Here is a 56,378-nt window from a genome sequence, read left to right on the forward strand (position 1 = left end):
CGCTACCGGTGGGCCAAATCCCGGGGGCCCCGCGCCGGGGGGGGGGGGGGGGGGCGGCCCGGGCCCCCGGGGGGGGGGGGGGGGCGGGGGCCGCCGGTCTCATCGGTGTGCCGTCACGTCAGCGGACGGGCGTCACTTGCCGAGCCAGGCGTTGTGGATCTTCAGGGTGGAGGTGTTGCCCTGCTTGTCGGTGACCACGGCCGAGAGCGAGATGCCCTGGTCCTTGGCCGGGTTCTGGACGGCGATCAGGTTGCCGCTGAGCACCGGGCTCTTGCGCCAGGTCTTGCCGCCGTCGTAACTGACGGAGACCGTCAGGGACTTGAGGTTGGCGCCGGCCGCCGAACCCTGCACGGTGAGCGGGACCAGGGCGGTGGTGTTCGCCGGGGCGCGGGTGGCCAGGTCGACGGGGGCGGTGAAGCGGACCGTGGAGACGGGCAGCTTCGTGCTGGCCGCGACCTGCTTCGAGCGGAAGGTGAAGGCGGTCTCGACCCGGGTCGAGACGGCCGCGATGTCCGCGGGGCGCTCGGCGACGGTCTCCAGGCGGTACTCGGCGTCGGCCGCGTCGACCTGGAAGGGTTCCGTGCCGGTGAGCGGGTCGGTGTTGGCGGCGAGCTTCACACCGTCGCGGTAGAGCGTGGTGGTGGCGGTGACCCGCGGGGTGTCGTCGGCGTGGCCCTGGCCGTCGGTGAAGAGCCGGACGTCGCCGACGATCCGCTGGATTCCGGTCGCCGGGTCGGGAGCGGTGCGGGTGACGCCCCGGTCGGCGTCGAGGAGCGGGCCGAAGACACCTGCGCCGAAGGTCTCGCGGTAGGTCCGGCCTGCCTCGTACCGCTGCGGCCTGGACATCTGGTAGCTGCCGTCGAAGGCCGGGTAGCCCCACTCGTCGACCGCGCCGAGCTGGTTGAAGCGGGTGAGCCAGCGGACGCCGTCGCCGGTGGAGACCAGGAAGGTACGGGTGCCGGGCGCCGCCTGCGGGGCCGAGAAGCCGTTGCCCTCGGGGGCGCCGGGCAGCTGGGCGAACGGCGAGGCCAGGATGGTCTTGCCGGGGACCGAGGCGCCGAGGCCGACCTTGACGGTGGCGAGCTCGTCGGCCTTCACGTGCCGGGTGTAGCCGGTGGAGACGGTGCCGGTCTTGCCGCCGAAGGCCACCGCGTACTGGGTGGTGGCGTCCTTCAGGAAGTGCGCGTCCCAGGTCTCGAGCAGGCTGCCGTCGGTGACCGCGGGGCCGAGGTGGGCGGTGCGGAAGCCGGTGAAGCCACGCAGCACCCAGCCGCTGCCGACGCGGCCGATGGCGGTGGCGCGCTCGTAGTAGGTGCCGCCGTAGTCGGCCCGGTCGAGGCCGGGGACGGTGAGGTCGACCGGCTTGGTGGTGCGGGCGTCGGAGGTGACGGTGGCGTCACCGGTGACCTCCAGGCGCGGCTGGGCGATCCAGTCGGTGCCCTTGGTGAAGTCGGACGGGTCCTCGTACACGGCGGTGTTGAGGGTGTACGAGCCCTTCGGCACGCGCAGCGTCTGGGCGCCGGGCTGGTTGTCGATGCGGGTCGAGTAGCCCTTGGCGGGGCCGTCGACGCCGATCAGGGTGGTGGCGTAGTTCTCGGCGTCGGCGCCGTCGCGGCCGAGGGCCTTCAGGGTGAGGGCGTACGACTCGACCTCGCGGACGGCGACGGCGGCGGTGCGCACCGAGCGGCCGTCGGCGGTGGCGGTGACGTAGCCGGTGAAGGTGCCGTCGGCGTCGCCGATCCGGGTGTCGGCGACGAGGTCGACCTCGGCCCGGCCGCCGGCCGGGACGGTCAGCCGCGATGCCCCGAGGGCGAAGAAGCCGGCGGGGGCGGGCTTCCCGGCCGGGTCGAGGGTGTTCACCGACAGGTCGAGGGTGACGTCGGTGGCGCCGAGGTTGCGGTAGGCGAGCTTCTTCGTCACCGGCTGGTCGTCGCTGTGCGGCCACGCGGCGGTGCCGTAGGTCAGGGACGTCGGCTCGGCGACCACGCTCTGGCCGAGGGCCTGGTCGGCCTGGATGCGGCCGGTGCCCTGCTGGAAGGCGGTGAGTCCGTCGGTCGGCTTGGCGGAGCCGGTCAGCGCGCCCTTCAGCTCGGCGGACTTCCAGGCGGGGTGGCGCTGCTTGAGGAGCGCCGCGGCGCCCGCCGCGTGCGGGGTCGCCATCGACGTACCGTCGATCTGGAGGTAGCCGGGGGCCGGGTGCGGGGTCTCGGGGCGGGTGTCGATCGCGCTGCCCGCGGCCGCGGCGGCCGCGATGGCGACGCCGGGGGCGGTGACGTCGGGCTTGACCGCGCCGTCGCCGACGCGCGGGCCGGTGCTGGAGAACGGGGCGAGCTTGTCGTCGCGGTCGACGGCGCCGACGGTCAGGGCGGCGTCCGCGCTGCCGGGCGAGCCGATGGTGGACGCGCCGAACTCGCCGTCGTTGCCCGCCGCGACGGCGAACAGGACGCCCTTCTCGGCGGTGAGGCGGTCGACGGTGGCTTCGAGCGGGTCGATGCCGGGGCTGTCGGGGGCGCCGAGGCTGAGGTTGACGATGTCGGCGCCCTCGGCCACGGCCCATTCCATGCCGGCGATGATGGCGGAGTCGTCGCCGAAGCCGTCGTCGTCGAGGACCTTGCCGTTGAGCAGCTTGGCGCCGGGGGCGACGCCCTTGAAGCGGCCGCCGGACTTCGCGCCGGTGCCGGCCGCGATCGAGGCGACGTGGGTGCCGTGGCCGACCCGGTCGGTGGCGTCCGGCGAGGAGGAGAAGTTCTTCTCGCCGACGACCTGGGTGCGCAGGTCGTCGTGGGTGCGGTCGACGCCGGTGTCGAGGACGGCGATGGTGACGCCGGTGCCGTCGTAGCCCGCCTGCCATGCCTTGTCGGCGCCGATCTGGCGGACGCTGCGGTCGAGGCTCGCGCCGCGCACGCCGTCGAGCCAGACCCCGGCGATGCCGGGGGCGGCGGCGCGTTCGCCGTCGCTCTTGCGGTCGGTGAGCGCGTCCCAGATCTGCGGCAGGCCGTCCTCGGGGGTACGCAGGGCGTCGGCGCCGAGCCGCGGGAAGCTGCGGCGCAGCTGGGTGTCGCCTGCGGCGCGGACCTCGGCCCGCGCGGTGGTGGCGGCGCCCGCGTAGCGGACGAGCAGCTTGAGCCCGGAGCCGTGGCTGGCGCGCAGCCGGGGGTCGGTGAGCACGCCGAGGTCGAACAGCCGCTGGTCGAGGCGGCCGGAGGCGATGAGGCGCTGGGCGTCGGCGGGGACCACCAGGGTGCGGTCGCCGACGCGCTGGATCTGTACGGGTATCCGCTCACGGCCCCTGGCGGCCTCGAAGCCCACCATGCGGCCCTTGGCGTCGACGACGACACGGTCGCCGGTGACGAGCGGGATCCGCCGGTCGCCGTCGGCGCGGAGGGTGCCGGTCGTCGCGGCGGCGGTCGCGGTGGGTGCGGAGCCCGCCGTTCTCGGGCCGTCGGTGACCGCGGTCGCGGGTGCGGTCAGTCCTGCGGTCAGGGCCACCGCGGTGGCCGCCGCGATGGTGAGGGCGCGTGGTCGTTTCGCTGGAGCGCGCAAGTCTCCCCCAGGGAGTTCGGGATCGGAGTTCGGGATCGGAGTTCGGGATCCGAAAGGTGATGGAGCGTCGGATCGAGTGTTCAGATCCGGCCATGGGGGGCATGAGCATGCCCGCCGTCGGCCCGCGCAGTATCTGAGGTCAGCGCGGTGGTGATCAACGGCGGGACAGGCGGCGGGGGTTGAAAAGCGCGATATCCGGCCACGGCGGGATCTGCCAGTGAGATGGGACCGCGACCGCACTGTGACGAACGTGTGACACGACCACGATGTCTCCGCGACACCGGTCTGGTCGGAGCGGGTCGAATCAGGCTCCGTCGCAGGCCAGTGGGCGTGCGCGGGGTGCGGCGGTACGGGACGGCGGAGGGCGGTCCTCCCTTTGGCCGTAACCGCACCATGATCGGGCGGGGGGCGGGGCCCTGCCGGGCGGACGGCAGGCGGCCGAGGCGGCGGGGGCGCTCAGTCGCCGGCCGGCCGGCGGCCGGTCCCCCACAGCCGGTCGAGGGTGGCCTCCAGGTCGCGTTCCCCGGCACGGCTCTGGGCGCCGGCGGCGAGCGCCGCCTCGATGCGGGTGTGACGCTCGGGGCGCCGGGAACACGGCGCCGAGGGCGGTGGACTCGGTGGCCAGCCGGGTGAGGAGCGGCGCGGACGGCGGCGCGGCGTCCAGGGCCTGCTTGGTCGCGGCGGCGGGCGGGGCACACGGGGCGCGGCCGTGAGGTCGTCGGCACCGGCCGGTCCGGGGCCCCGGCCCCTGCGCCCCCGGGGAGGGGCCGTCAGGCCGCGCGGCAGCGCAGCATCACCAGCGGCGGGTGGTTGAGCGCGTCCGCCCAGAAGTCCTCGCCGTACTCCTCGATCCCGGCCTCGGAGATCCGCACCGGAACCCATTCCAGGTCGGTGAACCCGGCCGACCGCAGAGCCGCCTCGTACACCTCGCGGCTCGGTACGGTGCCGAGGATGGAGATCGGCTCCGGGTCGAGCAGGGCGGTGACCCGGACGCGCGGGCCCGCCTCGGCGGTCTCGCCGGTGGGCTCGCAGCGGAAGCCGTACGACTCCAGGGAGGCGCAGTCGAAGGCGTAGTCGGGCCGCTGGGCGAAGACGAAGAACTCGCCGCCGGGCACCAGGCTGTCGTGGATGTTGCGGCACATCCGCTCCAGGCCCGCGATGTCCTCGGCGTAGTTCAGACACTGGACACCGAGGGCGATGTCGAACCGGCGGCCGGGCGCGGCCAGTTCGGCGACGTCGCCGACCTCGTACCGGATGTCGAGCGGTTCGTGGCGCTCGATCTCGCGGGCGACGTTGATCATCTCCTCGGAGATGTCGACGCCGAACACCTCGGCGGCGCCGCGCCGCTTGAACTCCCGGCTGTAGAAGCCGGTTCCGCAGGCGAGGTCGAGCACGGACCGGCCGGTCACGTCGCCGACCATGCCGAGGAAGCTCGGCACCTCGCCGAATCGGATCAGCGGCAGCGCCTTGAAGCCCTCGAACGCCTCGCCGATCCCGTCGTACTGCTGCACGCCCATGTGCCGCCCCCTCGTATCTGAATGCCTGCGCATCCCTCTTCGGTACGGGGACCGAGTCTGCTCCGGGGCGGCACGCGGGCCGTACTGGCAAACCGCACAAAGAAGTTGTTCGGGTGACCAACAGATCGCCCAAGGGTGTCGGTTCGCGGACGGTCAGCCGAAGTCGGGGATGGGGTGCGCGGGTTCGAGGGCGGCCGCGACGCGCTGGGCGAGGGTGTGGGCGCTGTGGCCGCCCGGGGCGTCCGGGCCGTCGGTGGTGGAGACGGCGATGGCGAGCCGCGCGGACGGCAGATACGCCTGGGAGGCGGAGTAGCCGAAGAACAGCGGGTGCTGGGCGATCCAGTCGCCGAGCACGAGGACGCCCGCGCCGTAGTGGGTGGCCCGGGTGTTGGCGCGGCAGACGGCCGCGGGGCAGGTCGCCGTCTGGTGGCCGAGTCCGACCGTGCCGGGGTTGAGGAGTTCACGCCGGGAGGCCGGGGAGAGCAGTTCGCCGGAGCCGATGCCCGCGGCCGAGCGGGCCAGGTCGCAGATGTCGGTGGTCTGCACGGCGCCGGGGGCGGTGGTCCACGACGGGTTCCAGTAGGTGGACTCCTCGTAGCGGCCCCGGTCGGACGAGAAGGCGTGCAGGACGGGTTCGGGGATCTCGGGGGTGAAGCTGTCGCGGGTCTCGCGCAGGCCCAGCGGCTCGGTCACCTCGTGGGCGAGGAGTTGGTCGAGCGGGGTGCGGGTGATCTTCTCCAGGGCGGCGCCGAGCAGCACGAAGTTGGCGTGCGAGTAGTTCCAGTTGGTGCCGGGGGTGTCGTACCAGCGGGGCTGGGCGGTGGCGAGCGCCACCAGCTCCTTCGCCGTCCAGTGCCGGAACACGTCGGCGGTGACGGCCTGTTGGAATGCGGGCAGCGGGACGTAGTCGGCGAGGCCGGTGGTCGAGGCGGCGAGCATCCGCAGGGTGATCCGGCGGTTGTCGGGGAGGTCGGGCAGCCAGCGGGCGACGGGGTCGTCGAGCCGGACGGCGCCCTGGTCGACGAGCCGGAGCAGTGCGGTGCCGAGATAGCTGATGGCGATGTTGCCGTTGCGGAAGTGCATGGCCGGGTCGGCGGGCACCCCGGTCATCGACTCGCCGAGGGCGGCCGTGACCACGTCCCGGTCGTCGCGGGTGACCCGCAGGATCACCGACTTGAGCCCCAGGTCCCGCTGCGCGCGCTCGGCGATCCGCAGGATCTCCCGGGCTTCGCCGTGCGCGGCGGCCCGGCCGGAGGTGGCGGTGCAGGGGTGACGGTGGCCGGAGCCGGGGCCAAGAGCCGCGCCGACGGGGCCGGGACCCGCGGCCGCGGTGCCGTGCGGGGCTCCACCCTGCGGGTCACCGCCGTGCGGGGTGCCGCTGTCGGCCGCGACGGACGGGCTCACGACGAGCACGGCCGCGAGGGCGGCGGCCGCGGCAAGCCGGGCGCGGGAGGAGCGGCGGGGGAACGCACGGGCGGGTCTCGGGCTCATGGCCGGAGTATCGGCCGGGGCTCCGCGCCGGGGACGCGGGCACGGTCCGACCCGCGCGAACGTCACCCGTCAGGCCCGTGCACCCGGCCGACACCCCCACCCGCGCACGCCTGTTCGACACCTCCCCCGGCATCGATGACGAAACCCTTACGGCGGTACGCGGACGGCGTCCGGCCGGTCGGCCCGCGCGTAACGTCCTCGGCATGCGCGTACTCGTCACCGGCGGAGCCGGTTTCATCGGTGCTCATATCGTCACGGCGCTGCGGGAGGGCGGGCACCAGCCGGTGGTGCTCGACGCGCTGCTGCCCGGCGCGCATCCGGTGGCGCCGGAGCCGCCCGCCGGGGTCGAGTTCCTGCGGACCGACGTCCGGGACCCGGAGGGCGTGCGGGCGGCGCTCGACGGGGTCGACGCGGTGTGCCACCAGGCCGCGATGGTCGGCCTCGGCAAGGACTTCGCCGACGCCCCCGCGTACGTCAGCTGCAACGACCTCGGCACCGCCGTGCTGCTCGCCGCCATGACCGAGCGCGGGGTGCGGCGGCTGGTGCTCGCCGGGTCGATGGTGGTGTACGGGGAGGGGCGGTACGAGTGCCCCGCGCACGGCGCCGTACGGCCCGGGCCCCGGCATCCCGAGGACCTGGCCGCCGGGCGGTTCGAACCGCGCTGCCCCGAGTGCGCCGCGTCCCTCTCCCCCGGCCTGGTCGGCGAGGACGCGCCGGTCGACCCGCGCAATGTGTACGCGTCGACGAAGCTGGCCCAGGAACACCTGGCGGCCTCGTGGGCGCGGGCCACGGGCGGGGCGGCGGTGTCGCTGCGCTACCACAACGTGTACGGGCCCGGGATGCCCCGGGACACCCCGTACGCGGGGGTGGCCTCGTTCTTCCGGTCGTCGCTCGCGCGCGGCGAGGCGCCCCGGGTGTTCGAGGACGGCGGCCAGCGCCGGGACTTCGTGCATGTGCGGGACGTGGCCGCCGCCAACGTGCTCGCCCTGACCGCCGGTTCGCCGGGCGGCGCGCTCACCGCGTACAACACCGGCAGCGGGGATCCCCGTACGGTCGGCGAGATGGCGGCGGCGCTGGCCGACGCCCACGGCGGGCCCGGTCCCGTCGTGACCGGCGAGTACCGGCTCGGGGACGTCCGCCACATCACCGCCGACTCCGCCCGGCTGCGGCGCGAGCTGGGGTGGCGGCCCGCCGTCGGCTTCGTGGCGGGGATGACGGAGTTCGCGCGGGCCGGGCAGCGGGCCTCCGCGGGCGTGGCGCAGGCCGAAGCGCTCACGAGCGAGCCGGCGGGTGTGGCGGCGGGTGTGGCGGCGGGTGCGGCGGTGGGGCCGACCGGCTGAGACCCGTCCCGCCCCACCGCGCACCGCACCGCCTTCGGCGGGACGGGGGACGGTCAGCCCACGGCCGCCGTCGGGAGGGTGAGTTCGAAGCGGCAGCCGCCGGGGACGTTGTGGACCTCGGCGCGGCCCGCGTGGGCCTCCACGATGCCGCGCACGATGGCCAGGCCGAGTCCGGCACCCGCCGGGCTCGGGGTACGGGCCTCGGTGCCCCGCCAGCCGGTGTCGAAGACCCGGGGCAGGTCCTCGTCGGGGATCCCGCCGCAGCCGTCGGTGACGGACAGGACGACCGCGTCGTCCCGGCGGGCGGCGGCCACCTGCACGGTGCCGTCGGCCGGGGTGTGCCGGATGGCGTTGACCAGGAGGTTGGCGAGCACCCTCGTCATCTCCTTGCCGTCCACGTCGACCGGCACGGCCTCGATCTCCTCCCCCACCAGCCGTACGCCGTGCTCGCGCGCGAGCGGGTCGGCGCCGCTCAGGGCGTCGCCCAGCAGGTCGTACACGGACATCCGGCTGGGGCTGAGGCTGAGCGCGCCCGCGTGGATGCGGGAGAGCTCGAAGAGGTCGGTGACCATGGTGGTGAGGCGCTCGACCTCGGTGCGGATCTGCCGGTGGTAGCGGGCGGGGTCGGCGGCCACGCCGTCCTCCAGGGCCTCGGCCATCGCGCGCAGACCGGCGAGCGGGGTGCGCAGGTCGTGCGAGATCCAGGCGACGAGCTCGCGGCGGGACGCTTCGAGCGAGCGCTCGCGCGCCCGCGACTCGTCGAGCTTGGCGCTGGTGGCCGCCAACTCCCGGGAGAGTGCGGCGAGTTCGGCGGTCGCCGCGCCGTCGGGGGCGGCGAAGCTGCCGCCGTCGCCGAAGGCGCGGGCGGCGCGGGTGAGCGCCCGGCTGCGGGCGACGACCCAGCGGCCGAGGACGAGCGCGGTGCCGAGCGAGACGAGGGCCGCCATGGCGACGACGACGGTCACCACCCACAGGTCGTGGGAGGACAGGAACATCGCCTGGGCGACGGCGAGGGTGCCGGCGAGCATCGCGGTGACGGTGACGGCGGCGACCACGGTCAGCGAGACGGCGACCGAACGGTGCCGGACGAGGCGCAGCACGACCGCTCCGGCGAGTCCGGCGCAGGCGGCGCCGCCGAGCGCGAAGAGGGCGATGAGGAGGACGTCGTTCATGCCGCGCCTTCCGTGCGGGCCCCGGCCTGGTGGGGCTGGCGAGGTTCCTGGGGCGGGTGCGGCGGGTAGGGCGGGTGGGACTGGTCACGGTGTACGGTCGCGGCTCCGGCGGCTCGCTCCGCACCCGGCCCGACCGGCTCCGCACCCGCCGCAGCCGACTCACCCTCATCGCCCGCCCCGCCCGCATCGGCGGCGGCGTCCGGCTCGGGTTCGAAGCGGTAGCCGACGCCCCACACCGTCTGGATCAGCCGCGGCCGGGCCGCGTCCTGCTCGATCTTGGCGCGCAGGCGGCGGACGTGGACGGTGACCGTGGACAGGTCGCCGAAGTCCCAGCCCCACACCCGTCGCATCAGGTCCTCCCGGCCGTGCGCCACCCTGGGGTGCTCCAGGAAGTGCGCGAGGAGGTCGAACTCCCGCAGGGTGAGGGCGAGTTCGGTGCCTGAGCGATACGCCCTGCGGGTCTCCTGGTCGACCACCAGGTCGGCGGCGCGCAGCACCGGACGGGGCGCCGCGCCGGGCCCTCTGGCGCCGCTCCTGCGCAGCACGGACTCGACCCGCAGGACCAGTTCGCGCGGGCTGAACGGCTTGGTGACGTAGTCGTCCGCGCCGACCTCGAGGCCGGTGATCCGGTCCTCCTCGTCGCCCCGCGCGGTGAGCATGATCACCGGGATCGGGCCTTCGGCGCGCAGCCGCCGGCAGACCTCGAGGCCGTCGATGCCGGGCAGCATCAGGTCGAGGACGACCAGGTCGGGGCGGTGTCCGGCCGCCCGGCGCAGCGCGTCGGGGCCGTCGGGGGCGCGCTCGACGGCGTACCCGGCCCGCTCCAGGTAGCCGGTGACCACCTCGGCGACCGTGGGGTCGTCGTCGACCACAAGGATCCGTGCCCGGCCGTGCGGCGGGGCGCTGCGCTCGTTCATGCCGGACAGCGTCGCACTCCCGCGCCCGGGGCACCACGGCCACCCCTGGGGGCGGTGGGGTGATGTCCGCGTTTCGTAAGGTCTCACGGGCCCTCGACCGGCCCCGTGATTCCTACGGTGGGACGCGTGACACCCGTGACCACCGTAGATGTCGTCCTTCCCTGTCTCGACGAGGCCGAGGCGCTGCCCTGGGTCCTGGCCCGCGTGCCCGCGGGCTGGCGTGCGATCGTCGTCGACAACGGTTCCACCGACGGCTCCGCCCAGCTGGCCGCCGCGCTCGGCGCCACCGTCGTCCATGAGTCCCGGCGCGGCTTCGGCGCCGCCTGCCACGCCGGGCTGAGCGCCGCGCGGGCCGAGTTCGTCTGCTTCTGCGACTGCGACGCCTCGCTCGACCCGGGCCTGCTGCCCGGGCTCGTGGAGCTCGTGGCCGGGGGCGCGGCCGATCTCGTCCTCGGCAGACGCCGCCCGACGGAGCGCGGCGCCTGGCCCGCGCACGCCCGGGCCGGGAACCTCGCCCTGTCGCGGCTGCTGCGCCGCCGCACCGGTCTGCGGATCGGCGACCTCGGCCCGATGCGGGCCGCGCGGCGCGAGGCGCTGCTCGGCCTCGACCTGACCGACCGGCGCAGCGGCTATCCGCTGCAGATGGTGGTCCGCGCCGCCGACGACGGCTGGCGGGTGCGGGAGGTCGACGTGCCGTACCTGCCGCGCGCGGGCCGGTCGAAGGTGACCGGGACCTGGCGGGGCACCTGGCAGGCGGTGCGTGACATGAGCCGGGTGCTCGACGAGCCTCGCCGGGTGCCGGTGGCGCCGGTGCGCTCCGGCCGCGCCGCCCTCCCCGTACCTCCCCCGCTGTCCGTACCGCCGCTGTCCGTTCCACCACTGTCCGGAGGTGAGCGCCCGTGACCGCGCTGACGCTGCTCGTCATCGCCAAGGAGCCGCTGCCCGGGCGGGTGAAGACCCGGCTGACGCCGCCCTTCACCCCGGAGCAGGCCGCGTCGCTCGCCGAGGCCGCGCTCGTCGACACGCTTCGCGTGCTGGCCAGGGTGCCCGCGCGGCGGCGCGTGCTGGTGCTCGACGGGGTGCCGGGGCCGTGGGCGCCGCCGGGGTTCGAGGTGGTGCCGCAGGTGGGCGGGGGGCTCGATGTGCGGCTCGCCGCCGCCTTCGGCGGGTGCGCGGGGCCCGCGCTGCTCGTCGGGATGGACACCCCGCAGCTCACCCCCGCGCTGCTGGCCCCGGCTCTCGACCTCGGGACGCCGGACGGCCATGACGCCTGGTTCGGGCCCGCCGACGACGGCGGGTTCTGGGCGCTGGGGCTCGCCGTGCCCGATCCCGCGTTGCTGCTCGGCGTGCCGATGTCGCGGTCCGACACCGGTGCCGTGCAGTACGCGCGGCTGCGGGCCGCGGGTCTGCGGGTGGGGATGCTGCCGGTGCTGACGGACGTGGACACGGCGGCCGACGCCCGGCTGGTGGCCGCCGAGGCGCCCCGTACCGGATTCGCCGCCCGGCTCACCGCGCTCGCCGCATCCTCCGACGCTGCCGCTGCCGCCGCCCTGGCGGTGGGCCGGTGACCGCGGCGACGGCCTGGTGCGCCGATCCGTACGACGACGCGCTGCGCACCGGGCAGGGCCCGCTGTTCCTGTCCCGGGGCGACGGGTGGCTGCTGCCGCTCGACGTCGAGCGCTGGTGCGAGGCGCCCGACCGGGCCGACCGGCGGGTGCTGGCGCGGTGCCGGGGGGCGGTGCTCGACATCGGCTGCGGGCCGGGGCGGCTCGTGGCGGCGCTGGCCGCCGAGGGCGGCCGCGCGCTCGGCATCGACGTGAGTCCGGAGGCCGTCGAGCGCACCATACGGCTCGGCGGCAGCGCGCTGCTCCGGTCGGTGTTCGAGCCGTTGCCCGCGGAGGGACGGTGGGACACCGCGCTGCTCATCGACGGCAACATCGGCATCGGCGGCGACCCCACCGCCCTGCTCGCCCGGCTCCGGCAGGTGGTGGCGCGGCACGGCGTGGTGATCGCCGAGTGCGCCCCGGTGGAACTGGACGAGCGCTTCGAGGTACGGGTGGACGACGGCCGCGGCTGGCGCGGCGCGCCGTTCCCGTGGGCACGGGTGGGTGCCCGGGCGCTCGCGGCGCACGCGGCCCGGGCGGGCTGGGCGGTCACGGGACGCTGGTCCCTGGCCGGCCGTCACTTCATGGAGCTGTCCCCGGAGTCGGCCTCGCCGTCGGGGCCGGTGCCGGGTCCGGTGCCGGGTCCGCCGTCGGGGCCGTCGGTCCGGGTGGTGGCGCTCCCCGCGCCGGCCGCGGGCTGAGTCCGCCCCCGCGCCTGTCGTACGAGGAGCAGCGCGGCCGTCAGTACGGCGACGGCCGCGAGGCAGATCGCCAGGTTGCGCCCGTACGGCAGGGGCAGGGCGGACGGGTTGGGCGGTGCGCCCGGGCGAAGCAGCAGGGGCAGCGTGATGAACACCAGAGCGCCCGCCGTGATCAGTCCGCCGCGCAGCACGCCCCGGGCCCGGCGGCCGACCAGGAGCAGGCCGACGGCGAGCACCAGCGGGGCGATCAGACCGTCGTGCAGCACGACGGCACCGGCCAGCCAGATCGCCACCTGCCAGGGCGCGGGCTGGTCGAGCACCAGCCAGGCGCCGATGCCGATGAGGACGGTACCGAGGACGCCGACGCCGTAGCGGAGGAGCAGCGCGGCCGGGTTGCGGACGGCGGCCGGTGGCGGCGCGGAGTCCCCCTGGCGGTCCGTGGGTTCGCGGTGCGCGGGGTGGTCGTGGTCCGTGGGGTCGTGGTCCGTCAGGTCGTGGTCCGTGGGGTCGTGGTTCACAGCACCTCCAGGCGGTGCACCCATTTGGTCTGCAGGACGCCGGGCCGGTTGGGGGCGATGATCCGGGCCGGGAAGCCGTGGTCGAGGGAGAGCCGCTGCCCGTTGAGGGCGAGCGCGAGCAGGGTCGACGGGTCGTCGGCGTACGTGGCGCCCATGTCCATCACCCGGTAGGAGCCGCTGACTTCGAGCGAGGTCACGCGCAGCGCCGCCCGGCCCGGGTCGCCGCCCGCGCGGACGATGAGGTCGCGGACGCGTACGCCCTCCCAGTCCGCGTTGACGCTCCAGCCCTCCACGCAGGCGATGGGCAGCCTGACCCGGGAGAGCGGCAGAGCGCGCAGGTCGTCGAGGGTCAGGGTGTACGGGCGGGGGCCGAGGACCTCCAGGCGCCAGCCGCCGAGCCGGGCGGCGGTGACCCCGGCGGCAGCCGCGGTCCGGTTGACCGGGAGGCCCTGCGGGCCGTGGTCGGGCTGGCGCGGGGCCAGCAGGTCCAGGGACTTCAGCGGGGTGAACGACTGGCCGACGGTCGTCAGGGTGACCGCGCCGACGGCGGCGCCCATGCCGAGCAGCAGGGAGCGGCGGTCGGGCGCGTCGGCCTCGGGCAGCTCCAAGGTGCCGGGCGAGCGGTGGCTCCAATGGGCCACGATCTCGGGGGACTTGACGGCGATGTGCAGCAGCAGCGCGCCGGTGACCAGCCAGCCGACCGCGAAGTGGACCGGGACGAAGGAGAACGGCCAGGGGTACCACTCGACGATGTTGAGGAGCCCCGTCACGAGTTCGAAGACGGCGGCGGCGACGAGCAGCGCGATCGAGAGGCGTTCCAGGGCGTGCCGTACCGAGCGGACCGGCGGCCATGCGAAGAGGCGCGGGTACACCGCCCACAGTTTCACCAGGAGCAGCACGATCGCGGCGAGCCCGGAGGCCACGTGGAGGCCCTGGGTGAAGCGGTAGCCCCAGGCGGGGCGGGCGGGCAGGTCGTCGGCGAGCCAGCCGGGCGGGTGCTGGAGGTAGTGGCTGACCAGGCCGGTCAGGAAGCACACGAGGAAGGCGAGGCCGAGCCAGCGGCCGACGGCGGTCGCCGTCCTGGGGTCGTGCAGCCGTCCGTGGAAGACGGGCAGCGGTACGGGCGGCGGGTGGCCCTCGGCGTCGGCCGCGGGGGCGGCGGACGGGTCCGCGGCGGGGGTGCGGCGGAGTCCTGGCAGTCGTACGGCGGGCGGGAAGCGGCGCCGCGGCCCGGGTTCGGGCAGGCGGGAGGTCATGCCGTCCATGACACCGCCGGGGGCGCGGTCGTGGGGGGTCCGACACCTTACGAAACCCGAACGCCCCGCCCGGTCGGTCGGATGGCCCCGTGCGGCGCTGGCAGGCTGCGGCCATGCCCCACGTACCTGAGCCCACCCCTGTCCCCGTTCCTGTCCCCGTTCCTGGTCCCGTTCCCGTACCCCCGGCCGGGCGAGCCGGACCTCCCGGTCCCGCGAGCCGGTCGGGCACCCGGGTTCCGTCGTGGGCCGCACCGCCGCCGAGGGCGCGGGGGCGGGCCCGGGGGCGCGGTGTCCTCGCCGTCGTGGTGGCCTCGGTGCTGCTCGCGGCGCTGGCCGCGGTGCTCGGCGGGCTGCTCGGCGCGGAGCGGCGCGGGGTGGGTTTCCTCGCCGGGTACGGGTGGGCCTGGGCGTTGTTCGTGGCTGCCGTGGCGGCGTTGTGGCGGGTGCCCCGGCGGGCGGTGGTGCCGTTGCTGCTCGCGGGGGCGGTCGCCGTCACCGTGACGGGGCTCGCCGGGCCGCCGCGTACCAGCACGGACTCGTTCCGCTACGCCTGGGACGGGCGGGTGCAGGCCGCCGGGATCTCGCCGTACGACCACGCTCCCGCCGACGCCGAACTGCGCCCGCTGCGCGACGCCTGGCTGTTCCCCGACGCCGACACCTGCGCGCGGGGCCGCGATCTCGCCGGGCTCGGCGACGGGCGGTGCACCCGGATCAACCGGCCCGCCGTGCACACCATCTACCCGCCCGCCGCCGAGGGCTGGTTCCTTCTGGTGCACGCCGTCTCGCCGGACGGCGTCCGCCACAAGGCGCTGCAGACGGGCGGCGCCGTGCTCGCCCTCGCGGTCACCGGGCTGCTGGTGGGGGCGCTGCGGCGGCGGGGCGGCGACCCGCGCCGGGCGGCGTGGTGGGCGTGGTGCCCCGCCGTGCCGGTGGAGGGGGTGAACAACGCCCATGTCGATGTGCTTGCGGTGCTGTTCGGGGTGGCGGGCCTTGTGGTGGTGGCCCGGCGCCCTGGGGTCGGGGGCGCGCTGATCGGGCTCGGGATCGCGGCGAAGATGCTGCCCGCGGTGCTGCTTCCGGGGGCGCTGTCCGGGGTGTGGCCGCGGGCGCTCGACGGCGCCGACCGGCGTGACCGGCGTGCGGCGCCGCGGCGGGTGGCGGCGGTGCTCGGGGCGGCGGCCGGGGTCGTCGGGGCGCTGTATCTGCCGTACGTGCTGCTCTCCCAGGGGTCGGTGCTCGGCTATCTCGGCGGGTACGCGCAGGAGGAGGGGTACGACGACGCGGCGGCCGGCGGCCGGTACGTGCTGCTGCGGCTCGTGCTGCCGGACGGCCTGGCGCTGCCCGCCGCGCTGGCCGGTGTCGCGCTGGTGTCGCTCCGGGTTCTGGTGCGCGGGGACGCCGAACGGCCGTGGCGTGGCGCCCTGGTGACGACCGGGGTGGCGTTCCTGCTGCTCACGCCGGGCTATTCGTGGTACGCGCTGCTGCTGATCGCCCTGGTGGCCCTGGACGGGCGCGCGGAGTGGCTGGGGGTGCCGGTGGCGGGCGCGGTGGCCTATCTCGCGGGTCCTGTGCTCGCGAGCTGGGTGATGCCGGTGGTGTGGGGGGCCGCGGCGGTCGCGGCGGGCGTGGGGTGGTGGGTGCGGGCCGGGCGGGGCGCGGCGGGGCGCCAAGTGCCGTATGAGCGGGCCGGGAAGCCATAAGCGGATAGGTCATCCGTATGCGTGGTACGGTTTCGGCGGATCGAAACGGATGACCTATCCGAATCGATCGCATCGAGCTGCTTCTCGATCCGGACCGACACGACCCGCGTCCCGTCACGTCGCGCCGGTCCGGATCGCTTCCGTACCGACCGCAGGGGTGGACACCTATGAACAGCAAGCGCACGGCCGTCGTCACGGCCGGGACCGGTGGCATCGGCCTGGAGACCGCGATCGGTCTGGCCGAGGCCGGCTACGCGGTGACCGTGATCGGGCGCGATGCCGAACGCGGCGCCCGCGCCGTCGAGTTGATCGACGCGGCCGGACCGGCGCAGCGGGCCCGGTTCCTGGCCGCCGACCTCTCCTCGCTCGACCGGGTACGGGCGCTCGCCGAGCGCCTCGCGGCCGAACACGCCGCCTCCGGCGACCCGTTGTCGGTCCTGGTGAACAACGTCGGGGCGATGTTCCCCGAGCGCCGCGACATCGACGGCGTCGAGGCGTCGTTCGTCGTCAACCACCTCTCCCCCTATCTGCTCACGGAGTCGCTGCTGCCGACGCTCGCGTCGGGCGCGCCGAGCCGGATCGTGAACGTGACCTCCGGCGCGGTCGGGCTCGCCAGGCCGGTCTTCGACGCCGCCGAACCGCCCGGCGGCTACTACGGCTTCCACTGGTACGGGCGGGCCAAGCTGGCCCACCTGGTCCACACCCTCGACCTCGCCGCCCGGCTGGCGGAGACGGGCGTCTCGGTGTTCGCGGCCGACCCGGGCGGCGCCGCCACCGCCATGACCGACGGGACGCTCACCGATCCGCGGATCGTGTCGCCGGGGCTGCGGCTGATCTGGCCGCTGGTACGGCGCAAGTTCGCGCGGTCGACGTCGGGGCCCGCGTCGGTGGCGGCCCGGCCGTCGATCGTCGCGGCGACCGATCCGGCCCTGGCCGGACGTACCGGCGTGGTGATCGGACCCGACGCGGTGCCGGTGGCACCGTTCCGGGCGGCCACCCGGCCGGAGCTCGCCGCGGCCGTACGGCGGCTCGGCGAGCGGCACGCGCCGGTCACGGCCAGGACCGGAGCCTGAGGCTCCGGGCACCGGGGGCGCGTGCGGGGACTCGTAGACTCGCGGCATGACGACGACACCGCTGCGCAAGGACGCGGCCCGCAACTGGGACCGGATCGTCGCCGTGGCGCGCGCGCTCGTCGACGAGGGCACCCCGTTGCAGCTCAACGACGTGGCCAAGCGGGTGGGCGTCGGGGTGGGCACCGTGTACCGGCACTTCGCCACCCCCGAGGCCCTGTTGGAGACCGTCGCCGCGCCGAGTCTTGAGGCCCTGGCGGCGTACGGGGCGGCGGCGGTCGCCGATCCGGACCCCTGGCGCGGCTTCGAGGGCTTCCTCGCCCGTACGGTCGAGGCGCAGGTAGGCGACGCCGCCCTCGCCCCGGTGACCGCCGCGGGCGCCGACGCGCTGCCCCGCACCACCGAGCTCAAGGCGGCGCTGCGGGAGACCGGCGGAATCCTGTTCGAACGGGCCAGGGACGCCGGGGTGCTGCGCCCCGGGGTCACGGCGGCGGATCTGATGCCGCTGATGTGCGGGGTCGCGTACGCGGTGGAGGTGCACGGGCCGGGCACCGGGGACCCGGACCGGGTGGCCACGGCGCACCGGTACCTCGGCATGCTGCTCGGCGGACTGCGGGCGCCGGACCGGCGGGACTGAGGCCGCGTCGGACCGCGTCCCGTCCCCCGGTGGGGAAACCCGGGGGACGGGGCGGGTGCTTTGGGGGATCATGGGCGGTCCCCGGACCCGTCGCCGTACCCCCGAGGAGGCGTCCGTCATGCCCACGCCCGAACCCACCCCCACCCCCGGCACCGAGGCCGAAGCGGGTGCCGACCCGGGTGCCGGGCCCGGATCACCGCTCCTCGCGGCCGATCCCACGGTCCTGCACCCGATGCCGGGGCAGCCACGGGTGGTGCTCCTGAAGCCGCTGGTGACCTCGCCGCTGATCGAGGTCGGGGAGTTCTCGTACTACGACGACCCGGACGATCCGACGGCGTTTCAGACCCGCAACGTGCTGTACCACTACGGGCCCGAGCGGCTCGTGATCGGCCGGTTCTGCGCGCTGGGCACCGGCACCCGCTTCCTCATGAACGGCGCGAACCACCGGATGGACGGCCCGTCCACCTTCCCCTTCCCCACCATGGGCGGGTCCTGGTCCGACCACTTCGACCTGCTCACCGGGCTGCCCGGGCGGGGCGACACGGTCGTCGGCAACGACGTCTGGTTCGGGAACGGCGTGACCGTCATGCCGGGAGTGCGGATCGGGCACGGCGCGATCGTCGCCACCGGGTCCGTGGTGACGGCCGACGTGCCCGACTACGGCATCGTGGGCGGCAACCCGGCCCGGCTGCTCAGGACCCGGTACGACGCGGCGGACGTCGCACGGCTGCTCGACGCGGCGTGGTGGGACTGGCCGCTGGAGCATCTGACCCGGCATGTCCGTACGGTGATGTCGGGCAGCGTCGACGACCTGGTCGCCGCCGCCCCCTGAACCCCGCCCCCCTGACACCACCGTCCCCCACCACGGCCGGTCGACACGTGTCCCCGAGTCCTGGGCGGAAGCCACGCCCGGAAAGTATGATCAAGCGATGTCTGATATGACCGAGACCACGCCCGGCTGGCTGACCACGGACGAGTTGGACGTGGCCAGGGCCCGGATGCCCATCCTCTATGTCGAGGCCGTGCCCGTACGGGTCGACGACAGCGGCGAAGTCACCAGCATCGGACTGCTGCTGCGGATCGGGGCCGACGGCACGATCAGCCGCACGCTGGTGTCCGGCCGCGTGATGCACCACGAGCGGATCAGGGACGCGCTGCTGCGGCACCTGGAGAAGGACCTCGGGCCGGTGGCGCTGCCCCGGATCCCGGTGGCCCTCCAGCCGTTCACGGTCGCCGAGTACTTCCCCACGGCGGGGATAACGCCGTTCCACGACCCACGCCAGCACGCGGTGTCCCTCGCCTACGTCGTGCCGGTCACCGGCGACTGCCGCCCCCGGCAGGACGCCCTCGACCTGGTGTGGTTCACCCCGCAGGAGGCGGCCTCGCACGCGGTGCAGAGCGAGATGCCGGGCGGCCACGGGGCGCTCCTGCGGCAGGCGCTCGCCCATGTGGGACTCGCCTTCTGACGACGTCTTCCGGCGGCCTCTTCTGATGACCCCTCAGCTCGACTCCGGCACCGCCCGACCAGCGGGAGTACGGGCACCGTCCGGCCGTCTCTCCCGATAATCCGGCCGGTGCCGCCGCACCCTCCGCGTAGGGTGCGTCACGGACGGTCCTGATCGTCAGGACCATTCGTGGCGGGGGGTCGTTTGAACGGGGAAGAGCGACACGAGGACAGCTGGGACTCGGTTCTCGACGAGGTCGTGGTCTACGCCCGGGGCGCGTTGTGCACCCGGGTGGCGCGGGGTGCGGTGCCGGCCGACGGACGGGTCCGGGTCAGCGGGCTGCCGCGGACGGTCGAGGCCGGTTCGCTGCGCGTGCGCGTGGTCGACGGGGACGGCGTCCGGGTCACCGGGGCGCGGGTGGAACTGGCGGCCGCGCCGGTCGTGGACGACACGGCGCGGGACCCGTTGCGGGCCGAGGTGACCCGGCTGCGGCAGGCCGTCGAGGCGGCGCGGGCGCGCCGCAACCGGCAATCGGGGGTGATCGAGGAGGTCGCCGCGCTGCGCCCCGTACCGCCACCGCCCCGGGAGGACGAGCCGCACCGGCGCACTCCGGTGGCGGCGTGGCTGGAGCTGACCGACTTCATCGAGCAGCGGCTGACCGGGCTGCACGCCGGACTGACCCGGCTCGACACCGAACTCAACCAGGCCGAGCACGCGTTGAGCGTCGCCGAGGGACGGCTGGCCGCCGCTTCGACCGATGTGCCGTCGCCGCACGTGGCCACGGCGCTGACCGCGGTGCTCGCGCTGGAGGGACCGGCCGGACGGGAGGTCGGGCTCGCGCTCGAGTACGGCGTCCCGGAGGCGCTGTGGGTACCGGCGTACCGGCTGGCGTACGGGCGGGGTGACGGCGCCGAAGAGGGCCGCCTGGTGCTGCGGGCGTCGGTCGCCCAGTGCACCGGCGAGGACTGGACGGGCGTACGGATCGCATTCGCCACGGCCGATCTGCGGCGCCGTACGGAGCTGCCGAAGCTGGCGTCGATCCGGCTCGGGCGCAGCGGTCCGCCGGCCGCCCCCGCCGGGTGGCGGGAGCCTCCGGCGGGGCTCGACGGCCTGTTCGCGGGGTACGACGAGGCCGGTCCGCCACCTGCCGTGCGGCGGCCCGCTCTTGAGGGGGTGGTGGCGGTGGCGGGCGCGGCGAGCGCTCCGGCGCCCGCGCAGCCGCCTCGGCCGGTGCCCGGGCCCGCCGCCGCGCGGTCGCGCGCGGTGGCCGGACGGCCGGGGGCCGGTGGCGGCGCTCCGGCACTCGCCTCGCTCCCGGCGCCCGGCTCGGTCCCGGCGCCGCCGGGGTCCGCGCCGCTGCCGCCCGCTCCGGCGGCGGCCCCGTCCGGCCCCGGTGCGGCGTACGGCGGAGCGTCAGATGGGGTGCCCGAGCTGACCACGGCCTACCGGGCCGCGTCGCGCTCCGCCGCTCCCCCGTCCCCGCCCTCGGCCCCGGCCCCGGCCCCCTCCATGCCCTCGCTCGCCCCGGTGCCCGGGCCGCCGCAGCCGCGCGAGGACGAACTCGACTACGCGTCCCTGGTGCTGAGCGGCCCCGACGAGAGCGCCGCACGACGGGGACGGCTGTTTCCCGCCGTCGCGCCGTCGACGGATCGGACCCGGGGGCGCGCGGCGGACCTGGCCCGGCTGCCGCTGCCGCGGGGCGCGGTGCGGCCCCGGGAGTCGGCGGGGTCGTTCGACCACCGGTACGACGCCGCGGCGCGCGCGGACATCCCGTCCGACGGCGTCTGGCACACCGTCACGGTCGGCGAGATCCCGGTCGGGGTGCGCACCGAGTACGTGACGGTGCCCGCCGTGGAGCAGACGGTGTACGCGACCGTGGTGCTCACCAACACCACCGGGCAGGCGCTGCTCGCCGGGGGTGTGGAGGTGGCGGGCGCCGACGGACTCCTGGTGAGCGCGGTGCTGCCGACGCTCGGGGCCGGGGACGTGCGGCGGGTGGGGCTCGGTCCCGCCGAGGGCGTCCGGGTGACCCGGCGGCTCCAGCGGCACGAGTCGTCGGCGGGGCTGCGCGGCGGCACCACGGTGTTCGAGCACCGGGTGCGGGTCGAGCTGGCCAACACGCTCGCCCGGCCGGTGACGGTCGAGGTGCGCGAACGGGTGCCGGTGACCACGGAGCCGGACGCCCGGATCCAGGAACGGGCCGACTGGGTCGCGCCCGAGACCGCGACCCGGGACGACGGCGCCCCCGAGGGCGCCGAAGGCACCGAGGCCGTGGAGCACGCGCCGGGGACCCGGTTGTGGCGGGTGGAGCTGCCCGCGGGCGGTTCGGTCGCGCTCGACGGCGCCTACGAGATCCGCATTCCGGCGGGCAAGACGCCGGCCCGTGGCGAGCAGAGGAGCTGACACCGGATGACCACGGAACCGAACACCACCGGGAACACCGGGACAACCGGGAGCAGAGGGAACACCGGGACCACCGGCGCCGGGACCGGCGGGGCTGCCGGGACCGGCCGTCCGCCCGCCGCTGACCCGCTGCCGCTGCAGGTCACCGCGGTGACCTGCATGGAGGACCGCGCCCTGGTCGAGCGGACCGTCCGGCTCGAACTCGACGCGGGGGTACGGCGGGTGCGGCTCGGGCCGGTCAGCGCGCTCGCCGTCGACCGGACCCTGCACGCCGAGCTGCTCCCGGTCCCGGTCCCGTCGGCGCGGGGCGGGGACGGTGGCGCGGCGGCGGCCGCGTCGGTGCTCGACGTGCGGCTGGCGCGGGAGTGGCGGCCGCACGGGCCGGGGGTCCGCGACCAGGACTCGGCGCTGGTGCGGCGGCTTGACGCGCTGGAGGCGGAGCGGACGGTGCTCGGACAGCGCAGGGACCGGCTGACCACCCGGCTCGTGCTGCTCGGGCGGCTCGCGGCCGATCTGCTCCGGGACATCGCCGAGGGCGTCGGGGCGGGTGTGCCGGACAGTGCGCGGTGGACCGCGGAGCTCGACCGGATCGACCGTGAACGCGACGTCTGCAACGAGGAGTTCCAGACGGTCGAGTCCGGACTGCGGGCGCTCGCCGAGGAGTCGGACGCGACGGTGGACGCGCTGATGGCGGCGGAGGTGCCGCCCGCCGAGCTGACCGCCGTTGTCGAGCTGACGGTCGAGGCGGCCGTGGCGGGCCCGGTGGAGCTGCGGCTGAGCCATCTCACGCCGTGCGCGCTGTGGCGGCCGGCGTACCGGGCCGTGCTCGACGGTCCATCGCTGTCCCTGGAGACCGACGCGGTGGTCTGGCAGCGGACCGGCGAGGACTGGACGGACGTACGGCTGACGCTGTCGACGGCCAGGTCCGGGCGGGCGACGGAACCGCCGCGGCTGACCGAGGACCGGCTGGTCCTGGAGGACCGGTCGGCCGCCGAACGCCGGGCGGTCGACATCGAGGTGCGCGAGGAGGCCACGGCGACGCTCGGGCCGCTGCCGGTGCAGGGCCTGCCCGGCGTCGACGACGGCGGTGAGACCCGGGTCCTGGCGGCCGCGGCCCCGGTGCGGGTGGCCGGGGACGGGCGGGCGCACCGGGTGCCGGTCAGCGCGTTCACGGTCCCCGCGGCGGCCCGGCACATCAGCGCGCCGGAGCTGTCGCCGCTGGTGACGCGGGTGGTGCGGTTCGACAACCGGTCGGGGCACGCGCTGCTCGCCGGTCCGGTCGATCTGGTCAGGTCGAGCGGGTTCACCGGGCGGGCGACGCTGGACTTCACGGCGCCCGGCGCGCCCGCCGAGCTGGCGTTCGGCAGCGACGACGACTACCGGGTGGTGCGCCGGGCGGAGGAGTCGCGGGCGACGGCCGGGTTCGCGCAGCGGACGGTCATCGGGCACACGGTGCGGGTGCATCTGTCGCGGCTTTCGGCGCCCGGGGAGCTGGGCGACCAGGTGGTGACGGTGCGGGAGCGGATCCCGGTGTCCGAGGTGGCGGCGGTGCGGGTGAACCTGCGCGAGGAGCAGTGCTCGCCGATGCCGGACGCGGTCGACGAGGACGGCATCGTGCGCTGGGAGGTGCCGGTGCCGCCGGGCGGGCGGCGGACGGTGACGTTGTCGTACGAGATCGTGGCGAAGAGCGGCACCACCGGCCTGTAGACCGGTGTCTACGATCGGGGGCGGTACGGGGGCGGTACGGGCGGTCACGGAGAGGGTGCGCGATGGACATCAGGACGACGGTCCATGCCGGTGAGTCGGCGCTCGGTCTGGTCGACGAGTTGGTCCAGCTGCGGCGGCTGGCGGAGCCGGGCCGGGTGCCGGGGCAGGGCGGCGCGGCCTGGCCGGGCGGCGGCACGTGGGCGGCCGGGCTCGCGGAGGCGGCGCGGGTGCCCGGGTTCCTGGCGGTGACGGCGCGGGCGGACAGTCTGCTGTGCGGGTTCGGTACGGCGGTCCGCACGCCGGACCCGTACGCCGGGGAGCCGCTGCTCGGGGACGGCCGGGCGCAGGAATGGCTGGCCGGGGCGGTGCGGGTGACGGAGCTCGTGGTGGCGCCGGTGGCGCGCGGGCACGGGGTCGCGCGGCGGATCCTGGCGACGCTGACGGTCCCGGCGCTCGACGACCGGGTGTGGGCGGCGCCGGACCACCGGGACGCGCGGGCGCTGGCGTTCTTCCGCCATCAGGGGTGGCGCCAGACGGTGTTCCCCCGGCCGGGTGACGGTCCGTCGGCCGTGGTGTTCCTCGGTCCTGCTCATCCGTCGCTCGCCGGGCGGCCGGTGATGGGCTGCTGAACCGGGTTAGCTGAGGTCAGCGCGGAGCCGAGCACGGAGTGCGGTGCGGATCAAGGGCCGTCCGGAGAGGTCAAGGTCACAGCTGATCAGCCTGCTGCTCCTTTGTGACGCTGGCTAGCATCCGGGCATGACTGTACTGCCTGACGACGCTCTTTCGCTGGCTGCCGAGTTCCCCGCAGCGACCCACGCGCACTGGCGGCGTCTGGTGGCGGGCGTACTGGGCAAGGCGGGCAAGGACGTGCCCGAGAGCGAGGCGGAGGACGCCTTGTCCACCGCCCTGGAGGACGGGCTGCGGGCCCGTCCGCTGTACACCGCCGCCGACGCCGCGCCCGATCCGGGCCTGCCCGGTTTCGCCCCGTTCGTCAGGGCGGGCCGCGCGGAGGGGAACACGGCGAGCGGCTGGGACGTGCGCCAGCGGCATCGCGCCGCCGACCCCGAGGCGGTCCTGACGGACCTGGAGAACGGGGTCACCTCGCTGTGGCTCGCGGTGGGCCCTGGCGGCATCCCGCTCGGGGACCTCGACCGGGTGCTCACGGGGGTGTACCTCGATCTGGCGCCGGTGGTGCTGGACGCCGGGGCGGAGACCTCGGCGGCGGCCGAGGAGCTGTTCGCGCTGTACGAGCGGCGCGGGGTGGCCCCGGAGGCGGCGCGCGGCAACCTCGGCGCGGACCCGCTGGGCACCGAGGCGCGGACCGGCGCGGCGTACGACGGCGACGCCTTCGCCGCCACGGTGGCGCTCGCCCGGCTGTGCGCCGAGGCGTACCCGGGGGTGCGGGCGCTGGCGGTGGACGCCCTGCCGTACCACGAGGCCGGCGGTTCGGCGGCGCAGGAGCTGGGTTCCTCGCTGGCGACCGGGGTGGCCTATCTGCGGGCGCTGACCCGGGGCGGGCTCTCGGTCGAACAGGCCCTGGGGCAGCTGGAGTTCCGGTACGCGGCGACGGCCGACCAGTTCCTCACGATCGCGAAGCTGCGGGCCGCCCGGCGGCTGTGGGCGCGGGTGGCGGAGGCGTGCGGGGCGCCCGCGGCGGGGGCGCAGCTCCAGCACGCGGTGACCTCGTCGGTGATGATGTCGGCGCGTGATCCGTGGGTGAACATGCTGCGTACCACGGTCGCCACCCTGGCGGCGGGGGTGGGCGGGGCCGAGTCGGTGACGGTGCACCCGTTCGACCACGCGCTCGGTCTGCCGGACGGGTTCGCGCGCCGGATCGCCCGGAACACCTCGACGATCCTGATCGAGGAGTCGCATCTGGCGCGGGTGATCGACCCGGCGGGCGGCTCCTGGTACGTGGAGTCGCTGACCGACGAACTGAGCGCCGCGGCCTGGGAGTTCTTCCAGGAGATCGAGCGGCGGGGCGGGCAGGCGGCGGTGCTGCGGTCGGGCTGGGCCGGGGAGCGGCTGGCCGCGACCTGGGCGGAGCGGTCGAAGGCGCTGGCGAAGCGCCGCGAGCCGATCACCGGGGTGAGCGAGTTCCCGCTGCTCGCGGAGAAGCCGGTGGTGCGTGAGCCGTTCCCGGAGGTGCCCGGCCCCGGCACTGTCACGGGCTCCGGTATCGGTGGCGGGTTGCCGCGGGTGCGGCGCGACGAGGCGTACGAGGTGCTGCGCGCCCGTTCGGACGCGCATCTGGCGGCGACCGGGGCGCGTCCCCGGGTGTTCCTCGCCGCGCTCGGCCCGGCGGCGGCGCACACCGCGCGGCTGACGTTCGCCGCGAATCTGTTCCAGGCCGGTGGCATCGAGCCGGTCACCGAGGGCGCGTTCGCGGACAGCGGCGCGACCGAGGTCTGTCTGTGTTCCAGCGATCCGGTGTACGAGGAGCGGGCGGCCGAGGAGGCCGCCGCGTTCCGCGCCGCCGGGGCCGGGCACGTGGCGCTGGCCGGCCGGCCCGCCGCGTACCCGGACGCCGACTCGTACGTCTTCGCGGGGTGCGACGCCGTCGCCGTGCTCTCCGCCACCCTCGACCGCATGGGAGTGTCCTGATGGGAATCCCCGACTTCACCGGGATCGATCTGGGATCCCCGTCCCCGGCGGGCAGCGCCGAGGAGTGGCGGGCCGCCGTCAAGCGGGCCTCGGGCGGGGACGACCTGCTCTGGGAGACGCCGGAGGGCATCGCGGTCAAGCCGCTGTACACCGGCCGTGACCTGGAGGACGTCGACTTCCTCGGCACGTACCCGGGGGTGACGCCGTTCCTGCGCGGCCCGTACCCGACGATGTACGTGAACCAGCCGTGGACGATCCGGCAGTACGCGGGCTTCTCGACGGCCGAGGAGTCGAACGCCTTCTACCGGCGCAATCTGGCGGCCGGCCAGAAGGGTCTGTCGGTCGCGTTCGACCTGCCGACCCACCGCGGCTACGACAGCGACCATCCGCGGGTGACCGGCGACGTCGGCATGGCGGGGGTCGCGATCGACTCGATCTACGACATGCGGACGCTGTTCGACGGCATCCCGCTGGACAGGATGTCGGTGTCGATGACGATGAACGGCGCGGTGCTGCCGGTGCTCGCGCTGTACATCGTGGCGGCGGAGGAGCAGGGGGTGCCGGCCGAGAAGCTGGCGGGGACCATCCAGAACGACATCCTCAAGGAGTTCATGGTCCGCAACACCTACATCTACCCGCCGAAGCCGTCGATGCGGATCATCTCCGACATCTTCGCCTTCACCTCGCGGAACATGCCGCGCTACAACTCCATCTCGATCTCCGGGTACCACATCCAGGAGGCGGGGGCGACGGCCGATCTGGAGCTGGCGTACACCCTCGCGGACGGCGTGGAGTACATCAGGGCCGGGCGGGCGGCGGGGCTCGACGTCGACGCGTTCGCGCCGCGCCTGTCGTTCTTCTGGGCGATCGGCATGAACTTCTTCATGGAGGTCGCGAAGCTGCGCGCGGCCCGGCTGCTGTGGGCCAAGCTGGTCAGGGAGTTCGACCCGAAGAACGCCAAGTCCCTCTCGCTGCGCACCCATTCGCAGACCTCGGGGTGGTCACTGACCGCGCAGGACGTGTTCAACAACGTCACCCGCACCTGTGTGGAGGCGATGGCGGCGACCCAGGGGCACACCCAGTCGCTGCACACCAACGCGCTCGACGAGGCGCTGGCGCTGCCGACCGACTTCTCGGCGCGGATCGCCCGCAACACCCAGCTGATGATCCAGCAGGAGTCCGGCACCACCCGGGTCATCGACCCGTGGGGCGGCAGCGCGTACGTGGAGCGGCTCACCTACGACCTGGCGCGCCGGGCCTGGCAGCACATCCAGGAGGTGGAGGCGGCCGGCGGCATGGCGCAGGCCATCGACGCGGGCATCCCGAAGCTGCGGGTCGAGGAGGCCGCGGCCCGTACCCAGGCGCGGATCGACTCCGGCCGTCAGCCGGTGATCGGCGTCAACAAGTACCGGGTGGACGGCGACGAGCAGATCGACGTGCTGAAGGTCGACAACTCCTCGGTGCGCGCCCGGCAGGTGGAGAAGCTGCGGCGGCTGCGCGAGGAGCGCGACGAGCGGGCCTGCCAGGGCGCGCTCGACGATCTCACCCGGGCGGCGGGCGGCGAGGGCAACCTCCTGGAGCTGGCGGTGCGCGCGGCCCGCGCGAAGGCGACCGTGGGCGAGATCTCGGACGCGCTGGAGAAGGTGTACGGGCGGCACGCGAGCCAGATCCGTACGATCTCCGGTGTGTACCGCAACGAAGCCGGTGAGTCCCCCACCGTCGCCACCACCCGCACCCTCGTCGACGCGTTCGAGGAGGCCGAGGGGCGGCGGCCGCGCATCCTGGTCGCCAAGATGGGCCAGGACGGGCACGACCGCGGCCAGAAGGTGATCGCGACGGCCTTCGCCGACCTGGGCTTCGACGTCGACGTCGGCCCGCTGTTCCAGACCCCGGGCGAGGTGGCCCGGCAGGCCGTGGAGGCGGACGTCCACATCGTCGGCGTCTCGTCGCTCGCGGCCGGTCACCTCACGCTCGTCCCGGCGCTGCGGGACGAGCTGGCCGCGGAGGGCCGGGAGGACATCATGATCGTGGTCGGCGGGGTGATCCCGCCGCAGGACGTGCCCACGCTCCTGGAGATGGGCGCCGCCGCGGTGTTCCCGCCCGGCACGGTCATCCCGGACGCCGCCGCCGACCTGGTGCGACGGCTCGCCACCGACCTGGGCCACGAGCTGTAGCCGGGCATGGGCATCGACCTCGACACGTACGAGAAGGGTGTACGGGACGGCCGTCGCGCGCTGGTCGCGCGGGCCATCACCCTGGTGGAGTCGACCCGGCCCGACCACCGGGTGCTCGCCCAGGAGCTGCTGACCCGGCTGCTGCCGTACACCGGCCGGGCGCGGCGGATCGGGATCAGCGGGGTGCCGGGGGTCGGCAAGTCGACCTTCATCGACGCCTTCGGCACCATGCTGACCGGGCTCGGGCACCGGGTGGCGGTGCTCGCCGTCGACCCGTCGTCGACCCGCACCGGGGGTTCGATCCTGGGCGACAAGACGCGGATGGAACGCCTCGCGGTCGATCCGGCGGCGTTCGTGCGGCCGTCGCCGAGCGCGGGGACGCTGGGCGGCGTCGCCAAGGCGACCCGGGAGTCGATGGTGGTCATGGAGGCCGCCGGGTACGACGTGGTGCTGGTCGAGACGGTCGGTGTCGGGCAGTCGGAGACGACCGTGGCGAACATGGTCGACTCCTTCCTGCTGCTGACGCTGGCACGGACCGGCGACCAGTTGCAGGGCATCAAGAAGGGTGTCCTGGAGCTGGCCGACGTGGTGGCGGTGAACAAGGCCGACGGTCCGCACGAGACCGACGCCCGGGCCGCGGCGCGTGAACTCGCGGGCGCGCTCAGGCTGATGCACGGCCGGGAGGCGGTGTGGACGCCGCCGGTGCTGACCTGCAGCGCGCGGGAGTCGACGGGCCTCGACGAGGTGTGGGAGCGCCTGGAGAAGCACCGGACGCTGCTCGACGCGGCGGGGCGGCTGGACGCCCGGCGCCGGGACCAGCAGGTCGACTGGGCCTGGTCGATGGTCCGTGACGAGCTGCTCACCCGGCTGCACTCCGATCCGGCGGTGCGGGAGCTCACGCCGGACGTCGAACGGCGGGTGCGGGAGGGGTCGTTGACGCCGACGCTGGCGGCGGAGCGGATCCTGGCGGCGTTCGGGGACGGGCGGCGCTGACCCGCCGAGCGGTTGACCGGTGCGCGGTTGACCGGTGCGCGGTTGACCGGTGGGCGGGGCGGGCGGGGCCCGGCGTCATGGCGCGGGCGGGCCGGGGGCCGGGTCGAGGACCCGGTCGATCAGCCCGTACGCCAGGGCCTCGGCCGGGGTGAGCCAGCGGTCGTCAGCGAAGTCCCGTACGACGTCGGCGACTTCGCGGTGGGTGAAGTCGGCGAGGAGCGCCGCGATCCGGTCCCTGCTGTGCCGCAGCTCCTCGTGGCTGGCGCCTTCGGCGGAGCCGGTGGGCGGCTGCGCGAAGGCGGGCAGGTGGAGCATCATGCGGGCGCTGGGCAGCGCGTAGCGCTTGCCGGGGCTGCCCGCGGAGAGCAGGAACTGGGCCATCGAGGCGCAGTAGCCGAGGCCGATGGTGACGACCTCGTTCGGGATGTGCCGTATGACGTCGTAGATCGCGAGCCCGGCGGGCACCGAGCCGCCCGGCGAGTTGATGTAGAGGGTGGCGGGCCGGTCGCTCTCGGCGGCGAGGAGCAGCAGTTCGGCGGTGACCCGGTCGGCGGTCTCGGCGGTGATCGGGGTGGCGATGCGCAGGATGCCGTGCCGCAGCAGCCGGTCAAGGACGGGGTCGTGGCAGTGTTCCGGGTCCGCGCCCGGGTCCCCGCCCCCGCCCGGGTGGGCGGCCGGTTCCTCGGCGTCTTCGGTCATGCGGCTCCTTCCCTGACGGCCGGCCCCCGGGGCGCCGGGGAGATGGCCGCCGGGGCCGGGAGCTGACAGGGGAAGCCCTTCCCGGCCGGGCGCCGCGCCTCACCGTGTGTAACCGTTCGGAGCATCCGGCGGTACGGGGCGGGGCGGGCGGGTCCTGCGACGGCGCGGGGCCCGGGGGTGGTCCCTGCGCCCGCCCCCGGGCCCCGCGTGGCGCGTGTCGTGCGCGTGGTGCGCGTGGCGCCCGTCGCCACGGTCTCGCCGTACGAGGACCGCTTGCGTCAACGGCCTTGCAGGGCCTTGACGTTGTTGCCGAAGGTCCAGTTCTTCGAGCCGTCCCAGTTGGCGGACCAGGTCATCAGGCCCTTGAGGGCGCCGCCGTAGTGGTTCCACGCCTGGGAGACCAGGGAGGTGCTCATGTAGCCGCCGCCCGCGCCCGGTTGGGCCGGGAGGCCGGGGACCTGCTTGTCGTACGGCACCTTGATGGTGGTGCCCTGCACGACCAGGCCGCGGTTGAGGCAGTCGGTCTGGGCGACGAACCCGGCGACGGTGCCCGCCGAGTAGGAGTCACCGGAGCAGCCGTACATGCTGCCGTTGTAGTACTGCATGTTGAGCCACCACAGGCGGCCGTTGTCGGCGTACTTCTTCACGATGGGCAGGTAGGCGCCCCAGATGGAGCCGTAGGCGACGCTGCCGCCGGTGACGTAGGCGGTCTCCGGGGCCATGGTCAGGCCGAAGCCCGCGGGCATCCGGGACAGCACGCCGTCGATGATGTAGACGAGGTTGGCCTGCGAGGCGGAGAGGGTGCCGATGCTGCCGCTGCCGACGAGGCCGGTCTCGATGTCGATGTCGATGCCGTCGAAGTTGTAGGTCTTCAGGATCGGCACGATGGTGGCGATGAAACGGTCGGCGACGGCACGGGAGTTGAGGTCGATGCCCGCGGCGGCGCCGCCGATGGACATCAGGACGGTGGCGCCGGCGGCCTTGGCGCGGCACATCTCGGCGGGGGTCGACACCTTCACGGTGGCGTCCATGCCGTCCTCCCACAGCACGGTGCCGTCCGAACGGATCACCGGGAAGGCGGCGTTGATGACGTTGTAGCCGTGGGCGGCGAAGCGGGCGTCGTCGATGGGGGCCCAGCCGAACGGCGGGTGGACGCCGTTGGCGGAGCCGTCCCAGTTCTCCCAGTAGCCCTGGAGGACCTTGCCGGTGGGGCGGGGCTTGAGGGCGCAGGTGTCGGCCGCCGCGGTCTCGCCCTTCGGGGCGGGGGCGGCGGCGGCCGGGGCGGTGAGGACGGTGACGGCGGCGAGGAGGGTGGCGAGGCCCGCGCCGAGGGCGTGGACGATCCGGTGGCCTGGCATGCGTGCTCCTTGGGACGTGGGGGGTCCGGGGCGTGACGCGGTGCTGGGACGGTGCTGGCACGGTGCATGACGAGCAGTCCCCCGACCGTAGATTGGTCCAGACCAAGCGTCAACCGTTGGGACGGACGCCGGTGTTGACGCGCCCTCGGGCGGCCGGTCCCGTGGGGCGGGTGACGGCCGCGTCGGTGCCGAGGGGTGCCCGCCGGGTTCCCTAGGGTGACCGGGCGAAGGACGGCGGAGCGGAGGAGGGTGCCCCATGGGCGGTGCGGGTGACGGGACGGACAGCGTGAGCGGACCGGGCCGAACGGGTGGAACCGGCGGACCGGGGCAGGTGGGGCGGGCGGGGCCGGTGGGCGGTGGCCCGTCCGGGGCGGGCGCGGCCCGGCGGGGGCGTCCGCTGTTCGCACGCTTCTACGCCAGGGCCGTGGGGCCCGCGCTCGACCGGGCCGGGATCGCCGAGCACCGCGAGCGGCTGCTCACCGGGCTGACCGGCGACGTGATCGAGATCGGGGCGGGCAACGGGCTGAACTTCCGGCACTATCCGGCCGGGGTGCGCCGGGTCCTCGCGGTCGAGCCGGAGCCCCGGCTGCGCGCGGCTGCCGAGGCGGCGGCCCGTACGGCCCCGGTGCCGGTGGAGGTGACGCCGGGGGTCGCCGAGGACCTGGCGCTCGCGGCGGACGCCTCGTACGACGCGGCCGTCGTCTGCCTCACGCTCTGCTCGGTGACGGATCCGCACCGGGCCCTCGCCGAGCTCCGCCGGGTGCTGCGCCCCGGCGGGCAGTTGCGCTTCCTGGAACATGTGCGGGCAGGTTCGACGGGGATGCGGCGGGTGCAGCGCGTGGTCGCCGCGACCTTCTGGCCGCTGCTCACGGGCGGCTGCCACACCGGCCGGGACACCCGGTCGGCGATCGTCGCCGGTTTCACGTTGCGCTCGGTCGACACGTTCGCCTTCCCCGAGACCCGCGTCCCGTCCCCGGCCGCCACCCATATCCTCGGGACGGCGGTACGGCCGGACTGAGCCCGCCCGCCGCCCGGTCGGCCGTACGGCACGCGACGGGCGGTGGGCGGCGCGTCCCGGCTCAGTCGCCCCGGCGCAGCAGGAGCACCCGCTGGAGCAGGTCGCGGGCGAGGGCGAAGTGCGACTCCTCGGGGTGGGTGGTGAGGCGGATCCGGGTCCACGCCTCGTCGAAGTCCACGCCGGTGGTACGGGAAAGCCTCTTCGCCTGCCACGAGGTGATGGGTGACCAGAACCAACGACGCCGTCCGAGCTGCTTCATATCCGCTCCAACGATCATGAGGTGGGTCGCGAAACTATATGAATCGACCTAAATCGGACCGCTTGGTCGGTTCCTGGGATCGGGCAGGCTCGGGTCGGGTCGCGGCGGGCGCGGGTTCCTCCGGTCGGTCAGTTTCGGAGAAGCCCCGGCGGGCCGCCGCTTCCTAGCATGGGAACCAGCCAAGCGAAGCCCGAGAAGAGAATCGCCCGGACGGGCGCAGAGGGAGCGAATCAGCCATGACGCAGACCACGAAGACGACCCGCACCAGCACGTCGTCCGACGCCGCGGCCGAGGGCTTCACCGAAGAGGAGCGCGGCGCGATGAAGGCGCGCGCCAAGGAGGTGCGGGCGGCCGCCCGGGCCGGTTCACGCGCGGAGAAGGCCGCCGAGGCGGCGGCCGAGGTCCTGGCGAAGATCGCGGAGCTGCCGGACGAGGACCGGGCGCTCGCCGAGCGGGTGCACGCCCTCGTGACCGGCAGCGCGCCCGAGCTCGCGCCCCGGCTCTGGTACGGGATGCCCGCGTACGCGAAGGACGGCAAGGTGCTGTGCTTCTTCAAGCCCGCGTCGAAGTTCAAGGCGCGCTACTCCACCCTCGGCTTCGGCGACGTGGCCGCGCTCGACGACGGTGTGATGTGGGCGACGGAGTTCGCGCTGACGGGCCTGAACGCCGAGGCCGAGGCCCGGATCGCGCTCCTGGTCAAGACGGCCGCCGCCTGAGGCGCACCCCTGCGCCGGGCACGTCCGACGGTGTGCGGGTGACCCCCGGTGCGCCTGGGGTTCACCCGCACACTCCCGGACGGACACAGGTCACGCCTACCCGTTCCGGTGATTTGGCCGAACTACGCGTAGCCCAGATAGATGCCTGAGGCATGTAGTGGACCGTGCATCCATCGCCGGAAATCCGGCCGACGATCACCGACTGCGAGGTCCTCCCATGACCGACGTCGTGGCGTTCCCCCAGAACCGCACCTGCCCCTACCACCCGCCCACCGGCTACGACCCGCTGCGCGAGGAGCGTCCGCTCTCCCGCGTCACCCTCTGGGACGGCCGGGAGGTCTGGCTGGTCACCGGCCACCAGGCCGCCCGCGCCCTCCTCGCCGACCAGCGCCTGTCCACCGACTCCACCCAGCCGGACTTCCCGATCCCGACGGAACGGGCCGCGGCGGTACGGCGCCGCCGGCGCGCCGCGCTGCTCGGCCGGGACGACCCTGAGCACAACGCCCAGCGTCGGCTGCTCATCCCGAGCTTCACGGTGCGGCGGACCGAGCACCTGCGGCCGCGCATCCAGGCCACCGTGGACCGGCTCATCGACGCGATGGAGGCGGCGGGACCGCCGTCCGAGCTGGTGGGCGACTTCGCGCTGCCGGTGCCGTCGATCGTGATCTGCGACCTGCTCGGCGTGCCGTACGAGGACCACGACTTCTTCGAGGAGCAGTCGCGGCGGCTGCTGCGCGGGCCGACCAGCGCCGACACCGAGGACGCGATCAACCAGCTCGAGGGCTACCTCGGCGATCTGATCGACCGCAAGCGGCACAGCCCGGGCGACGGGGTGATCGACGACCTGGTCGAGCGCCAGCGCCAGGACGGCACGCCCGACCGCTACGAGCTGGTGCAGCTCGCGACGATCCTGCTCGTCGCGGGGCACGAGACCACCGCCAACATGATCTCGCTGGGCACCTACACGCTGCTGCGGCACCCGGAGCGACTGGCGCAGCTGCGGGCCGATCCGGCGCTGCTGCCCACCGCCGTGGAGGAGTTGCTGCGCTTCCTGTCGATCGCGGACGGGATGCTGCGGGTCGCCCGCGAGGACGTGCCGGTCGGCGACGAGGTCATCCGCGCGGGTGACGGGGTCGTCTTCTCGACCTCCCTCATCAACCGCGACACCAGCGCCTACAGCGAGCCCGACAGCCTGGACTGGGACCGCTCGCCGCGCCACCACCTGGCGTTCGGCTACGGCATCCACCAGTGCCTGGGGCAGAACCTCGCCCGTACGGAGCTGGAGATCGCGCTCGGCACACTGCTGCGCCGCCTGCCGGGGCTGGCGCTCGCGGCGCCCGTCGAGGACATCCCGTTCAAGCCGGGCGACACGATCCAGGGAATGCTCGAACTCCCCGTCACCTGGTGAGGCGGAGGGAGACTGTGGAGACTACGGACATGGCAGAGACCGCGGCGACGGCAGCAGCGAGGGAGAGCGCAGACGTGAGAGAAGCGGCGGACGCGACAGGGGCGGCACCGACACCGGCATCGGCATCGACTCCGGCACCGGAGGGGGTCCGGCCGACGCTCATCACCATCGACACGGACGTCTGCATCGGCGCCGGGCAGTGCGCCCTGGTCTCCCCCGAGGTCTTCACCCAGAACGACGACGGCTTCGGCACGGTGCTGCCGGGCCGGGCGGCGGGCGGCGGTCCGCTGATCCGCGAGGCGGCGCGGGCCTGCCCCGTACAGGCGATCACCGTGGAGCAGAGCGTCGAGCAGGAGGAGTAGCGGGGGCCCGCCGGGTCCGTAAGGTGTGAATCCTTGGGCCGGAGAGCGGTGGAAAAGTCGGCTCGGGGCTCGGCGGCGGGAAATCAGCTTCGCGCGCACGGCGTTAATGCGCCGATGGTTCTGACGTATTTCCGTCGGGGTTTCTGAATCGGCGCTCGGTACATTTTCGATACGCGTCCGATACGGCAACTCCGCCCGGGGAGCTGAAAGCTGGTGACCGGAATGCGCGCCGGTCACCAGCTCATGGCGGGGCCGCCCGGAAGTTCAGAGATCAGCAGTTGTCGTACATGATCTCGAAGCTCGTGATCGGCGAGCTGGTCTGCAGGCTGAAGTCCTTCTTGGCGCCCTTCGGACCGACCCGCGGGCTGCCGGCGGAGTATCCGCTGCTCGTGTTGAACCGGATCCAGGGGCAGCGACCGTCGGCCTTGTCGTCCTGGACCCACCCGCTGGCGTAGTACGAGTCACAGACCTGGGCCCAGCCGTGGCCCTCGCTGCGGCTGACGTTCGAGCTCCAGCAGCCGCTCGCGCCCGAGGTGCTCGCGGACGCGGTGGGGGCGACGAACACGGTGGCCGCGATCGCGGACGCGGCGACGACCGCCGCCATGCGCTTCCTCATCATTTCCTCCTGTTGAATCGTCACTGACACGAGCCAGCGCCGCGGCGCGCCGAATTGTGTGGCGTGCCGCTGACGGGGTGGTGAGGTGGAACGGGTTGAACCGTATCCGCGACAAAGGAATTTGTGATCGAGGTCGCACAACTTGGCCGATGGCCAACCATCGCACCGGCGCTTCGCCGGGCACCGGTTCTTCGCCCCACGAAGGCCGACCGCTTCGAACCTTTCAGGGAAAACGCCCGGGAAACTGGAAGAGCGATATTCGCGGGGCGGCCTTTCCCGTCAGCCGATCGGCGGGAACAACGCCGCACGCGTCAACGGCTGGCCAGACACATGGACATGTCACACCGGCACGCCAGGCCGAACTGCTGCCGAAGCGTGCGCCCGGCCCAATCGGAAGCGGAAGCCGCCACCCCTCGCCGCACGAGCGCGACCCTCGCGACGCGCGCGGCCCTGGTCGGCGGGGGCCTCGAACATCGCGCCACAGGAGTCCCTCCCGTCGCCTCCTGTTGGCCTGAACTCCGCCCGGACTCCGTCGGCGTGGGCCCGCCGGAACGGCCGGGCGACGCGAAGACGCCCACGACGGCGGGCTCTTCGCATCGCGGGCGTACGCCGATTCAGCAGGTGATGAAGACCGGACGGGCATCCGCCCGGCCGTAGGCGAGGATGCGCGTGAGCGCCTCCCGCATGCGGGCCACATCGTCGGCCGGCGCCCGCAGGACCGCCTCGACCACCGGCTCGTCCGGGCACAGCCCGTCCAGCCCCAGCTCGTCCAGGCCCAGTTCGTCCACATCGGCGGGGTCGAAGGTGATCCGCAGGACGTTCCCTTCCAGCTCCACCCTGCGCACACATCCGTACGCGGTGCTCTGGTCGGGGGTGACGACGCAGTAAGAGTCCATGCCGAGGCGGACGTCCTGGTCGTCCGGCTCCCCGAAGCCGCCCTGGAACTGGAGGGCGAAGCCCTCCTCGTCCCCCGACTCCGCGACTCCGGCGGTCGGGACGTGGACGCCCGGTGGAAGCTCTTCGTGCCACCCGTAGGCGACGCTCGCGATAAACCTGTAGGTCACACAGGTGTTCTATCAGACCCGTCACGGCCGGCCAGCCTTGTCGTGATCACGATGGCGGGCTATCTTGCATTGCATGGTTCCTGGTGAAGCAATGAACGAGCTCGGGGGCAGAGTCCCCAGCCAGCTCCGCAAGGGCGTCCTGGAGCACTGCGTGCTCGCGCTGCTCAGGGACGGTCCCCGGTACGGCGTGGAGCTGCTCGCCGAGCTGTCGGCGGTCAGCGTCATGACCACCAGCCAGGGCACGATCTATCCGCTGCTGTCCCGGCTGCGCCGCGAGGGGTACGTCGACACCGAGCTGCGGGAGTCGCCGAGCGGGCCGCCGCGTCGCTACTACACGCTGACGCCGGTGGGCCGGGCGGCGCTCGGCGAGTTCACCCGGGCCTGGCCGTTGTTCCGGGACGCCGTGGACCACTTCGTCGGCGTCCCGCCGTCCGTACCGGGGCCGACCGCCCCACCGGCCCCATCCGCCACGACGGCCGACGCCGTCTCCGACACCGCATCCCAGCACGGATCCCAGGGGGAACCCGCATGAACGCCATCGACCACCCCGTCGTCTCCGCCTACCTCGACGCCGTCGCCCGCGAGACGGCCGGGCTCCCCGCCGACCGGCGCGCCGAGCTGCTCGCCGACCTCCGCGAGCACATCGAGGTGAGCGGCGCCGACACCGAGGCGCGGCTGCGCGAGGTGCTCGCCGAGCTGGGCGAGCCCCGTACCGTCGCCGCCTCCGCGCTCGCCGAGGAGCCCTACCCGGCGGCGGCCACCGTGGCCCCGGTGAGCAAGGGGAAGGCCCGGCTCACGGCGGTGCTGCTCGGCTTCGGCGGGCTGCTGTTCCTGATGAACCCGCTGCTCGGCGCCGTGGCGCTGATCGCCGGTCTGGTGCTGCTCTGGTCCGCGCCGCACTGGGAGCAGCGCGACAAGACCATCGCGACCGTCACCTCGCTCGCCGTGCCCGTCGCGGTGCTCATCGGCGGCCTCGTGCTCTCGGCCGGCCGGATCGGCGTGATCGAGCTGCTCCTCGCCATGGCCTTCGCCCTCGTCGTCCCGGGCTGCGGCGCGCTGATGCTGATGTCCCGGCTGCGCGCGCCGCGCGCGTCCGTGTGAGCCGACCTGACCTGACCCGCCCCACCCGCCTATCCTTCTTCCCGGACACCAACGGGTGACCGACGGGGGAAAGGGAGGGACGGATGAACTGGATCTGGGTGATCCTCATCCTGTTCTGGACGGGTGGCTTCGCCTGGGCCGCCGACAACATCCGGACGGCTCTGCGGCATCGCCACGAGCGCAAGATGGAGGTCCTGGAGGCGGCCAAGCAGGAGCGGATCGCGCTCGACGCGGCCGGGAAGTCCCCGGAGCCGGTCTGCGGGTGCACGCACCACCTGGCCAAGCACGACAAGCAGGGCCGGTGCCACGAGCGGGTGGAGGTGCCGGTGGCCTGGGACGAGAACAAGAAGCCGGTGCGGTACGAGCCGGGGCAGTGCAACTGCCAGCAGTACATCGGTCCGCAGCCGCTGTCGCAGATCTACCCGGACGAGCTGACGGACCTCTAGGACGGACGGTCGTCACGAACCACACGCCGGAGCCCCCGGGAGGAAGTCCTCCCGGGGGCTCCGGTGCGTTCGGTCGAGCAGGTTTCGCGTCGAGCAGGTTTCGCCAGGAAAGTTTCGCCTAGAAGGTGAGGTTCCAGGCGTCGATGCGGCCGGTGTCCGAGGCCGCGATGTCCTGGGCGCGGAGCTTCCAGGTGCCGTTGGCGACCTCGCTCGAGGCGTTGACCGTGTAGGTCTTCAGGACGTCGTCGGCGCTGTCGCTGTTGGTGAAGTCCTCCAGCGGGTACACGGTGCCGTCGGGCGCGACCAGGGAGAGCACCAGGTCGCCGCGGTAGGTGTGCTTGATGTCGACGCCGACCTTGAGGGTCGCCGGGGCGTTGCCGGTGACACCGGTGACGGTGATCGGGCTCTCGACGGTGGTGTTGTCCGGGATGGCCACGTCCGTGAGGTTCTCGAAGTACGGGCCGGTGGGCGGCTGGGTGGTGCCGCTGACCGCCTTCAGCGCGTCGACCTGGCCCTCGCCGAAGAAGCCGTTCTTCGTGGCGGTGCCGGTGCAGCGGCTGTCGGACGGGCACGCCTTGTCGGTGGCCTGGGTGGCGAGCGCGGCGCGGATGTCGGCCGGGGTGTACGTCGGGTTGGCGCTGGCGATCAGCGCGGCGACGCCGGTGACGTGCGGGGAGGCCATCGACGTACCGCTCTTGGAGCCGTATTTGCCGCCGGGCAGCGTCGAGTAGACGCCGGTGGCACCGTCGCCGCCGGGGGCGGTGACGTCGATGACGCCGTTGCCGAAGTTCGAGTACGACGCCTTCGCGCCGCCGCTGGCCTGCGCGGAGACGGTGACGACGCCCGGCAGCTCGGTCGGGATGTCGATGCAGGCGTTGGTGATCGTGCGGGTCACCGGCGTCGAGTCGTTGGGGCTCTCGCTGTCGGTGGTCTTGTTGGCCAGGTCGTAGTTCGAGTTGCCGGCCGCGGCGACCTGCAGCGAGCCCTTGGACTCGGCGTACGCCTGGGCGCGCCGGACGCCCTCGATGATGGCGGCCTGGTCGACGTTGTCGGGGCAGTTGAACTGCCACGGGTCGGTGTAGTAGCTGTTGTTGGTGACCTTGAAGCCGTGGTCACCGGCCCACATGAAGCCGCAGACGGTGTTCTCGGCGAAGAACAGGGTGCTGGTGGGTTCGGCGATGCGCACGGAGGCGAGCTTCACTCCGGGGGCCACGCCGACCACGCCCTTGCCGTTCTTGGCGGCGGCGATCGTCCCGGCGACGTGCGTGCCGTGGGTGTCGACGTCGCGCCAGGCGCCCGCGCGGGTGTCGGCCTTGCCGTAGGCGCAGGAGACGGAGTCGGCCGCGTCGAAGTTGGGCGCGATGTCCTGGTGCTGGTCGTCGACGCCGGTGTCGAGGACGCCGACCTTGACGGCGGCGGAGCCGGTGTTGACGGCCCATGCCTGCTCGGCCTTGATCTGCGTCATGTCCCAGCGGTTCGACTCGGTGAGGGTCGTCGCCGACTGGCTGGGGTTGGCGGGGAGCGCCGGGTTGTACGCGTCGGCGGGGACGTCGGAGGTGCGGGTCGCGCCCACCTGCTGGACGCCGGAGACGCCGCGCAGGGTGGCGGCGAACGTGGCGGAGGTGGAGTGGGCGACCACGACGCCGATGGCGTCGTAGGTGGCGAAGACGGTGCCGCCGTTGGCGGTGACGGCCGAGCGTACGGCGGTGGTGTCACCGGGCGTGGTGATGACCAGGTACGCGCGGGTGCCGGCCGCCCAGGCGGCGGTCTGCTCCGTGCCCGTGGCCTGGGCGCGCGGCGCGGCCGGGGCCTTGATCGGGGGCTTGCTCGCGGCCTCGGACCGTATGTGCGCGGTGCCGTGCGGCTCGATGCCGTTCGGGGCCTGCGCGGTGGCCTGGGCGGGGGCGGCGATGGCGACGGTGGCGCCGACGACGGCGGCGACCGCGACCGGGAGTCTCAGCCGACTCGATATGTGGGAAAACATTGCGTCCTCCGATGGCCCGGAGGCGCGGGTGGCACCGGCCGGGCCCTGTGATGTGTGGGGTGGACGCAAGATCCCAGGGCGCCGGGAGCGGAGGGAAGGATTCTGCTCGCCATATCCCTTTCCGTTACCCATTGTTGATCTGACGGAACGCCAAGTCGGTCACGAACGCGACCTGTTGTGACAATCCGGCGTCCCGGGAGCGGGCGGTCCGTCGGCGGGACCGCCCGGACCTGGGAAGACGTCTCGGCCACCGGCTCGGCGCATGGCGCAAAATGGGCTCCATGAGGCTTCCCGCTCCGCTGAGAGTGATCAATGAAGGGCTCGCGTTCCTCCTGGAACTCGCGGCCCTGGCCGCCCTCGCCTGGTGGGGCTGGCGGACGTCCGACCACACCGCGGTACGGCTGCTCGCCGCCGTCGCCACGCCCGGCGCGGCGGCGGTGCTGTGGGGCCTGTTCGCCGCGCCCCGGGCGCGTTTCGCGGTCCCGCTGCCCGCCGTCCTGCTGGTGAAGGCGCTGGTGTTCGGGTCCGCCGTGGCGGCGCTGCTCGCGCTCGGGCAGCGCGGCGACGCGGTGACGTTCGGCGCGGTCCTTCTCGTCAACACGGTCCTGGTGACGGTGGACCGGCGGGGAGCGGCCAGGGCGGCGGCGGGCCGGGCGGGCTGATCCACCGGGCAGGCGCGCGGGTGGCCGAACCCGCTGGTCAGGGGTGTGCGTTGGAGCTTCCGCCGAGGAGAACCGGCCACCCTGGTCGGGTCATCGCATTGCGGGGCCGCGCGGCCCGCGGTTTGGATCGTCCGATGTGAACGGCGCCGGTCCGGGCGGACGCCGGTGGACCGGAGGACGCGCATGACTTCCCTGCTCGACGGGTGGACGCCCTGGCCCGAGGAGTTCGTCGACCGCTACTGGCTGTCCGGGCACTGGCACGGCTTCTCGCTCGACCAGGTGCTCCGGGACCGTGCGGTGCGGTACGGGCCGAGGACCGCGCTCGTGCACGGCGACACCCGGCTGACGTACGCGGCGCTGAACCGGCGGGTGGACCGGGCGGCCGCCGGGTTCCGGCTGCGCGGGGTCGGACCCCGGGCCCGGGTCGTCGTGCAGCTGCCGAACGTGCCCGAGCTGGTCGTCACCGTCTTCGCCCTGGTCCGGGCCGGTGCGCTCCCGGTGCTGTGCCCGCCCGCGTACCGCACGGACGAGGTGGCCCGGCTGGTGCGGGGCGCCGAGGCCGTCGGCTATGTCGGTCCGACCTCGCACGACGGCTTCGACCACGGCTCGATGGCGGCGGAGATCGCGGCCGGATCGCCCTTCCTGCGCCGGGTGTTCACCCTCGACCGGCCGGGCGAGTCGTCCCCGTACGGCGGCCTCACCACGGACACCGTCGGCTGTCACTACTTCCCGCTGCACTCGGTCGACGCCCCGCCGGTGCCCGCGCTGGTCCTCGCCGCGGGGCAGCCCGCGCTGCTGCTCGTCGCCGACGCGGAGACGCAGCGCGTTGGCGGGCCGCGCCTCGTGCCCCGTACTCACAACGACCTCGTGGGGCAGGCTCTCACCGCCGCCGAGGCGGTGGCGCTGACCGAGGACGACGTGTACCTCGCCGCGCTGCCGGTCGGTTCGGCGTCCGGCCTCGCCTCCCCCGGCGTCATCGGCACGCTCGCGGCGGGCGGAACCGTGGTCCTGACGGAACATCAGGAACCTTCGGAGTACGCCGAGTTGGCGGCACGAGAAGGAGTGACCGTCGCGGCGGTGGAGCGGGATGCCGACGTGGCCCCGCTGCTCGCGGGCGGTGTGCGGTGGGTGCAGGTGGTGGGCGGCCTCGGCCCCGGCAGCCCCGGCAGCCCCGGCAGCCCCGGCGGTCCTGGGACCGCCGGACCGGTGGGGGCGGCCAGGCGGGTCCGGCGGGTGCTCGCCCCGGCGACGGGGCCGGTCCTGCTCACCCCGCCCGGTGCGGCGGACGGCGAGCCGGGCGGGCCGCTCACCGCGCTCTCCGCCGACGACGAGCTCCGGGTGGTCGACGCCGAGGGCGCCGAGGTGCCGGACGGTGAGCCGGGCGAGCTGCTCGCCCGCGGCCCGTACACCCCGCGCGGCTTCTACCGCTCCCCCGACGCCGACGCCCGCGCCTTCACTCCCGACGGCCGTCTGCGGACCGGGCTGCTGGTCCGTCGTACGCCGACGGGCTCGCTGGAGCTGACGGGTCGGGTCGCCGAGGCGCCGGGCGGCGCGTGAGCCGGGCGCCGACCGCCAGGACCAGGGCAAGGGCGGCGAGGGCGGCGCTGGTACGGGCGGCTGCGCCGGGATCTCCGGTCGCGCCGGTGACGGCCGCCGCGAGCAACGGGCCCGCGAACGCGCCGACGTTGAGGGCCGTCGTCGCGAACGCGCCCGCGAGGGACGGTGCTTCGGCCGCGTGCCCGAGCACCCGGCCGACCAGGGCGGTGCCGAGCAGGAACGACAGCGCGCCCTGGAGGAACGACAGCAGGAACAGCGGTACGGGATGGGTGGCGAGCCCCGCGAGCAGCGCCCAGCCGACGGTCAGAGCCCCGAGTGCGGGCAGCAGCCGTACCGTCGTCCGTCCGGCGACGGTGACGCCGAGGAAGGCGCCCAGGCCGAACGCGGCGAGCAGCCCGGGGACCGCGCCGGGCGGCAGTCCGGTGACGTCGGTGGCCACGACGGCGAGGAACGCGAAGCTGCCGAAGGTCGCGCCGTTGACGAGGACGGCGAGCGTCAGGGCCGTGCGGAGCGGGCGGGACCGCAGCACCCGCAGTTCGCGCAGCGGCGCGGCGGGCGGTGTAGCCTTCGCCCCGGCGGCCGGGGCCGTGCCGACGAGGGCGAGGGCGGGCACGCACAGCACGGCGACGGCCCAGAACGCCGAGCGCCAGCCGTGCGCTTCGCCGAGCAGGGCGCCCGCCGGGACGCCGACCACGCAGGCCAGGGTGACGCCGGACAGCAGCACGGCGGTGGCCCGCGCGCGCCGCTCGGCCGGCACGAGGGAGACGCCGTACGGCAGGGCGACGGCGAGGAAGCCCGCGTTGGCGATCGCGGCGACAGCCCGGGTGCCGATGAGGATCCCGAAGTCGGCGGTCAGGGCGCCGACGACGTGCGCGAGCACGAAGACGGCCAGGAACCCGGCGAGGGCGGGGCGGCGTGGCCAGCGGGCGCCGACGACGGCCATCAGCGGGGCGCCGACGATCATTCCGACGGCGTAGGCGGAGGTCAGGCCCGCGGCGGCGGCCGTGGAGACGTGCAGGTCGTGGGCGAGGTCCGGGACGAGCCCGGACAGCATGAACTCGGAGGTGCCCTGGGCGAAGACGGCGAGGGCCAGGACATGGAGGAAGACGGGCAAGGACGGGCTCCGGCGTCGAGTGGGACACGGACGGGGAGATCCGCACGCCGCCGACGGCACGCGCACGACGGTCGTGACGTGCCGGCATGGGCCGTCGCTCGCTCAGGCGGGGCGGCCCAGGCCGGGCTGGCGGATCCGGATCACCGGTCCGGTCACGCGGGGCGGAGGGCAGGCAGGCCGATTCGGCCGGGGGCCCGCGAAGGGGTCCGGCTCGGGGTCCGGCTCAGTCCTGGGCGCGCCACCGGGTGACCGGTGGCTCGGCTCTCTCCGACTCGGGGCTCGTCACCCGCCCGACGGTACGGCGCCGCCCGCCCGTCCCGCACCCGGTTTTTCCGGACCCGGCAGCGCCGCGCGGCCTCAGACGGCCCACTCCGGGGCCCAGACCGCCCCACTCCCGGCCGGGTCGGCCACCTCCGCGTCGGCCAGGGTACGGAGCAGATGCTCGCGCAGCGCGGTCAGTGCCGGGTGGGGGTTGTCGTCGCGCCAGAGCAGCGCGTGCGGGTAGACCGGGGTGGGGCCGACGACCGGGATGCGCCGCAGGCCGTGGCCGTCGGGCCAGACCAGGCGGGTGCCGGCGCCGACCAGGCTGGCGAGCTTCGGGGTGTCGGCGACGACGTCGAGCAGGTCCTCGATGCCGAAGTTGGGGCCGGTGGACTCGATGGTGAGCCCGAAGGCGGCGGCGAGGTCGTCGTAGTAGGCGCCCCATTCGGTGCCGGGGACGATGCCGGGGATCCAGATCCGGTGCCCGATCAGCTCGTACGGGGTGACCTCGGTGGCCCCGGCGAGGGCGTGGCGCGGTCCGACGAGGAGCTGGTGGGGCTCGTCGTGGACGCGGACGGCCCGGATCCCGTCGGGGAGCCGGGTGCCCGGGGCGGGCGCGGCGCGGAAGGTGGCGTCGATGGTGCCGGAGTGCAACGCGGCGACGGCCTGGGCCGCGTCGAAGAGGTGGACGACGTCCAGGTCGGTGCCGGGGTGGGCGCGGTGGAAGGCGCGCAGCAGGGTGGACGGGGCCAGCCGGGAGCCGATGACGTCGACGCGCAGGGCGCGCCGCCCGGGCCGTACCGAGGCGACGGCCCGCTCCTCGGCGCGCAGCAGGGCGCGGGCGTGCGGCAGGAACGCCTGGCCGTCGATGGTCGGCCGGGCGCCGCGCGGGGTGCGGGTGAGGAGCTGGACCCCGAGGTCCTTCTCCAGGGCGGCGATCCGTTTGGAGACGGCCTGCTGGGTGATGCCGAGTTCGTCGGCTGCTTGGTGGAAGCGGCCGGTTCCGGCGACGGCGACAAAGGTGCGGACGGCGTCGAGATCCATGCCCACGACCCTAGCGGGGCCGGGAGTGTCGACAACCGCTGGTTGTCGCGGACCTCTCCCCCGGTTGTTTGACCTGGGGGCCTTCGGGTCGTTTGGATGCGGGGCGGCAACGGTCGGTGGGCGATCGGCGGGTACCGGCGAGGACGGGCAGGGCACGGTGGTGCGGGTGGCGGACGGCGCGGGGGGCCACGGGCGAGCGCGTGGGCGGGGCCCCGGGGGTGGTCTCGGGCGGAGTTTCGGGTGGCTCTGGGCCGCGTACGGGGTGAGCGCGTTCGGGTCGTGGCTGGCCTTCAACGCGCTGCCGCTGCTCGCGATCCGCGAACTGCACGCCGGGCCCGCGCAGGTGGCCGCGCTCGCCTCGGTCGGCGCCGCCGTGGGCGCGGTCCTGGCGGTGCCGCTGGGGCCGTGGGTGGAGTTCCGGCGGAAGCGGCCGGTGATGGTGGCCATGGATCTGCTGCGGTGCGCGGCACTGCTCTCGGTCCCGGCGGCGTACGCGCTGGGGCTGCTCGGGTTCGCGCAGCTCATGGTGGTGTCGGTGGCGGTCGCGGCGGCCGGGATCGGGTTCGACGCCGCGTCCGGCGCGTACCTGAAGTCGCTGCTCGGGCCCGACGAGCTGCTGATCGCCAACGGACGCCTGGAGTCGACGAGCTGGACGGCGACGCTCGCCGGGCCGCCGCTGGGCGGTGTGCTCGTCGGGCTGCTCGGTCCGGTGGTCACGGTCGTCGTGGACGCCGTCAGCTATCTGCTTTCGGCGCTCGGGCTGCGGGCGATCCGCGCCCCCGAGCCGCCTCCCGAGCCCCGGCCGAAGGCACCGGCGGGCGGCCGGGACGGGGCGCGGCGGGCCCGCCGCCGCGAACTGGTCGAAGGCTGGCGGCACATCCTGGGCGACCCGGTGCTGCGGCCGTTGTTCTGGCACACCATCCTGGTGAACAGTCTGATCCTGGCCACCGAGCCGCTGCTCGCCGTGCTGCTGCTCCAGCGGCTCGGCTATCCGACCTGGCAGTACGGTCTTGCCTTCGCCCTGCCGTGTGTGGGCGGTCTGGTCGGCGCCCGGCTCGCCCGGCCGCTCGCCGCGCGCCTCGGCCGGCACCGGGTGCTGGTGGCGGCGGGGGCGCTGCGGACGGTGTTCCCGGTGGGGCTCGCGGTGGTCGGACCCGGGACGACGGGCCTGGTGGCCGTGATGGCGGTCGAGTTCGGGCTGATCTTCTGCTCGGCCGTGTTCAACCCCCTGTTCGCCACGCTCCGTCTTGAACGCACGCCCCGGCACCTGGTGGCGCGGACGCTGTCCGCCTGGGCGGTCAGCCGCCGGGCCGTGATGGCGCTGCTCACGGCGGGGTGCGGGCTGCTCGCCGGAGTGGTGGGGGTGCGGGGCGGGCTCGCCGTGATCGGGGTGGCGCTGCTCGCGACCCCGCTGCTGCTGCCCCGGCGCGCCACCGTGGCGGCGGCCGGACAGGGGGCGGAGCAGGCGGCGGAGCCGAACGCCCGGCGGGCGGAGCGCAGCGGCGCGGCGGCGGACTGACCGCCGGGGCATCCCGGGGCCGCCCGCCACACCGCCGCACCGGCCGGGTCGGTCCCGGTCCCGGTCCCGGTCAGACCGCCGCGAGTTCCGCTCCGGCCCCGTTCGTCGCTCCGGCCTCCGCCGCCGCTCCGGCTCCGGCTCCGGTCGCGGTCGCGGCCTCGACCTCGGCGAGCACGCGCAGTGCCGCCGCCACCGACTCCTCGGACGCCGGGAGCATCGGCAGCCGTACGTCGGCGGTCGGGATACGGCCCTGGGCGTGCAGCACTCCCTTGACGACGGCCGGGTTGGGCTCGGCGAAGAGGGCCGTGGAGAGCCGGGCGAGCCGGTGGCCGAGGTCCCGGGCGCGGGGTACGTCGCCCGCCTGCCAGGCGGCGGCGAGGGCGACGAACCGGTCCGTCGCGACGTGCGCGGACGCGAGGATGCCGCCCGCCGCGCCGAGCCCGAGCAGTGCCGAGGCGAACACGTCGTCCCCGGCGAGCACGGCGAAGCCGTCCGGCAGGTCGCCCAGCAGGGCCACGGTGTCCTGGTCGATGCCGCCCGCCGCGTGCTTGACGCCCGCGACGCCGGGCAGCGCGCCGAGCGCGCGCAGGGTCGGCGCGTCGAGCGAACGGCCGGTGCGGTACGGGATGTGGTAGACGACCAGCGGCACCGGGCTGACCTCGGCGAGCCGGGCGAAGTGCGCGACGACCCCGTCGAGCGACGGGCGTACGAACGCGGGCACGGTCACGAGCGCCGCCGTCACCTCCGGCCATCGGCTCAGCTCGGCGAGGTCCCGGGCGGCGGCCGCGGTGGCGCCGCCGCCCGCGCCGACGATCAGCGCGGCCCGCCGCTCGCGGCACACCTGGGCACAGGTGTCGACGACGGCGGTCCGCTCGTCAGGTTCGAGGGCGCCGCTCTCCCCGGTCGTACCGAGCGCGACGACACCGCTCGCGCCGCCGTCGAGGGCGGCGTGGGCGAGGCCGGCCAGGGCGTCGAGGTCGGGGCGGCCGTCGAGGCCGAAGGGGGTGACGAGCGGGACGAAGATGCCCTGCGGGGAGTACGAGGCGCCCGAGGCGGACGTGGTCTGTGCGGTCGGTGCGGTCGGTGCGCTTGGTGCGTTGTGTGCCATGCGTCGAGCTTCCCGGCCCGGAAACCACAGGTCCAGTTCGCTTTTCCGATGGGACACGTAAGCTGAGCTGATGCTCGATGTACGTCGCCTGCGCCTGCTGCGCGAACTGGCCCTGCGCGGCACCATCGCCGCCGTCGCCGACGCGCTCGCCTTCACCCCCTCCGCCGTGTCGCAGCAGCTGGCCACCCTGGAGCGGGAGGCCGGGGTCGCCCTGCTCGAACGGTCCGGGCGCGGGGTGCGACTGACGCCCGCGGGCGAGAACCTGGTACGGCACGCCGAGGCGGTGCTCGAACGCCTCGAACTGGCGGCGGCCGAACTCGCCGAGGCCCGGCACGGTCCTGCGGGACCGCTGCGCATCGGCGCGTTCCCGACGGCGACCCGCTCGTTCGTACCGGCGGCGCTCGTCCGGCTCGCCGAGCGGCACCCTGCCCTCGAACCGATGGTCGCCGAGACCGACCCGGCGGCGGTCGGGCACGCGCTGCGGGCCGGTGACCTGGACGCCGCCCTGATCAGCGACTACGACCTGGTGCCGACGCCGCTCGAACCGGGCCTCGCGGCGGAGGAGCTGTGCGAGGAGGCCATGTTCCTGGCGACGGCGACCGCGACGACCTCGCCCGTACCGCCGTCGGGTCTCGACGCGCTCGCGGGGCGGCGCGAGGAGGCATGGATCATGCCGGGTCCCGACACCCTGTGCCGGGCGGTGACCGAGCGGATGTGCCGGGCGGCGGGATTCGTGCCGCGGGTACGGCACGAGGTCGACGAGTTCGGCACGGTCCTGGCGTTCGTGGCGGCGGGTCAGGGAGTGGCCGTGGTGCCGGAGTTGGGGGCGACGGACCCGCCCCCCGGCGTCCGGCTCACCGAACTGCCGGTGCGCCGCCGCACCTGGATCGCGTTCCGCAGCGGCGCGGGCCCGCACCCGGCGATCGCGGCGCTGACCGGGGCGCTGCGCGAATCCGTACCGGACCGCCTTCGGGTGCCCGGCGGCACGGCATCATGAGCGCCATGCGCCTACACCGTCGCCCGCAGGACCGTGACCGCTGGATCAAGGGCGCCCTGGAGGCGGTCCTCGACGGAGAGCTCCGGCGGTGCGCCGACTGCGGCACGCCGATCCGCCGCTATCTGCACCGCTACCACCCGTACGACTCCGACTCGTACGAGCGGTGCTTCTCCTTCGCCTGGTGCTCGCCGTGCCGCGTCTACAGCGCGAACGTCTGCTTCGTGGCGCGCCGCCGGGTGCTGCCGGACCTGCTCGCGGGGCTGCCCCAGGACCGCAGGGACCGGCTCGTCGCCACCGAGACGGGGCTGATCGAGCACCTCGACGGGAACCCGGCGGTGGAGCAGCACGCGGACGCGTCTCGACCTCAAGTACAGCCTGAGGGTCAGGCTCAGGTTGAGGGCCAGGGTCAGGGTCAGGGTCAGGGTCAGGGTCAGGGTCAGAACAGGTCGGGCGCGGCGAAGAGTTCCTCGATCCAGTAGGCGCTCGACTCGTGGCAGTCGTCGGCGGGGGTGCCGGGGAACAGCCGGAACCAGGAGACCGCCCGCGAGACGGCGGCCAGCCGGACCGCGAGGGTCGCGGCGCGGCGCAGTGCGGGCAGCGGGATCCCCAGGTCGGTCCAGGGCTCCAGATAGGCGTCGCGGACGGCGGTCACGGCCTCGGGGCCGTACCGCTCGCGGACGTCCCGGGCGGGCACGAGGAGGCTGGCGAAGGGGTGGGCGATCGCCGCGTCGCCCCAGTCGAAGAAGGTGAAGCGGCCCGGGGCGGGGGCGAGGACCTGGCCGTCGTGCAGGTCGCAGTGGTCGAGCGAGTCGGGGACGCCGGACGCGTCGAGCTCCGCGCACCAGTCGAGCAGCCGCGGGCGCCGCGCCCGCAGGGCCGCGCGGGTGTCCGGGGCGAGGGTGGGGTTCGTGGCGACCAGGCCGTCGAAGATCTCCGGCAGTTCCCGGGTCCTGGCGCCGGGCACGCCGAGGGCCGTCATCCGCTCGGTGTACGGGGTGAGGGCGCGCTGCATGCGCGCGTACTGGCCGACCGCGCTGAGCCAGTCGGCCCGGTCGGCCTCGCCCGCGTCGAGGACGCGCCGCAGCAGCGGGCCGCCGTCGGGCAGCAGCGACCAGCCGCGTTCCGGGTCGACGGCGAGCGGGGTCATCACGTGGTCGGGCACCCAGTCGGCGAGGGCGCCGCCGAGGGCGGCCTCGAAACCGGCAGTGGGGGCGCTGGCCTTGAACCAGACGGCGTCCCGGGCGTCCGGCCCGGTACGGAAGCGGACCAGGACCGACCAGGGCCTGATCCGCGCCTGGCGCGGGCCGTGCTCGCGCAGACCGTGGCGTTCGAGAGCGGCGCAGGCCCAGTCGAGGGCGGCGGCGCGCCACTCCGGGTCTTCCCAGGGGGTGACGGCGGCGGTGAAGCGGCCCCGGTCCGTGTCGGTCACGGTGTCGCTCACTGTGGCGGTGGCAGTGGCGGTGTCGGTGGCGGAGTCGGTCTGGTCGCGCATCCGGCGATTGGATCACCGGCCGGGGCCCGGCCGCACCCGAATTGTGCCGGGCGGGCTCGTGCCGGACGGCTCGTGCTGGGCCGCGCCGGTGGTGCCGGGCGGCGCCGACAGGCCCGTACACGCTCCTGAAGGCGACCGTCGCCCCGTACCCGCGCGGTGACCGGGCGGGTACGGGGCGACGGAGGGTCCGTACGACTCCGCGTACGGGACGGGGCGTCAGTCGCGTCCGGCCTCGCGGTCGGCGGCCTTCTGCGCCTTCTCGGCGTGCATCTCCTTGATGCGGACGTTCTCCTTGCGGACGTCCACCTGCGTCTCGCGCTCCTTCTGGAGCCACTCCGGGTTCTCGGCCTTGAGGGCGTCGATCTGCTCGGTGGTGAGCGCGTCGGTCACGCCGCCACGGGCGAGGCCGGAGATGGAGACGCCCAGCTTGGCCGCCACCACGGGGCGCGGGTGCGGGCCGTTGCTGCGCAGGTCGCGCAGCCACTGCGGCGGGTCGGTCTGGAGGGCGTTCAGCTCGGCGCGGGAGACGACACCCTCGCGGAACTCGGCGGGGGTGGCATCGAGGTAGACGCCCAGCTTCTTCGCCGCGGTGGCGGGCTTCATGGTCTGGGCGTTCTGGTGCTGCGTCATGGTGACAAGAATATCGGCCACGTGCGCCGACGCCGACCACTGCCGGTAATCTGGCCAGGTGACAGGCATTCCGGACTCCCCCGCCAGCACCCCCGCCCCCGACCTCGGCCCGGCCGCACCGCTCGGGCCCGAGCCCGCGGCCCCGGCCGCCGACCCGGCCGCGGGACCTGCGACGGAACGGGCCGCGGGGCCGTCGTTCCGGCTGGCGTACGTGCCGGGTGTGACGCCCGGGAAGTGGGCGCGGATCTGGCACGAGCGGCTGCCCGACGTGCGGCTCGACCTCGTCCAGGCGACCGCCGAGGAGGCCGACGGGCTGCTCCGGGCGGGGTCGGCGGACGCCGGGTTCGTGCGGCTCCCGGTGGACCGTACGTTCTTCAGCGCGATCCCCCTGTACACGGAGACGACCGTCGTCGTGTGCCCGAAGGACCACCTGGTGGCGGCGGCCGATGAGGTGACGGTCGCGGACATCGCCGACGAGATCGTGCTGCATCCGCACGACGACGCGCTCGGCTGGGAGCGCCCGCCGGGGCAGCCCGCGTTCGAGCGGCCCGCGACGACCGGTGACGCGATCGAGCTGGTGGCGGCCGGGATCGGGCTGCTGATCGTGCCGCAGTCGCTGGCCCGGCTGCACCACCGCAAGGACCTGACGTACCGGACGCTCACCGACGCCCCGCAGTCGCAGGTCGCGCTCGCCTGGCCGGAGGACGCGACGACCGATCTGGTCGAGGACTTCATCGGGATCGTGCGGGGCCGGACCGTCAACAGCTCGCGCGGTCGCAGGCCCGACGAGAAGACCGCCACGGATCGGGCGAAGGCCCCGGCGAAAGCTCAGGGGCGGCCCCAGAAGGGCGGCGGCAAGGGCGGGGCGTCCGGCGGCGGGAAGAAGCCGCCGGGGTCCGGCGGCCGGGGCAAGCCCGCGGGCGGCGCGGCCGGCCGGGGCGCGCGCTCCGGGAAGCCGCGCCGGGGCGGTCGCTGACGGCCACCCCGGCCACCTCGGCCATCTCGCCCCCAGCGGTCCTGGCGGGCGGGGCGGGCCTGCCGGTCCGACGGCGGTCAGACCGCCGACCAGCCGCCGTCGACCGGGAGCACCACACCGTTGATGTTGCGGGCGGCGTCGGAGGCGAGGAAGACGATCGCGTCGGCCTGGGTGTCGGCCGCCGCGGGCTGCCCGACGTTCCCCATGTAGGCGCCGAGCGCCCGGGGGCCGTCCGCCGCCGGGTCGAGGTCGACCCGGATGTTGGTGAGGGTGCCGCCGGGGGCGACCGCGTTGGCGCGGATGCCCCGGTCGCGGTAGGTGACGGCGAGGGACTTCGTCAGGCCGACGATCCCGTGCTTGGCCGCGGTGTACGCGGCGCCCGCCGCCGAACCGCGCAGCCCGGCCTCGGAGGCGGTGAAGACGATCGCGCCGCGGCCCGCGTCCAGCATGTGCGGCAGGGCGGCCCGGGTCAGCAGGAACGGCGCGGTGAGGTTGATCCGCAGCAGCCGCTCCCATTCGGTGTCGGTGACGTCGGCGACGGCCGACATGCTGTCCATGATCCCGGCGTTGTTGACGAGCACGTCGAGGGTGCCGCCGTGGAAGGAGTCCAAGGCGGTGGCGACGACCCGGTCGACGACGTCCTGCTCGCCGAGGTCGCCGACGACGGTGACGGCGGCGCCGCCGTTCGCCTCTATGAAGGCGGCGGTTTCCGCCGCGGCCTTGGCGTCGAGGTCGGCGACGACCACTCCGGCGCCGCGCGCGGCGAACGCGAGGGCGGTGGCGCGGCCGATGCCGGAGCCCGCACCGGTGACGACGACCGTGCGGCCGGTGAAGTCCTGCGGGAGGACGGGAGCGACTGCCCGGCTGCTCGGGCCGGTGGGACTGGCAGGGCTGGTGGGGCTGGTGGGGCTGGTCATGCGGGGTGGTGCCTTCCGTTCGGGGTGATGCGGGTCCGCGCCGGGGGGTGGGGCGCGCGGGGCGGTACGGGTCAGGCGGCGGGCTCGGGGGTCGGCGTCGCCGGACGTTCGGCGGCCGGGGCCGGAACGGGCTTCGGGTGGGCGGGGATCAGCGCGGCGACGGCGGCCGCGGCGAGGGCGACGGCGCCGCCGATGACCAGGGCGACCCGGAAGCCGCTCTCGGACGGGAGCGCGTGGCCGCCGAAGTCGGTGGTCAGCTGGGCCAGGACGACGCCGATGACGGCGGCCGACACGGAGCTGCCGATGGAGCGCATCAGGGTGTTGAAGCTGTTGGCGGAGGCGGTCTCGTGCAGCGGCACGGCGCCCATGATGAGGGAGGGCATCGCCCCGTAGGCGAGTCCGACACCCGTGTTGCAGATGAGGGTGACCACGAGCAGGCCCCAGGTGGAGCCCATCAGGGCGAGCGCGGAGAGGTAGCCGACGGAGATCACCAGGCTGCCGACGGACAGGGTGACCTTGGGGCCGCGGGCGGCCGTGAGCTTCGCGCCGAGCGGGGCGAGGGCCATCATCATCAGGCCCGCGGGGGCCATCCAGAGGCCCATGGCCATCATCGACTGGCCGAGGCCGTAACCGGTGGCCTCAGGCAACTGCAGGAGCTGCGGAACGACGAGGGACTGCGCGTACATCGCGAACCCGACCAGGATCGAGGCCAGGTTGGTCATCAGGACCTGGGGGCGGGCGGTGGTGCGCAGGTCGACCAGCGGGTCGTGGGTGCGCAGCTCCCAGACGCCCCAGCCGAGCAGGGCGACGGCGGAGACGGCGAACAGACCGAGGGTGGTGGCGCTGCCCCAGCCCCAGACGGAGCCCTTGGAGACGGCGAGGAGCAGGGCGACCAGTCCGCCGCCGAGGCCGACGGCACCGAGGACGTCGAAGCGTCCGGCGGCGGCCTTGGCGACCTTGCCGTCGGGGACGACGACGGCGATGAGCACGCCGACGAGGAGGCTGAAGCCGCCCGCGACCCAGAACAGCACGCGCCAGCTGGCGTGTTCGGCGACGGCGGCGGAGAACGGCAGGCCGAGGGCGCCGCCGACGCCCATGGAGGCGCTCATCAGGGCGATGGAGGAGCCGAGCTTCTCGGGCGGCAGCACGTCGCGGAGCAGGCTGATGCCGAGCGGGACGATGCCCATGCCGAGGCCCTGGAGGGCGCGTCCGGCGACCATCGGGGCGACGGAGCCGGAGACGGCGCAGAGCACGGAGCCCGCGACGAGCGGGACGGTGAGGGCGAGCAGCAGGCGGCGCTTGCCGTACATGTCGCCGAGGCGTCCGGCGACGGGGGTGGCGACGGCGGCGGCGAGGAGGGTCGCGGTGATCACCCAGGAGGCGTTGGACGCGGTGGTGCCGAGGAGTTTCGGCAGGTCGCCGATGAGCGGGACGACGAGCGTCTGCATCAGCGCGGCGACGATGCCGGCGAGGGCGAGCACGCCGACGACGCGACCGGCGCCGCCGGTCCCGCCGGGTTCGGTGGGGTGGGCTGCGGCCGAGGAGGGCGCGGCGGTCATGGGGGCTCCCAGGGGGTCCGTACGACGGGGCACGTACGTCCGGAGGGCGTACGGCAGGCATTGTGCAACGTACACATGTTGTGCATCATGCACAAGGAGTCCTCGGCTGCCTATGCTGGGGCCATGGACAAGCCCCTCCGCCTGATCGAGTTCGAGGCGATGCTGCTGGGACGGCATTCGCACCTCAACGCCCACCGCCCGCGTTCGGCCGGGTGGCAGCTCGACCGCAGCGCGTACGTCCTGCTGACCCGGATCCGGATGGACGGGCCGATGTCCATCAGCCAGCTCAGCGACGCGTTCGGGCTCGACGCGTCGACCCTCAACCGGCAGACGGCGGCGATGCTGCGGGCCGGGGTGGTGGAGCGGATCGCGGATCCGGACGGCGGGATCGCGCGGAAGTTCCGGATCACGGAGGAGGGCGAGCGGCGGCTCGACAACGACCGGGCGTTCAACGTCCAGGGGCTCGAACGGGTGCTTGAGCACTGGACGCCGGACGAGGTGGCCGAGTTCGCGGCCGTCCTGGAACGCTTCAACCGGGACGTGGAGCGGATCGACGGCCGCCCCTGGCCCCGGCCTTGAGTTCCTGAGGGCCCTGATGACCTGAGGCCCTGACCGAGGACCAGAACCCCGACCGACCGGAGGAGACAGTCGTCCATGCGTGTCGCCCTGTTCGTCACCTGCGTCAACGACGCCCTGTTCCCGGCGACGGGGGTGGCCACCGTACGGCTCCTCGAACGCCTCGGCGTGACCGTGGACTTCCCGGCGGCGCAGACCTGCTGCGGACAGCCGCAGTTCAACACCGGCTACCGGGCCGAGACCGCGCCGCTGGTACGGCGCACGGTGCGGGCGTTCGAGGGGTACGCGTACGTGGTCACCCCTTCCGGGTCGTGCGCCGCGATGGTGCGGCGGCACTATCCGGAGTTCGGCGCCGAGGCCGCCGCGCTCGGGCCGCGGACGTACGAGCTGACGGAGTTCCTGGTCGACGTGCTCGGGGTGACCGACGTCGGCGCGTACTTCCCGCACCGGGTGACCTATCACCCGTCCTGCCACGGTCTGCGGCTGCTCGGGCTCGGCGACCGGCCGCGGCGACTGCTTGAGGCGGTGAAGGGGCTCGACCTGGTCGAGCTGCCGGGGGCCGAGGAGTGCTGCGGCTTCGGCGGCACGTTCGCGGTGAAGAACCCGGACGTGTCGGCGGCGATGGGCGCCGACAAGGTGCGCGGCGCGCTCTCGACCGGGGCGGAGGTGCTGTGCGGGGCGGACAACTCCTGTCTGATGCACCTGGGTGGCACGATGAGCCGGATGCGGGTGCTGCCGGAGCTGCGGCCGGTGCACCTCGCGGAGATCCTGGCGAGCACGGAAGAGGAACCCCTGACCGGAGGGCCCACTGGCATGAAGGAACCCCTGGCGTGAAGGAGCCCCTGACATGAGCGGTGGATGCGCATGAGCGGCGTGTTCGTCGGGATGCCGGGGCGGCGGCGCCCCGAGCCCCGGGCCGGGTCCGGGCACGGGACCGGTCCGGCGCCCTTCCCGGCGTTCCCGGTGGCGGCCCGGGAGGCGGTGCGGGACGAGACGCTGCGCGGCAACCTCCGGCACGCCACGCACACCATCCGCGACAAGCGGGCCAGGGCGGTCGCCGAGCTGGCCGACTGGGCCGAGCTGCGCGAAGCGGGGAAGCGGATCAAGGACCGGACGCTCCGTCACCTCGACCGGTATCTGCTCCAGTTGGAGGAGGCGGTCACGGCCGCGGGCGGCACCGTGCACTGGGCGGCGGACGCGGCCGAGGCCAACCGGATCGTGGCCGGTCTGGTGAAGGCGACCGGCGAGACCGAGGTCGTCAAGGTGAAGTCGATGGCCACCCAGGAGATCGGTCTCAACGAGGCCCTCGCCGAGGAGGGCATCCACGCCTACGAGACCGACCTCGCCGAGCTGATCGTGCAGCTGGGCGACGACCGGCCCTCGCACATCCTGGTCCCCGCGATCCACCGCAACCGGGCCGAGATCCGCGAGGTGTTCCGCTCGGAGATGAAGAAATGGGGACGCCCCGCCCCCGACGACCTGACGGACTCCCCCGCCGAGCTGGCCGAGGCCGCCCGGCTGCATCTGCGGGAGAAGTTCCTGCGCGCCAAGGTCGGGGTCTCCGGGGCCAACTTCATGGTCGCCGAGACCGGCACCCTGGTGGTGGTCGAGTCGGAGGGCAACGGCCGGATGTGCCTCACCCTGCCCGAGACCCTGATCTCGGTCGTCGGCATCGAGAAGGTCGTGCCGTCCTGGCGCGACCTGGAGGTGTTCCTGCAGACCCTGCCGCGCTCCTCGACGGCCGAGCGGATGAACCCGTACACGACGATGTGGACCGGCACCACCGACGGCGACGGGCCGCGCGTCTTCCATCTGGTGCTGCTCGACGCGGGCCGCACCGACGTCCTCGCCGACCCGACCGGACGTCAGGCGCTGCGCTGCATCCGCTGCTCGGCCTGTCTGAACGTCTGCCCGGTGTACGAGCGGGCCGGCGGGCACGCGTACGGCTCCGTCTACCCCGGACCCATCGGCGCGATCCTCAGCCCCCAACTGCGCGGTACGGGCAGCGAGGTGGACGCCTCGCTGCCGTACGCGTCCTCGTTGTGCGGGGCCTGCTACGAGGTGTGTCCGGTCGCCATCGACATCCCGGAGGTGCTGGTGGAGCTGCGGGAGCGGGTGGCCGGGCAGGGCGGGCCGGGGCACC

At 74.5% G+C, this 56,378-nt stretch carries 50 protein-coding genes (1 of these 50 running past the window's edge); 31 read left to right on the forward strand and 19 right to left on the reverse strand.

From position 1 onward, the window contains the following. Nucleotides 1-132 precede the first annotated feature (132 nt). The 3 genes from ACIPXM_RS32590 to ACIPXM_RS32600 form a co-directional block, all read right to left on the reverse strand. Complete coding sequence (locus ACIPXM_RS32590) at nt 133-3,543, reverse strand: S8 family peptidase (RefSeq protein WP_401662998.1); 3,411 nt, start codon at nt 3,541-3,543, stop codon at nt 133-135. Between the two features lie 770 nt (nt 3,544-4,313). Beyond that, complete coding sequence (locus tag ACIPXM_RS32595; protein ID WP_401663000.1) at nt 4,314-5,060, reverse strand: class I SAM-dependent methyltransferase; 747 nt, start codon at nt 5,058-5,060, stop codon at nt 4,314-4,316. Between the two features lie 153 nt (nt 5,061-5,213). After that, on the reverse strand, nt 5,214-6,551 hold the full coding sequence (locus ACIPXM_RS32600) for a serine hydrolase domain-containing protein (RefSeq protein WP_401663002.1): 1,338 nt from the start codon (nt 6,549-6,551) through the stop codon (nt 5,214-5,216). Nucleotides 6,552-6,754: 203 nt separating this feature from the next. Here ACIPXM_RS32600 and ACIPXM_RS32605 point away from each other — a divergent pair, with 203 nt between their 5' ends. After that, nucleotides 6,755-7,891 carry an NAD-dependent epimerase/dehydratase family protein gene (locus tag ACIPXM_RS32605; protein WP_401663004.1) on the forward strand — a complete coding sequence of 379 codons (1,137 nt, stop codon included), beginning with the start codon at nt 6,755-6,757 and terminating at the stop codon, nt 7,889-7,891. A gap of 53 nt (nt 7,892-7,944) precedes the next feature. Here the strand turns inward: ACIPXM_RS32605 and ACIPXM_RS32610 are convergent, their stop codons facing one another. Further along, nucleotides 7,945-9,063: a sensor histidine kinase gene (locus ACIPXM_RS32610; RefSeq protein ID WP_401663006.1), complete on the reverse strand. Its 1,119-nt coding sequence runs from the start codon at nt 9,061-9,063 to the stop codon at nt 7,945-7,947. Continuing rightward, the gene (locus tag ACIPXM_RS32615) at nt 9,060-9,980 is read right to left on the reverse strand and encodes a response regulator transcription factor (protein WP_401663008.1); all 921 of its coding nucleotides are present in this window, start codon (nt 9,978-9,980) and stop codon (nt 9,060-9,062) included. The genes ACIPXM_RS32610 and ACIPXM_RS32615 overlap by 4 nt, the downstream gene beginning before the upstream one ends. Nucleotides 9,981-10,097: 117 nt before the next feature. Here ACIPXM_RS32615 and ACIPXM_RS32620 point away from each other — a divergent pair, with 117 nt between their 5' ends. The 3 genes from ACIPXM_RS32620 to ACIPXM_RS32630 are packed head-to-tail and all read left to right on the forward strand — an operon-like array spanning nt 10,098 to nt 12,285. Beyond that, complete coding sequence (locus ACIPXM_RS32620) at nt 10,098-10,883, forward strand: glycosyltransferase family 2 protein (RefSeq protein ID WP_401663010.1); 786 nt, start codon at nt 10,098-10,100, stop codon at nt 10,881-10,883. Next, nucleotides 10,880-11,548 (forward strand): DUF2064 domain-containing protein, encoded by a 669-nt coding sequence (locus ACIPXM_RS32625; RefSeq protein WP_401663012.1) that lies wholly within the window; start codon nt 10,880-10,882, stop codon nt 11,546-11,548. Before ACIPXM_RS32620 ends, ACIPXM_RS32625 begins: the two co-directional genes overlap by 4 nt. Then, complete coding sequence (locus ACIPXM_RS32630; protein WP_401663014.1) at nt 11,545-12,285, forward strand: methyltransferase domain-containing protein; 741 nt, start codon at nt 11,545-11,547, stop codon at nt 12,283-12,285. The genes ACIPXM_RS32625 and ACIPXM_RS32630 overlap by 4 nt, the downstream gene beginning before the upstream one ends. A gap of 514 nt (nt 12,286-12,799) precedes the next feature. Here ACIPXM_RS32630 and ACIPXM_RS32635 read toward each other — a convergent pair. After that, nucleotides 12,800-14,059 (reverse strand): molybdopterin-dependent oxidoreductase, encoded by a 1,260-nt coding sequence (locus ACIPXM_RS32635; RefSeq protein WP_401663016.1) that lies wholly within the window; start codon nt 14,057-14,059, stop codon nt 12,800-12,802. Nucleotides 14,060-14,361: 302 nt separating this feature from the next. On the opposite strand from ACIPXM_RS32635, the gene ACIPXM_RS32640 reads away from it, so the two are divergent. From ACIPXM_RS32640 to meaB, 11 genes are all read left to right on the forward strand, one after another. Further along, a complete protein-coding gene (locus tag ACIPXM_RS32640; RefSeq protein WP_401663018.1) occupies nt 14,362-15,759 on the forward strand; it encodes a glycosyltransferase 87 family protein in 1,398 nt (465 codons plus the stop codon). Nucleotides 15,760-15,926: 167 nt separating this feature from the next. Then, nucleotides 15,927-16,832, forward strand: a complete 906-nt coding sequence (locus tag ACIPXM_RS32645) for an SDR family NAD(P)-dependent oxidoreductase (protein WP_401663020.1) — start codon at nt 15,927-15,929, stop codon at nt 16,830-16,832. Between the two features lie 46 nt (nt 16,833-16,878). Further along, nucleotides 16,879-17,466, forward strand: a complete 588-nt coding sequence (locus ACIPXM_RS32650; RefSeq protein ID WP_401663022.1) for a TetR/AcrR family transcriptional regulator — start codon at nt 16,879-16,881, stop codon at nt 17,464-17,466. 232 nt (nt 17,467-17,698) lie between these two features. Continuing rightward, complete coding sequence (locus ACIPXM_RS32655; RefSeq protein ID WP_401663128.1) at nt 17,699-18,298, forward strand: CatB-related O-acetyltransferase; 600 nt, start codon at nt 17,699-17,701, stop codon at nt 18,296-18,298. A gap of 106 nt (nt 18,299-18,404) precedes the next feature. Next, a complete protein-coding gene (locus ACIPXM_RS32660) occupies nt 18,405-18,932 on the forward strand; it encodes an NUDIX hydrolase family protein (protein WP_401663130.1) in 528 nt (175 codons plus the stop codon). Between the two features lie 183 nt (nt 18,933-19,115). Then, on the forward strand, nt 19,116-21,314 hold the full coding sequence (locus ACIPXM_RS32665; RefSeq protein WP_401663024.1) for a DUF4139 domain-containing protein: 2,199 nt from the start codon (nt 19,116-19,118) through the stop codon (nt 21,312-21,314). 6 nt (nt 21,315-21,320) lie between these two features. Beyond that, the gene (locus ACIPXM_RS32670; protein WP_401663026.1) at nt 21,321-23,021 is read left to right on the forward strand and encodes a mucoidy inhibitor MuiA family protein; all 1,701 of its coding nucleotides are present in this window, start codon (nt 21,321-21,323) and stop codon (nt 23,019-23,021) included. 62 nt (nt 23,022-23,083) lie between these two features. Further along, on the forward strand, nt 23,084-23,650 hold the full coding sequence (locus tag ACIPXM_RS32675) for a GNAT family N-acetyltransferase (RefSeq protein WP_401663028.1): 567 nt from the start codon (nt 23,084-23,086) through the stop codon (nt 23,648-23,650). 127 nt (nt 23,651-23,777) lie between these two features. Continuing rightward, nucleotides 23,778-25,625 carry a methylmalonyl-CoA mutase family protein gene (locus tag ACIPXM_RS32680; RefSeq protein ID WP_401663030.1) on the forward strand — a complete coding sequence of 616 codons (1,848 nt, stop codon included), beginning with the start codon at nt 23,778-23,780 and terminating at the stop codon, nt 25,623-25,625. Next, a complete protein-coding gene (gene scpA, locus ACIPXM_RS32685; protein WP_401663032.1) occupies nt 25,625-27,799 on the forward strand; it encodes a methylmalonyl-CoA mutase in 2,175 nt (724 codons plus the stop codon). Before ACIPXM_RS32680 ends, scpA begins: the two co-directional genes overlap by 1 nt. 6 nt (nt 27,800-27,805) lie before the next feature. Continuing rightward, nucleotides 27,806-28,792 (forward strand): methylmalonyl Co-A mutase-associated GTPase MeaB, encoded by a 987-nt coding sequence (gene meaB, locus ACIPXM_RS32690; RefSeq protein ID WP_401663034.1) that lies wholly within the window; start codon nt 27,806-27,808, stop codon nt 28,790-28,792. 75 nt (nt 28,793-28,867) lie between these two features. On the opposite strand, the gene ACIPXM_RS32695 is transcribed toward meaB, so the two are convergent. Both ACIPXM_RS32695 and ACIPXM_RS32700 read right to left on the reverse strand, forming a co-directional pair. Beyond that, nucleotides 28,868-29,491, reverse strand: coding sequence for a ClpP family protease (locus ACIPXM_RS32695; RefSeq protein WP_401663036.1), 624 nt, complete (start codon nt 29,489-29,491; stop codon nt 28,868-28,870). Between the two features lie 278 nt (nt 29,492-29,769). Next, nucleotides 29,770-30,849 carry a chitinase gene (locus tag ACIPXM_RS32700; protein ID WP_401663038.1) on the reverse strand — a complete coding sequence of 360 codons (1,080 nt, stop codon included), beginning with the start codon at nt 30,847-30,849 and terminating at the stop codon, nt 29,770-29,772. Between the two features lie 424 nt (nt 30,850-31,273). Between ACIPXM_RS32700 and ACIPXM_RS32705 the strand changes: the two genes are divergently transcribed. Next, nucleotides 31,274-31,867, forward strand: coding sequence for a class I SAM-dependent methyltransferase (locus ACIPXM_RS32705; protein ID WP_401663040.1), 594 nt, complete (start codon nt 31,274-31,276; stop codon nt 31,865-31,867). 61 nt (nt 31,868-31,928) lie between these two features. Here the strand turns inward: ACIPXM_RS32705 and ACIPXM_RS32710 are convergent, their stop codons facing one another. Then, nucleotides 31,929-32,126 carry a hypothetical protein gene (locus ACIPXM_RS32710; RefSeq protein ID WP_401663042.1) on the reverse strand — a complete coding sequence of 66 codons (198 nt, stop codon included), beginning with the start codon at nt 32,124-32,126 and terminating at the stop codon, nt 31,929-31,931. A gap of 236 nt (nt 32,127-32,362) precedes the next feature. Between ACIPXM_RS32710 and ACIPXM_RS32715 the strand changes: the two genes are divergently transcribed. The 3 genes from ACIPXM_RS32715 (at nt 32,363) to ACIPXM_RS32725 (ending at nt 34,612) form a co-directional block, all read left to right on the forward strand. Further along, complete coding sequence (locus tag ACIPXM_RS32715; RefSeq protein WP_401663044.1) at nt 32,363-32,842, forward strand: iron chaperone; 480 nt, start codon at nt 32,363-32,365, stop codon at nt 32,840-32,842. Between the two features lie 217 nt (nt 32,843-33,059). Next, entirely contained in the window at nt 33,060-34,250 is a 1,191-nt protein-coding gene (locus tag ACIPXM_RS32720) for a cytochrome P450 (protein WP_401663046.1), read from the forward strand. 161 nt (nt 34,251-34,411) lie between these two features. Beyond that, nucleotides 34,412-34,612, forward strand: a complete 201-nt coding sequence (locus ACIPXM_RS32725) for a ferredoxin (protein ID WP_401663132.1) — start codon at nt 34,412-34,414, stop codon at nt 34,610-34,612. A 271-nt stretch (nt 34,613-34,883) separates the two neighbouring features. Here ACIPXM_RS32725 and ACIPXM_RS32730 read toward each other — a convergent pair whose 3' ends face one another. Further along, entirely contained in the window at nt 34,884-35,228 is a 345-nt protein-coding gene (locus tag ACIPXM_RS32730) for a hypothetical protein (protein ID WP_401663048.1), read from the reverse strand. Nucleotides 35,229-35,842: 614 nt separating this feature from the next. Then, entirely contained in the window at nt 35,843-36,292 is a 450-nt protein-coding gene (locus ACIPXM_RS32735) for an Imm10 family immunity protein (RefSeq protein WP_401663050.1), read from the reverse strand. Between the two features lie 73 nt (nt 36,293-36,365). Between ACIPXM_RS32735 and ACIPXM_RS32740 the strand changes: the two genes are divergently transcribed. The 3 genes from ACIPXM_RS32740 to ACIPXM_RS32750 all read left to right on the forward strand — a co-directional run bounded on the left by ACIPXM_RS32740 (nt 36,366) and on the right by ACIPXM_RS32750 (nt 37,839). Next, entirely contained in the window at nt 36,366-36,824 is a 459-nt protein-coding gene (locus tag ACIPXM_RS32740) for a PadR family transcriptional regulator (RefSeq protein WP_401663052.1), read from the forward strand. Then, on the forward strand, nt 36,821-37,393 hold the full coding sequence (locus ACIPXM_RS32745) for an HAAS signaling domain-containing protein (RefSeq protein ID WP_401663054.1): 573 nt from the start codon (nt 36,821-36,823) through the stop codon (nt 37,391-37,393). The genes ACIPXM_RS32740 and ACIPXM_RS32745 overlap by 4 nt, the downstream gene beginning before the upstream one ends. Before the next feature lie 83 nt (nt 37,394-37,476). Then, complete coding sequence (locus ACIPXM_RS32750) at nt 37,477-37,839, forward strand: hypothetical protein (protein WP_401663056.1); 363 nt, start codon at nt 37,477-37,479, stop codon at nt 37,837-37,839. A gap of 118 nt (nt 37,840-37,957) precedes the next feature. Here ACIPXM_RS32750 and ACIPXM_RS32755 read toward each other — a convergent pair whose 3' ends face one another. Beyond that, nucleotides 37,958-39,823 (reverse strand): S8 family peptidase, encoded by a 1,866-nt coding sequence (locus ACIPXM_RS32755; protein WP_401663058.1) that lies wholly within the window; start codon nt 39,821-39,823, stop codon nt 37,958-37,960. 281 nt (nt 39,824-40,104) lie between these two features. On the opposite strand from ACIPXM_RS32755, the gene ACIPXM_RS32760 reads away from it, so the two are divergent. Both ACIPXM_RS32760 and ACIPXM_RS32765 read left to right on the forward strand, forming a co-directional pair. Then, a complete protein-coding gene (locus ACIPXM_RS32760; protein WP_401663060.1) occupies nt 40,105-40,485 on the forward strand; it encodes a YrdB family protein in 381 nt (126 codons plus the stop codon). 183 nt (nt 40,486-40,668) lie between these two features. Next, nucleotides 40,669-42,042 (forward strand): AMP-binding protein, encoded by a 1,374-nt coding sequence (locus ACIPXM_RS32765; RefSeq protein ID WP_401663062.1) that lies wholly within the window; start codon nt 40,669-40,671, stop codon nt 42,040-42,042. On the opposite strand, the gene ACIPXM_RS32770 is transcribed toward ACIPXM_RS32765, so the two are convergent. Next, nucleotides 41,939-43,156 (reverse strand): Cmx/CmrA family chloramphenicol efflux MFS transporter, encoded by a 1,218-nt coding sequence (locus ACIPXM_RS32770; RefSeq protein WP_401663064.1) that lies wholly within the window; start codon nt 43,154-43,156, stop codon nt 41,939-41,941. The two genes, ACIPXM_RS32765 and ACIPXM_RS32770, sit on opposite strands and share 104 nt — an antisense overlap. Before the next feature lie 357 nt (nt 43,157-43,513). Further along, entirely contained in the window at nt 43,514-44,461 is a 948-nt protein-coding gene (locus ACIPXM_RS32775) for a LysR family transcriptional regulator (RefSeq protein WP_401663066.1), read from the reverse strand. Nucleotides 44,462-44,723: 262 nt separating this feature from the next. Here ACIPXM_RS32775 and ACIPXM_RS32780 point away from each other — a divergent pair, with 262 nt between their 5' ends. Then, entirely contained in the window at nt 44,724-45,980 is a 1,257-nt protein-coding gene (locus ACIPXM_RS32780) for an MFS transporter (protein ID WP_401663068.1), read from the forward strand. A 70-nt stretch (nt 45,981-46,050) separates the two neighbouring features. Here the strand turns inward: ACIPXM_RS32780 and ACIPXM_RS32785 are convergent, their stop codons facing one another. Next, a complete protein-coding gene (locus tag ACIPXM_RS32785; RefSeq protein WP_401663070.1) occupies nt 46,051-47,088 on the reverse strand; it encodes a dihydrodipicolinate synthase family protein in 1,038 nt (345 codons plus the stop codon). Nucleotides 47,089-47,158: 70 nt separating this feature from the next. Between ACIPXM_RS32785 and ACIPXM_RS32790 the strand changes: the two genes are divergently transcribed. Both ACIPXM_RS32790 and ACIPXM_RS32795 read left to right on the forward strand, forming a co-directional pair. After that, complete coding sequence (locus ACIPXM_RS32790; protein WP_401663072.1) at nt 47,159-48,085, forward strand: LysR family transcriptional regulator; 927 nt, start codon at nt 47,159-47,161, stop codon at nt 48,083-48,085. Nucleotides 48,086-48,090: 5 nt separating this feature from the next. Beyond that, nucleotides 48,091-48,564 carry a hypothetical protein gene (locus ACIPXM_RS32795; protein WP_401663074.1) on the forward strand — a complete coding sequence of 158 codons (474 nt, stop codon included), beginning with the start codon at nt 48,091-48,093 and terminating at the stop codon, nt 48,562-48,564. Here the strand turns inward: ACIPXM_RS32795 and ACIPXM_RS32800 are convergent. Together ACIPXM_RS32800 and ACIPXM_RS32805 are read right to left on the reverse strand one after the other, a co-directional pair. After that, nucleotides 48,522-49,577 (reverse strand): phosphotransferase, encoded by a 1,056-nt coding sequence (locus tag ACIPXM_RS32800; protein WP_401663076.1) that lies wholly within the window; start codon nt 49,575-49,577, stop codon nt 48,522-48,524. The genes ACIPXM_RS32795 and ACIPXM_RS32800 overlap by 43 nt on opposite strands. A gap of 216 nt (nt 49,578-49,793) precedes the next feature. After that, a complete protein-coding gene (locus tag ACIPXM_RS32805) occupies nt 49,794-50,207 on the reverse strand; it encodes a DUF5997 family protein (protein WP_401663078.1) in 414 nt (137 codons plus the stop codon). Nucleotides 50,208-50,409: 202 nt separating this feature from the next. On the opposite strand from ACIPXM_RS32805, the gene ACIPXM_RS32810 reads away from it, so the two are divergent. After that, entirely contained in the window at nt 50,410-51,183 is a 774-nt protein-coding gene (locus ACIPXM_RS32810; RefSeq protein ID WP_401663134.1) for a LysR family substrate-binding domain-containing protein, read from the forward strand. Between the two features lie 77 nt (nt 51,184-51,260). Here ACIPXM_RS32810 and ACIPXM_RS32815 read toward each other — a convergent pair whose 3' ends face one another. Together ACIPXM_RS32815 and ACIPXM_RS32820 are read right to left on the reverse strand one after the other, a co-directional pair. Further along, on the reverse strand, nt 51,261-52,100 hold the full coding sequence (locus ACIPXM_RS32815; protein WP_401663080.1) for an SDR family NAD(P)-dependent oxidoreductase: 840 nt from the start codon (nt 52,098-52,100) through the stop codon (nt 51,261-51,263). Between the two features lie 71 nt (nt 52,101-52,171). Further along, nucleotides 52,172-53,659, reverse strand: a complete 1,488-nt coding sequence (locus tag ACIPXM_RS32820) for an MFS transporter (protein WP_401663082.1) — start codon at nt 53,657-53,659, stop codon at nt 52,172-52,174. Between the two features lie 123 nt (nt 53,660-53,782). Here ACIPXM_RS32820 and ACIPXM_RS32825 point away from each other — a divergent pair, with 123 nt between their 5' ends. The 3 genes from ACIPXM_RS32825 to ACIPXM_RS32835 all read left to right on the forward strand — a co-directional run. Beyond that, nucleotides 53,783-54,238: a MarR family winged helix-turn-helix transcriptional regulator gene (locus ACIPXM_RS32825; protein ID WP_401663084.1), complete on the forward strand. Its 456-nt coding sequence runs from the start codon at nt 53,783-53,785 to the stop codon at nt 54,236-54,238. A gap of 75 nt (nt 54,239-54,313) precedes the next feature. Next, on the forward strand, nt 54,314-55,069 hold the full coding sequence (locus tag ACIPXM_RS32830) for a (Fe-S)-binding protein (protein ID WP_401663086.1): 756 nt from the start codon (nt 54,314-54,316) through the stop codon (nt 55,067-55,069). A gap of 30 nt (nt 55,070-55,099) precedes the next feature. Then, a protein-coding gene (locus ACIPXM_RS32835; protein ID WP_401663088.1) for a LutB/LldF family L-lactate oxidation iron-sulfur protein crosses the window boundary here: on the forward strand, nt 55,100-56,378 show its 5' portion. It continues 203 nt past the right edge of the window; only the first 1,279 of its 1,482 coding nucleotides appear in the window; it begins with the start codon at nt 55,100-55,102; its stop codon lies off the right edge, out of view.

Origin of the sequence: Streptomyces sp. NPDC090025, assembly GCF_044748125.1 — a bacterium.
Classification (GTDB): Bacteria; Actinomycetota; Actinomycetes; order Streptomycetales; family Streptomycetaceae; genus Streptomyces.

Coding starts and splice junctions, on each gene's coding strand:
- ACIPXM_RS32680 (WP_401663030.1), top strand. CDS start 23,778: ATGACTGTACTGCCTGACGACGCTCTTTCGCTGGCTGCCGAGTTCCCC.
- ACIPXM_RS32615 (WP_401663008.1), bottom strand. CDS start 9,980: ATGAACGAGCGCAGCGCCCCGCCGCACGGCCGGGCACGGATCCTTGTG.
- ACIPXM_RS32660 (WP_401663130.1), top strand. CDS start 18,405: ATGACCGAGACCACGCCCGGCTGGCTGACCACGGACGAGTTGGACGTG.
- ACIPXM_RS32675 (WP_401663028.1), top strand. CDS start 23,084: ATGGACATCAGGACGACGGTCCATGCCGGTGAGTCGGCGCTCGGTCTG.
- meaB (WP_401663034.1), top strand. CDS start 27,806: ATGGGCATCGACCTCGACACGTACGAGAAGGGTGTACGGGACGGCCGT.
- ACIPXM_RS32695 (WP_401663036.1), bottom strand. CDS start 29,491: ATGACCGAAGACGCCGAGGAACCGGCCGCCCACCCGGGCGGGGGCGGG.
- ACIPXM_RS32740 (WP_401663052.1), top strand. CDS start 36,366: ATGGTTCCTGGTGAAGCAATGAACGAGCTCGGGGGCAGAGTCCCCAGC.
- ACIPXM_RS32755 (WP_401663058.1), bottom strand. CDS start 39,823: ATGTTTTCCCACATATCGAGTCGGCTGAGACTCCCGGTCGCGGTCGCC.
- ACIPXM_RS32820 (WP_401663082.1), bottom strand. CDS start 53,659: ATGACCGCCGCGCCCTCCTCGGCCGCAGCCCACCCCACCGAACCCGGC.
- ACIPXM_RS32775 (WP_401663066.1), bottom strand. CDS start 44,461: ATGGATCTCGACGCCGTCCGCACCTTTGTCGCCGTCGCCGGAACCGGC.
- scpA (WP_401663032.1), top strand. CDS start 25,625: ATGGGAATCCCCGACTTCACCGGGATCGATCTGGGATCCCCGTCCCCG.
- ACIPXM_RS32765 (WP_401663062.1), top strand. CDS start 40,669: ATGACTTCCCTGCTCGACGGGTGGACGCCCTGGCCCGAGGAGTTCGTC.
- ACIPXM_RS32650 (WP_401663022.1), top strand. CDS start 16,879: ATGACGACGACACCGCTGCGCAAGGACGCGGCCCGCAACTGGGACCGG.
- ACIPXM_RS32715 (WP_401663044.1), top strand. CDS start 32,363: ATGACGCAGACCACGAAGACGACCCGCACCAGCACGTCGTCCGACGCC.
- ACIPXM_RS32800 (WP_401663076.1), bottom strand. CDS start 49,577: ATGCGCGACCAGACCGACTCCGCCACCGACACCGCCACTGCCACCGCC.
- ACIPXM_RS32670 (WP_401663026.1), top strand. CDS start 21,321: ATGACCACGGAACCGAACACCACCGGGAACACCGGGACAACCGGGAGC.
- ACIPXM_RS32645 (WP_401663020.1), top strand. CDS start 15,927: ATGAACAGCAAGCGCACGGCCGTCGTCACGGCCGGGACCGGTGGCATC.
- ACIPXM_RS32745 (WP_401663054.1), top strand. CDS start 36,821: ATGAACGCCATCGACCACCCCGTCGTCTCCGCCTACCTCGACGCCGTC.
- ACIPXM_RS32750 (WP_401663056.1), top strand. CDS start 37,477: ATGAACTGGATCTGGGTGATCCTCATCCTGTTCTGGACGGGTGGCTTC.
- ACIPXM_RS32655 (WP_401663128.1), top strand. CDS start 17,699: ATGCCGGGGCAGCCACGGGTGGTGCTCCTGAAGCCGCTGGTGACCTCG.
- ACIPXM_RS32785 (WP_401663070.1), bottom strand. CDS start 47,088: ATGGCACACAACGCACCAAGCGCACCGACCGCACCGACCGCACAGACC.
- ACIPXM_RS32700 (WP_401663038.1), bottom strand. CDS start 30,849: ATGCCAGGCCACCGGATCGTCCACGCCCTCGGCGCGGGCCTCGCCACC.
- ACIPXM_RS32605 (WP_401663004.1), top strand. CDS start 6,755: ATGCGCGTACTCGTCACCGGCGGAGCCGGTTTCATCGGTGCTCATATC.
- ACIPXM_RS32600 (WP_401663002.1), bottom strand. CDS start 6,551: ATGAGCCCGAGACCCGCCCGTGCGTTCCCCCGCCGCTCCTCCCGCGCC.
- ACIPXM_RS32730 (WP_401663048.1), bottom strand. CDS start 35,228: ATGAGGAAGCGCATGGCGGCGGTCGTCGCCGCGTCCGCGATCGCGGCC.
- ACIPXM_RS32710 (WP_401663042.1), bottom strand. CDS start 32,126: ATGAAGCAGCTCGGACGGCGTCGTTGGTTCTGGTCACCCATCACCTCG.
- ACIPXM_RS32595 (WP_401663000.1), bottom strand. CDS start 5,060: ATGGGCGTGCAGCAGTACGACGGGATCGGCGAGGCGTTCGAGGGCTTC.
- ACIPXM_RS32635 (WP_401663016.1), bottom strand. CDS start 14,059: ATGACCTCCCGCCTGCCCGAACCCGGGCCGCGGCGCCGCTTCCCGCCC.
- ACIPXM_RS32805 (WP_401663078.1), bottom strand. CDS start 50,207: ATGACGCAGCACCAGAACGCCCAGACCATGAAGCCCGCCACCGCGGCG.
- ACIPXM_RS32760 (WP_401663060.1), top strand. CDS start 40,105: ATGAGGCTTCCCGCTCCGCTGAGAGTGATCAATGAAGGGCTCGCGTTC.
- ACIPXM_RS32790 (WP_401663072.1), top strand. CDS start 47,159: ATGCTCGATGTACGTCGCCTGCGCCTGCTGCGCGAACTGGCCCTGCGC.
- ACIPXM_RS32825 (WP_401663084.1), top strand. CDS start 53,783: ATGGACAAGCCCCTCCGCCTGATCGAGTTCGAGGCGATGCTGCTGGGA.
- ACIPXM_RS32610 (WP_401663006.1), bottom strand. CDS start 9,063: ATGAACGACGTCCTCCTCATCGCCCTCTTCGCGCTCGGCGGCGCCGCC.
- ACIPXM_RS32795 (WP_401663074.1), top strand. CDS start 48,091: ATGCGCCTACACCGTCGCCCGCAGGACCGTGACCGCTGGATCAAGGGC.
- ACIPXM_RS32830 (WP_401663086.1), top strand. CDS start 54,314: ATGCGTGTCGCCCTGTTCGTCACCTGCGTCAACGACGCCCTGTTCCCG.
- ACIPXM_RS32720 (WP_401663046.1), top strand. CDS start 33,060: ATGACCGACGTCGTGGCGTTCCCCCAGAACCGCACCTGCCCCTACCAC.
- ACIPXM_RS32815 (WP_401663080.1), bottom strand. CDS start 52,100: ATGACCAGCCCCACCAGCCCCACCAGCCCTGCCAGTCCCACCGGCCCG.